Annotated in this window: 63 protein-coding genes, 1 riboswitch and 1 other annotated feature (2 of these 65 cut by a window edge); of the genes, 15 read left to right on the forward strand and 48 right to left on the reverse strand. The window is 36.2% G+C overall.

From position 1 onward, the window contains the following. A protein-coding gene (gene lipA, locus BGI23_RS24150) for a lipoyl synthase (RefSeq protein ID WP_070807087.1) crosses the window boundary here: on the reverse strand, window positions 1-614 show its 5' portion. 283 nt of this gene lie to the left of the window's left edge; 614 of the gene's 897 nt are visible here — the first part of the coding sequence; its start codon is at window positions 612-614; the stop codon falls past the left edge of the window. Window positions 615-803: 189 nt separating this feature from the next. On the opposite strand from lipA, the gene BGI23_RS24155 reads away from it, so the two are divergent. Continuing rightward, window positions 804-1,787 (forward strand): M23 family metallopeptidase, encoded by a 984-nt coding sequence (locus BGI23_RS24155; RefSeq protein WP_046198697.1) that lies wholly within the window; start codon window positions 804-806, stop codon window positions 1,785-1,787. 36 nt (window positions 1,788-1,823) lie between these two features. On the opposite strand, the gene yunB is transcribed toward BGI23_RS24155, so the two are convergent. The 3 genes from yunB to BGI23_RS24170 all read right to left on the reverse strand — a co-directional run bounded on the left by yunB (window position 1,824) and on the right by BGI23_RS24170 (window position 4,393). Further along, window positions 1,824-2,555 (reverse strand): sporulation protein YunB, encoded by a 732-nt coding sequence (yunB, locus tag BGI23_RS24160; RefSeq protein WP_070807088.1) that lies wholly within the window; start codon window positions 2,553-2,555, stop codon window positions 1,824-1,826. Window positions 2,556-2,609: 54 nt separating this feature from the next. Further along, window positions 2,610-2,912 carry a YunC family protein gene (locus BGI23_RS24165; protein ID WP_000248464.1) on the reverse strand — a complete coding sequence of 101 codons (303 nt, stop codon included), beginning with the start codon at window positions 2,910-2,912 and terminating at the stop codon, window positions 2,610-2,612. Window positions 2,913-2,977: 65 nt separating this feature from the next. Further along, on the reverse strand, window positions 2,978-4,393 hold the full coding sequence (locus BGI23_RS24170; RefSeq protein WP_369805092.1) for a bifunctional metallophosphatase/5'-nucleotidase: 1,416 nt from the start codon (window positions 4,391-4,393) through the stop codon (window positions 2,978-2,980). 533 nt (window positions 4,394-4,926) lie between these two features. Here BGI23_RS24170 and BGI23_RS24175 point away from each other — a divergent pair. Continuing rightward, window positions 4,927-6,117: an IS256 family transposase gene (locus tag BGI23_RS24175; RefSeq protein ID WP_044790599.1), complete on the forward strand. Its 1,191-nt coding sequence runs from the start codon at window positions 4,927-4,929 to the stop codon at window positions 6,115-6,117. Between the two features lie 501 nt (window positions 6,118-6,618). On the opposite strand, the gene sufB is transcribed toward BGI23_RS24175, so the two are convergent. The 16 genes from sufB to BGI23_RS24255 form a co-directional block, all read right to left on the reverse strand. Next, window positions 6,619-8,016, reverse strand: coding sequence for a Fe-S cluster assembly protein SufB (gene sufB / locus BGI23_RS24185; protein ID WP_001118823.1), 1,398 nt, complete (start codon window positions 8,014-8,016; stop codon window positions 6,619-6,621). Window positions 8,017-8,064: 48 nt separating this feature from the next. Beyond that, window positions 8,065-8,496 carry a Fe-S cluster assembly sulfur transfer protein SufU gene (gene sufU / locus BGI23_RS24190; protein ID WP_000009523.1) on the reverse strand — a complete coding sequence of 144 codons (432 nt, stop codon included), beginning with the start codon at window positions 8,494-8,496 and terminating at the stop codon, window positions 8,065-8,067. Continuing rightward, window positions 8,486-9,706, reverse strand: a complete 1,221-nt coding sequence (gene sufS / locus BGI23_RS24195) for a cysteine desulfurase SufS (RefSeq protein ID WP_001020763.1) — start codon at window positions 9,704-9,706, stop codon at window positions 8,486-8,488. Before sufS ends, sufU begins: the two co-directional genes overlap by 11 nt. Then, window positions 9,706-10,998 carry a Fe-S cluster assembly protein SufD gene (sufD, locus tag BGI23_RS24200; RefSeq protein ID WP_070807091.1) on the reverse strand — a complete coding sequence of 431 codons (1,293 nt, stop codon included), beginning with the start codon at window positions 10,996-10,998 and terminating at the stop codon, window positions 9,706-9,708. The genes sufS and sufD overlap by 1 nt, the downstream gene beginning before the upstream one ends. Before the next feature lie 15 nt (window positions 10,999-11,013). Continuing rightward, window positions 11,014-11,799 (reverse strand): Fe-S cluster assembly ATPase SufC, encoded by a 786-nt coding sequence (gene sufC, locus BGI23_RS24205; protein ID WP_000929158.1) that lies wholly within the window; start codon window positions 11,797-11,799, stop codon window positions 11,014-11,016. Window positions 11,800-12,037: 238 nt separating this feature from the next. Beyond that, window positions 12,038-12,844 carry a methionine ABC transporter substrate-binding lipoprotein MetQ gene (gene metQ / locus BGI23_RS24210; RefSeq protein WP_000722401.1) on the reverse strand — a complete coding sequence of 269 codons (807 nt, stop codon included), beginning with the start codon at window positions 12,842-12,844 and terminating at the stop codon, window positions 12,038-12,040. A 72-nt stretch (window positions 12,845-12,916) separates the two neighbouring features. After that, complete coding sequence (metQ, locus tag BGI23_RS24215) at window positions 12,917-13,729, reverse strand: methionine ABC transporter substrate-binding lipoprotein MetQ (RefSeq protein WP_070807092.1); 813 nt, start codon at window positions 13,727-13,729, stop codon at window positions 12,917-12,919. Window positions 13,730-13,752: 23 nt separating this feature from the next. Next, window positions 13,753-14,418, reverse strand: coding sequence for a methionine ABC transporter permease (locus tag BGI23_RS24220; protein ID WP_000359556.1), 666 nt, complete (start codon window positions 14,416-14,418; stop codon window positions 13,753-13,755). After that, on the reverse strand, window positions 14,411-15,436 hold the full coding sequence (locus tag BGI23_RS24225; RefSeq protein ID WP_070807093.1) for a methionine ABC transporter ATP-binding protein: 1,026 nt from the start codon (window positions 15,434-15,436) through the stop codon (window positions 14,411-14,413). Before BGI23_RS24225 ends, BGI23_RS24220 begins: the two co-directional genes overlap by 8 nt. A 299-nt stretch (window positions 15,437-15,735) precedes the next feature. Further along, window positions 15,736-15,843: riboswitch (SAM riboswitch) on the reverse strand. A 125-nt stretch (window positions 15,844-15,968) separates the two neighbouring features. Further along, the gene (locus BGI23_RS24230) at window positions 15,969-16,313 is read right to left on the reverse strand and encodes a hypothetical protein (protein WP_000424933.1); all 345 of its coding nucleotides are present in this window, start codon (window positions 16,311-16,313) and stop codon (window positions 15,969-15,971) included. Between the two features lie 152 nt (window positions 16,314-16,465). After that, the gene (locus tag BGI23_RS24235; protein WP_001998544.1) at window positions 16,466-16,774 is read right to left on the reverse strand and encodes a thioredoxin family protein; all 309 of its coding nucleotides are present in this window, start codon (window positions 16,772-16,774) and stop codon (window positions 16,466-16,468) included. 3 nt (window positions 16,775-16,777) lie between these two features. Then, the gene (locus BGI23_RS24240) at window positions 16,778-17,122 is read right to left on the reverse strand and encodes a toprim domain-containing protein (RefSeq protein ID WP_000640869.1); all 345 of its coding nucleotides are present in this window, start codon (window positions 17,120-17,122) and stop codon (window positions 16,778-16,780) included. Between the two features lie 256 nt (window positions 17,123-17,378). After that, a complete protein-coding gene (gene gcvH / locus BGI23_RS24245; RefSeq protein ID WP_000026900.1) occupies window positions 17,379-17,762 on the reverse strand; it encodes a glycine cleavage system protein GcvH in 384 nt (127 codons plus the stop codon). Between the two features lie 41 nt (window positions 17,763-17,803). Further along, window positions 17,804-18,169 (reverse strand): arsenate reductase family protein, encoded by a 366-nt coding sequence (locus BGI23_RS24250; protein WP_000218967.1) that lies wholly within the window; start codon window positions 18,167-18,169, stop codon window positions 17,804-17,806. 572 nt (window positions 18,170-18,741) lie between these two features. Further along, the gene (locus tag BGI23_RS28495) at window positions 18,742-18,915 is read right to left on the reverse strand and encodes a hypothetical protein (protein ID WP_172801696.1); all 174 of its coding nucleotides are present in this window, start codon (window positions 18,913-18,915) and stop codon (window positions 18,742-18,744) included. A 28-nt stretch (window positions 18,916-18,943) separates the two neighbouring features. Continuing rightward, on the reverse strand, window positions 18,944-19,333 hold the full coding sequence (locus BGI23_RS24255; RefSeq protein WP_070807094.1) for a hypothetical protein: 390 nt from the start codon (window positions 19,331-19,333) through the stop codon (window positions 18,944-18,946). A gap of 136 nt (window positions 19,334-19,469) precedes the next feature. Here BGI23_RS24255 and BGI23_RS24260 point away from each other — a divergent pair, with 136 nt between their 5' ends. Next, complete coding sequence (locus BGI23_RS24260; RefSeq protein WP_070807095.1) at window positions 19,470-19,859, forward strand: hypothetical protein; 390 nt, start codon at window positions 19,470-19,472, stop codon at window positions 19,857-19,859. 374 nt (window positions 19,860-20,233) lie between these two features. Here the strand turns inward: BGI23_RS24260 and BGI23_RS24265 are convergent, their stop codons facing one another. Further along, window positions 20,234-20,761 carry a hypothetical protein gene (locus BGI23_RS24265; RefSeq protein WP_070807096.1) on the reverse strand — a complete coding sequence of 176 codons (528 nt, stop codon included), beginning with the start codon at window positions 20,759-20,761 and terminating at the stop codon, window positions 20,234-20,236. 143 nt (window positions 20,762-20,904) lie between these two features. Between BGI23_RS24265 and BGI23_RS24270 the strand changes: the two genes are divergently transcribed. After that, window positions 20,905-21,552 carry a phosphatase PAP2 family protein gene (locus BGI23_RS24270; RefSeq protein ID WP_070807097.1) on the forward strand — a complete coding sequence of 216 codons (648 nt, stop codon included), beginning with the start codon at window positions 20,905-20,907 and terminating at the stop codon, window positions 21,550-21,552. Window positions 21,553-21,608: 56 nt separating this feature from the next. Here the strand turns inward: BGI23_RS24270 and BGI23_RS24275 are convergent, their stop codons facing one another. The 10 genes from BGI23_RS24275 to BGI23_RS24325 all read right to left on the reverse strand — a co-directional run bounded on the left by BGI23_RS24275 (window position 21,609) and on the right by BGI23_RS24325 (window position 32,772). Continuing rightward, window positions 21,609-22,622, reverse strand: coding sequence for a PTS sugar transporter subunit IIC (locus BGI23_RS24275; RefSeq protein WP_070807098.1), 1,014 nt, complete (start codon window positions 22,620-22,622; stop codon window positions 21,609-21,611). Window positions 22,623-22,644: 22 nt separating this feature from the next. Continuing rightward, window positions 22,645-23,595, reverse strand: a complete 951-nt coding sequence (locus BGI23_RS24280) for an L-lactate dehydrogenase (protein WP_000820657.1) — start codon at window positions 23,593-23,595, stop codon at window positions 22,645-22,647. Between the two features lie 245 nt (window positions 23,596-23,840). Next, a complete protein-coding gene (locus BGI23_RS24285; protein ID WP_001002987.1) occupies window positions 23,841-24,089 on the reverse strand; it encodes a spore coat protein in 249 nt (82 codons plus the stop codon). Window positions 24,090-24,102: 13 nt separating this feature from the next. After that, entirely contained in the window at window positions 24,103-24,288 is a 186-nt protein-coding gene (locus BGI23_RS24290; protein WP_001180555.1) for a hypothetical protein, read from the reverse strand. A 146-nt stretch (window positions 24,289-24,434) separates the two neighbouring features. Continuing rightward, window positions 24,435-25,148: a CPBP family intramembrane glutamic endopeptidase gene (locus tag BGI23_RS24295; RefSeq protein WP_070807099.1), complete on the reverse strand. Its 714-nt coding sequence runs from the start codon at window positions 25,146-25,148 to the stop codon at window positions 24,435-24,437. 463 nt (window positions 25,149-25,611) lie between these two features. Continuing rightward, window positions 25,612-26,160, reverse strand: coding sequence for a TetR/AcrR family transcriptional regulator (locus tag BGI23_RS24300; RefSeq protein WP_070807100.1), 549 nt, complete (start codon window positions 26,158-26,160; stop codon window positions 25,612-25,614). Window positions 26,161-26,163: 3 nt separating this feature from the next. Further along, window positions 26,164-26,886: an MBL fold metallo-hydrolase gene (locus BGI23_RS24305; protein ID WP_001242585.1), complete on the reverse strand. Its 723-nt coding sequence runs from the start codon at window positions 26,884-26,886 to the stop codon at window positions 26,164-26,166. A 138-nt stretch (window positions 26,887-27,024) separates the two neighbouring features. Further along, window positions 27,025-28,809 (reverse strand): acyl-CoA dehydrogenase family protein, encoded by a 1,785-nt coding sequence (locus BGI23_RS24310; protein ID WP_000416278.1) that lies wholly within the window; start codon window positions 28,807-28,809, stop codon window positions 27,025-27,027. 387 nt (window positions 28,810-29,196) lie between these two features. Then, on the reverse strand, window positions 29,197-30,369 hold the full coding sequence (locus tag BGI23_RS24320; protein WP_044791031.1) for an acetyl-CoA C-acetyltransferase: 1,173 nt from the start codon (window positions 30,367-30,369) through the stop codon (window positions 29,197-29,199). Window positions 30,370-30,390: 21 nt separating this feature from the next. Next, window positions 30,391-32,772, reverse strand: coding sequence for a 3-hydroxyacyl-CoA dehydrogenase/enoyl-CoA hydratase family protein (locus BGI23_RS24325; RefSeq protein WP_070807102.1), 2,382 nt, complete (start codon window positions 32,770-32,772; stop codon window positions 30,391-30,393). A gap of 235 nt (window positions 32,773-33,007) precedes the next feature. Here BGI23_RS24325 and BGI23_RS24330 point away from each other — a divergent pair, with 235 nt between their 5' ends. Both BGI23_RS24330 and BGI23_RS24335 read left to right on the forward strand, forming a co-directional pair. Beyond that, a complete protein-coding gene (locus BGI23_RS24330; RefSeq protein ID WP_001096347.1) occupies window positions 33,008-33,154 on the forward strand; it encodes a YuzL family protein in 147 nt (48 codons plus the stop codon). Window positions 33,155-33,241: 87 nt separating this feature from the next. Next, a complete protein-coding gene (locus BGI23_RS24335; protein WP_070807103.1) occupies window positions 33,242-34,081 on the forward strand; it encodes a D-alanyl-D-alanine carboxypeptidase family protein in 840 nt (279 codons plus the stop codon). A gap of 22 nt (window positions 34,082-34,103) precedes the next feature. Here BGI23_RS24335 and BGI23_RS24340 read toward each other — a convergent pair whose 3' ends face one another. From BGI23_RS24340 to BGI23_RS24355, 4 genes are all read right to left on the reverse strand, one after another. After that, entirely contained in the window at window positions 34,104-35,021 is a 918-nt protein-coding gene (locus tag BGI23_RS24340) for a proline dehydrogenase family protein (RefSeq protein WP_000436772.1), read from the reverse strand. A gap of 311 nt (window positions 35,022-35,332) precedes the next feature. Continuing rightward, entirely contained in the window at window positions 35,333-35,578 is a 246-nt protein-coding gene (locus BGI23_RS24345) for a YusU family protein (protein WP_001290594.1), read from the reverse strand. A 48-nt stretch (window positions 35,579-35,626) separates the two neighbouring features. Next, window positions 35,627-35,929: an MTH1187 family thiamine-binding protein gene (locus BGI23_RS24350; RefSeq protein WP_001018866.1), complete on the reverse strand. Its 303-nt coding sequence runs from the start codon at window positions 35,927-35,929 to the stop codon at window positions 35,627-35,629. Window positions 35,930-36,006: 77 nt separating this feature from the next. After that, complete coding sequence (locus BGI23_RS24355) at window positions 36,007-38,007, reverse strand: methyl-accepting chemotaxis protein (RefSeq protein ID WP_070807104.1); 2,001 nt, start codon at window positions 38,005-38,007, stop codon at window positions 36,007-36,009. A gap of 186 nt (window positions 38,008-38,193) precedes the next feature. Between BGI23_RS24355 and BGI23_RS24360 the strand changes: the two genes are divergently transcribed. Continuing rightward, complete coding sequence (locus tag BGI23_RS24360) at window positions 38,194-38,952, forward strand: TrmB family transcriptional regulator (RefSeq protein WP_000939492.1); 759 nt, start codon at window positions 38,194-38,196, stop codon at window positions 38,950-38,952. A 30-nt stretch (window positions 38,953-38,982) separates the two neighbouring features. Here BGI23_RS24360 and BGI23_RS24365 read toward each other — a convergent pair whose 3' ends face one another. The 7 genes from BGI23_RS24365 to BGI23_RS24395 form a co-directional block, all read right to left on the reverse strand. Continuing rightward, window positions 38,983-41,139, reverse strand: coding sequence for a SpaA isopeptide-forming pilin-related protein (locus BGI23_RS24365; protein WP_070807105.1), 2,157 nt, complete (start codon window positions 41,137-41,139; stop codon window positions 38,983-38,985). A 270-nt stretch (window positions 41,140-41,409) separates the two neighbouring features. Continuing rightward, entirely contained in the window at window positions 41,410-41,574 is a 165-nt protein-coding gene (locus tag BGI23_RS28500; protein WP_000312827.1) for a hypothetical protein, read from the reverse strand. Between the two features lie 79 nt (window positions 41,575-41,653). Continuing rightward, window positions 41,654-42,898, reverse strand: a complete 1,245-nt coding sequence (locus BGI23_RS24375) for an MFS transporter (protein WP_369804919.1) — start codon at window positions 42,896-42,898, stop codon at window positions 41,654-41,656. Window positions 42,899-42,945: 47 nt separating this feature from the next. After that, window positions 42,946-44,256, reverse strand: a complete 1,311-nt coding sequence (locus tag BGI23_RS24380) for an APC family permease (RefSeq protein WP_070807107.1) — start codon at window positions 44,254-44,256, stop codon at window positions 42,946-42,948. Window positions 44,257-44,321: 65 nt separating this feature from the next. After that, window positions 44,322-44,559: a binding site (T-box leader), on the reverse strand. A 374-nt stretch (window positions 44,560-44,933) separates the two neighbouring features. Beyond that, a complete protein-coding gene (locus BGI23_RS24385) occupies window positions 44,934-45,749 on the reverse strand; it encodes a hypothetical protein (protein WP_070807108.1) in 816 nt (271 codons plus the stop codon). Between the two features lie 129 nt (window positions 45,750-45,878). Beyond that, the gene (gene yidC / locus BGI23_RS24390; RefSeq protein ID WP_000920533.1) at window positions 45,879-46,661 is read right to left on the reverse strand and encodes a membrane protein insertase YidC; all 783 of its coding nucleotides are present in this window, start codon (window positions 46,659-46,661) and stop codon (window positions 45,879-45,881) included. Window positions 46,662-46,689: 28 nt separating this feature from the next. Continuing rightward, complete coding sequence (locus tag BGI23_RS24395) at window positions 46,690-46,974, reverse strand: hypothetical protein (RefSeq protein WP_000394930.1); 285 nt, start codon at window positions 46,972-46,974, stop codon at window positions 46,690-46,692. A gap of 277 nt (window positions 46,975-47,251) precedes the next feature. Here BGI23_RS24395 and BGI23_RS24400 point away from each other — a divergent pair, with 277 nt between their 5' ends. Then, a complete protein-coding gene (locus tag BGI23_RS24400) occupies window positions 47,252-48,145 on the forward strand; it encodes a YitT family protein (protein ID WP_000530037.1) in 894 nt (297 codons plus the stop codon). Window positions 48,146-48,254: 109 nt separating this feature from the next. Here BGI23_RS24400 and BGI23_RS24405 read toward each other — a convergent pair whose 3' ends face one another. Next, window positions 48,255-48,776 carry a GNAT family N-acetyltransferase gene (locus BGI23_RS24405; protein ID WP_070807109.1) on the reverse strand — a complete coding sequence of 174 codons (522 nt, stop codon included), beginning with the start codon at window positions 48,774-48,776 and terminating at the stop codon, window positions 48,255-48,257. 451 nt (window positions 48,777-49,227) lie between these two features. Between BGI23_RS24405 and BGI23_RS24410 the strand changes: the two genes are divergently transcribed. Next, the gene (locus BGI23_RS24410) at window positions 49,228-49,614 is read left to right on the forward strand and encodes a DUF3938 domain-containing protein (RefSeq protein WP_001077770.1); all 387 of its coding nucleotides are present in this window, start codon (window positions 49,228-49,230) and stop codon (window positions 49,612-49,614) included. A gap of 249 nt (window positions 49,615-49,863) precedes the next feature. Here BGI23_RS24410 and BGI23_RS24415 read toward each other — a convergent pair whose 3' ends face one another. From BGI23_RS24415 to BGI23_RS24430, 4 genes are all read right to left on the reverse strand, one after another. After that, window positions 49,864-50,004 carry a DUF3985 family protein gene (locus tag BGI23_RS24415; protein ID WP_000404784.1) on the reverse strand — a complete coding sequence of 47 codons (141 nt, stop codon included), beginning with the start codon at window positions 50,002-50,004 and terminating at the stop codon, window positions 49,864-49,866. Between the two features lie 96 nt (window positions 50,005-50,100). Beyond that, window positions 50,101-51,153, reverse strand: a complete 1,053-nt coding sequence (locus BGI23_RS24420; protein ID WP_070807330.1) for a site-2 protease family protein — start codon at window positions 51,151-51,153, stop codon at window positions 50,101-50,103. 42 nt (window positions 51,154-51,195) lie between these two features. Beyond that, on the reverse strand, window positions 51,196-51,906 hold the full coding sequence (locus BGI23_RS24425) for a DUF3169 family protein (RefSeq protein ID WP_083322811.1): 711 nt from the start codon (window positions 51,904-51,906) through the stop codon (window positions 51,196-51,198). Beyond that, the gene (locus tag BGI23_RS24430; protein ID WP_070807111.1) at window positions 51,893-52,114 is read right to left on the reverse strand and encodes a helix-turn-helix transcriptional regulator; all 222 of its coding nucleotides are present in this window, start codon (window positions 52,112-52,114) and stop codon (window positions 51,893-51,895) included. Before BGI23_RS24430 ends, BGI23_RS24425 begins: the two co-directional genes overlap by 14 nt. A 164-nt stretch (window positions 52,115-52,278) precedes the next feature. Between BGI23_RS24430 and BGI23_RS24435 the strand changes: the two genes are divergently transcribed. Next, on the forward strand, window positions 52,279-53,070 hold the full coding sequence (locus tag BGI23_RS24435) for a hypothetical protein (protein WP_070807112.1): 792 nt from the start codon (window positions 52,279-52,281) through the stop codon (window positions 53,068-53,070). Window positions 53,071-53,126: 56 nt separating this feature from the next. Here the strand turns inward: BGI23_RS24435 and BGI23_RS24440 are convergent, their stop codons facing one another. Beyond that, on the reverse strand, window positions 53,127-53,741 hold the full coding sequence (locus BGI23_RS24440; protein ID WP_000454758.1) for a DedA family protein: 615 nt from the start codon (window positions 53,739-53,741) through the stop codon (window positions 53,127-53,129). A 404-nt stretch (window positions 53,742-54,145) separates the two neighbouring features. Here BGI23_RS24440 and BGI23_RS24445 point away from each other — a divergent pair, with 404 nt between their 5' ends. The 5 genes from BGI23_RS24445 to BGI23_RS24465 form a co-directional block, all read left to right on the forward strand. Then, the gene (locus BGI23_RS24445; RefSeq protein ID WP_000388752.1) at window positions 54,146-54,589 is read left to right on the forward strand and encodes a DUF3978 domain-containing protein; all 444 of its coding nucleotides are present in this window, start codon (window positions 54,146-54,148) and stop codon (window positions 54,587-54,589) included. A gap of 30 nt (window positions 54,590-54,619) precedes the next feature. Next, window positions 54,620-55,081: a L,D-transpeptidase gene (locus BGI23_RS24450; protein WP_000735065.1), complete on the forward strand. Its 462-nt coding sequence runs from the start codon at window positions 54,620-54,622 to the stop codon at window positions 55,079-55,081. A gap of 364 nt (window positions 55,082-55,445) precedes the next feature. Beyond that, the gene (locus BGI23_RS24455) at window positions 55,446-56,111 is read left to right on the forward strand and encodes a response regulator transcription factor (RefSeq protein WP_000148833.1); all 666 of its coding nucleotides are present in this window, start codon (window positions 55,446-55,448) and stop codon (window positions 56,109-56,111) included. After that, window positions 56,089-57,531 (forward strand): sensor histidine kinase, encoded by a 1,443-nt coding sequence (locus BGI23_RS24460; RefSeq protein ID WP_000201970.1) that lies wholly within the window; start codon window positions 56,089-56,091, stop codon window positions 57,529-57,531. Before BGI23_RS24455 ends, BGI23_RS24460 begins: the two co-directional genes overlap by 23 nt. A gap of 139 nt (window positions 57,532-57,670) precedes the next feature. Further along, a protein-coding gene (locus BGI23_RS24465; protein WP_000410500.1) for an EamA family transporter crosses the window boundary here: on the forward strand, window position 57,671 shows a 1-nt sliver of it. 902 nt of this gene lie beyond the right edge of the window; just 1 of its 903 coding nucleotides falls inside the window; only part of the start codon is in view: it crosses the right edge, with 1 base visible at window position 57,671; its stop codon lies beyond the right edge, outside the window.

Consider the following 57,671-nt stretch of genomic DNA (forward strand, 5'->3'; position numbering starts at 1 on the left):
CTCGATTTAGTTGGAATATCAGGCTGCATTTCTTTTGCTCGACGTAAAAACTCTAATGAACGATCATATTTTGCTCTAGCGCGAACTCGGTCAGATAATCGACGTACTGTTTCAATGTTATGGTTTAAAATATCTGGTTTTGCATCCATTAACATTTTTAAGTTTTCTTCTACTCCACCCATATCAGATGGTAATACTTCGATTGACGTAAATGGATTTTTACGACGTACAGCGCGTACTGTTTCAGCAAAAACAGCTGCTCCACCATCTTTTAAATCATCACGTGCAACCGCTGTTATAACAACGTGCTTTAAGCCCATTTGTACTACAGAATCTGCTACGCGTTCTGGCTCTTGTAAATCAAGCTCAGTTGGTAAGCCTGTTTTAACCGCACAAAAACGACAAGCACGTGTACAAACCGCACCTAAAATCATAAATGTTGCTGTTTTTCTTACAGCCCAGCATTCATGAATATTCGGACATTTTGCTTCCTCACAAACTGTATGAAGATTTTTAGAACGCATCATTTTCTTTAAGCCTGTATAGTTTTCATTCGTGTTTAACTTAATTTTCAACCATTCGGGCTTGCGCTTATATTCTGTTTGTTTTGTCATGGTTATCAACTCCGCACAATATGAAATAGTTTACCGTGTTCGCTTCTTTCAATGTAACATATCTATTCTAACGTATGAAAGCGATTTGCTCAAATGAAGATTCTAAGATTTTTTCCAATCGTTCCCTATAATGAAATACTCCGTATATCCCACACTAAAAAGAGTGATGATGTGAAAGGAGTCTATTTCATGCTTCGAAAAATTTCTCTTTTGCTTTCGATTTGCTTTCTTCTCCACCAAAACATCGCTTACGGTGAAGATAATCAGCAAAGCATATACGAAAAGCGCATGGCACTATATAAAGAAACCGAGCAATCTTCAGGCATTCCGTGGTATTACTTAGCTGCAATGGATCAATACGAAAGAAATATACGGAGCGTAAGAAAAGATATTCCGAAAAAACCAGATGCCATCATTTCCCTTTATTTCAAACGAGAAATATGGGCTGGACCTGTTAATGGTAACGACACTCTCCCCCATACAATTGCTCTATTTGGCGGGTTAGGTTTAGATGGTGACAAAGATGGATTTGCAAATGCAAATAACGACCGTGATCTTTTGCATACAGCAGCAACGATTTTAAAGAAACAAGGAACGTCAGAAGAACGCATTAAAATCATGCTCTGGGAATATTATAGACGTGCAAAAACAGTTGATTTAATTACCGAATACGCCCAAATTTATAAACATTACGGACGTATTAATTTAGAAGGAAATGCGTTCCCTCTTCCGATTCGCAGTGACCATAGCTACCGTAGTACTTTTGGCGCTGGAAGAAGTTTTGGGGGAAGAAGGGTTCATGAAGGAACCGATATATTCGCAGGCTATGGCGTACCAGTAAGATCCACTTGCTATGGCATTATTGAAACAAAAGGCTGGAACCGCCTTGGCGGATGGCGCATCGGTATTCGTGACCTTCATAACAATTATCATTATTACGCTCACTTAGGCGGATTCTCAAAAGAAATACAGCTTGGACAAATTGTCGAGCCTGGAAAAGTAATCGGATTTGTTGGTAGCACCGGTTACGGCCCTCCCGGCACAGCTGGAAAATTCCCGCCCCACCTACATTTCGGCATGTATAAAGACAATGGTTATACAGAATGGGCTTTCGACCCCTACATGCACTTAAGTCTTTGGGAGCGAAAAGAACGCGCGAATACAAAACGATAACCGTAGCACATTGCTACGGTTATTTTTTATATTCGACTAACTATCCGTTTTCTTTTTATCAGGTACAACAACACTTCCGCTTCCATAATACGTAGGCACTTCCCCTTGAACGATGCGCGTCGCAATTGGAACATTTTGTTTCACTTTTATTTCTTTCGTATGAAATGGAATAATGACTTGCAACGTTACTTCCATCTCCATAATAATTTGAATAGCTGTCGTATTGATTCCGTGCGGCTCAATTTTTTGTTTAATATCCGTATTTACATGACCAATCGTTGTGAAATCAATTGGAATGTCGGGTCCGATATTTCCAAGAAGCGCATTATTTGTTACACGGCCAAACGGAACTGCCATCGTTGCCCCATTTTTTTCAGAAATACCTAGTCCATTCAAATTCCCTTGTTCTACTTGCTGTAAATACTTTTCTATGTATGTGGTCGTTGACGTTACGATTTCATTTACTTGCTTCGTATTTAAATTAATTGTGGATACTTTCCCGTTTTTATCATTTTGTACTTTCATTAATGAATCGACATCGAATCCCTCATCAATTCTATCTTTTACCGCCTTCGTCATAACCGCTGTCGCCATTTTATGTGTCTCTACTTCTCCATATTTCATTAACGTCGGCTGAATGCTGCTATTCACAATCCATAATCCTTGTACGAGTAATATGACAAAAAGAATAAACGACATAAGCAGTATGTGCCGAAAGGAAATAGGCCCCCCTCGAAACCGCGAATTTTTCGAACGAAATATACTCATAAAAAAACCTCCTTCTTATATCATTTCTATGCAAGAAGGAGGGACGATATATGCTTATCTCATTTTTAATAATGCTTCTTTTCCGATTGTGCCAGCCGTAATACCTAAAGATTCGGCTTCAATCGTTACTGATTCTAGCGGTGCTTCAAGAAGTTGTTCAATCGTTCTTACACCAACCGCGCGGCCAGCAATAATACCACGATCTCCTAACTTCTCATTTAAAAGACCTACATCTAATGCACCGCACATAATATATCCTTTATCGCTCATTACAGCTAGCAAATTTGTCTTTGGAAGTTTGACGCTAACCGCAATAAACGTATAATTATCGATTATAATTGGCTCCACATTAACCATAGTTCACACTCCTCTCTTTCTTATCTGTATGACAAGAGAAAAATGAGTGTTACAAGTTAACTAGCCTATAGTTTGACAGAAGATGTATAAGTTATTAACATGTCTGTTAACACATCTCGAAGTAGTTCTGGCATATAATATTGTTTGTTAGAAAGTGTGGATAGCTCTGGGTATAAGTACCCAAATGTAAACATATCAATCGTTCCGACTGTATATATACGATCTAACTCAAGCGATTCTCCGTTAATTAATACATCTTCGAGTAAAATTTTATTCCCGGGAATCATATCTGGAATGACTTCTACACCAGCGTAAATCATTTTCCCCATTACTTTCCCCCGAAATCCAAACCCTTTTACCTCAAGGTTCTCCATATTCGGGCGACGTGCTTTCAAGATCACTTCTCTTAACGTTTTCCCCGGCACTTTTAATAGGCATGGATTAATTGGATGTGGACAAATTCTGTGAATATCTCCGCGCGTCACAACGCCTTCTTCTAATTCTTCAAGAAGTACACCAGCGTTCACCATGCCAATCTCTGCACCGCACCAGTTTTTCAGCGCATTTGCTAACATGTGCGAAAATGCTGTCTCATGAAACCAATCAACCGGTAATGATTCCTTTAAATGAACGACAGGCTCTTCCATAATATGTTTACTTTCTTCCTGCAGCGCTTCAATTGTGGATAATGGTTTGTTATAAGCACCTAAACGTTCAGTCTTAATCGCTCTACCATCCTTTTTCAACAGCTTCTTCGTCTCTTTATCCACAGTAAGCTGAACGTGCCCAACGTAACGTCCCCACTTTTCACAACAGCAAAGTAACGTATTATTCATAAGAACACCACGCTCAAATAAATGATGCGTATGTGCCCCTAAAATAACATCTATATCATACTGCTCCGCCATATGCTCATCCATGCTTTTTCCAAGGTGAGAAAGGACAACCGTTATATGAGCCTCATCTCTCACTTCTTCTAAAATAGACTCTAAATGCTCGATTGGATCTTCAATATGCCAATCTAACATTTGATAAAACTCTGGATACGCAACCGTTAATCCGATAAAAGCAATCGTAATCCCATCTGTCGTTGTATGTAATTTATAAGGCTTTGCCCACTCTGGACGTACTCCTTCTTTTTCAAATAAATTCGCGACAAGCACCTCAAATCCAGCATCATCATATAGACGATTCAAATGCTCCTTCGCTAACGTAATTCCTTCATTATTTCCGATCGTTACATAATCATATAACGCCTCATTTAAAAGCTTCGTATTGCCAAGCCCATTCGTCGCTTCCGAAATACTATGAAAACGATCCACATGATCGCCGATATCTACAGTCAAAACAGTCTCTCCCGCTTCCTGTCTTCGCTTTTTCTCTCCTTGTACAAACCGAGAAATTTGCGGCCAATTTTCAAAATGACTATGTATATCGTTTGTATGATAAAGGTGGATAATTGTTTCTTTATTTATATTCAGAGAAAAAACCTCCTCTCAGTTCCTTACTGCCATTTACGCTATGCGTACGCAATAATCCTGTAAATACTTTTCGTCTTTTCTTGCTATTTTACATTGTACTCGCATTGTGAGAAAAAGCAAAAGATTGCCCTTTTTAATATGAAAACTTTATTTTTCTAGTTTGTGGATTAGTTGATAAAGCGAGGATTTTTGAGAATTTTTTTGAGTGGTTTTGCAAGTATTTTGGTGGATTTCCCCCATGGGTTTGTCAGTATCTTAGCATCAACTACTTCAATTCGGCGCTTTATGAATAGGTGCTCCTCTTTCCTCTAAATATTGAGGGGTATATGCCCGCTCTGCTATGTCGTAATTTGTTGATAAGTCGATATTCCTTGTCGAATCGTCGATATATTGAAATAATCGCTGATATATTCGGAGTTATCGTCGATATATTGATGATGTATAAAAGTATGTGTAAACATTTTTAGGCAAAAAATAAGGCAAAGTACCCCCTAGGTTTATCCAGAACCTAAAATGAAAGGAGACTTTGCCTCATGCCTAATAATAGTATACCCAATTTAGACTTAGGTAAACAAATTGAAGCTATGGTAAAAGACTTTGTACAAGAGAAATTAGAAATGATTCTTAGAGAGGAAATTCAAAACTTCCTAAAGACAGAACCTCAAAACGAACCTAATTCTAAAAATGGTTATTATCAAAGAATGTTGGATACAAAGTTTGGACGAATAGAAGATTTGTCTGTCCCAAGAGATCGGAACGGTGACTTTCAAACCTCCTTATTTCAACCGTATCAACGTCGTGACGGTTGGTTAGAGGAAGCGGTTCTAAGTCTATATCAAAGCGGTGTAAGCACACGACAAGTCGGGAAGTTTGTAGAACGTTTATTAGATGGTAATCCTTACTCAGCTACTACTGTATCTAATATTACCGAAAAGATTAGGAATGATATCGAAAGTTGGCAATCCCGTACATTAGAGTCGAATTACACCGCACTCTATTTAGATTGCTTATTTTTCAGTGTGCGCCGCGATACGGTTGAAAAAGAGGCGATTTATATTGCCTTAGGCATTACGTTGGAAGGGAAGCGTGAGATCTTAGGGTTTTACGTTGGTGGGCGAGAATCGGCAAGTGGTTGGCGAGAGATTCTAGAAAATTTACATGAGCGAGGCGTAAAGAACGTCTTACTAGGTATTTTCGATGGATTAACTGGCTTAGAAACAGCGTTTCTAAGTGTATATCCGAAAGCGGATGTTCAACGTTGTGTTGTCCATAAAATGAGGAATGTATTGTCTAAAGTAAGAAAATCCGATCAGAAAGAAGTCTCAAGTGATTTTAAACAAGTGTATAGAGCTGCAGATTTACCAAGTGCGGAAGAAGCGTTTCAAATGGTCAAAGAGAAATGGGGCAAGAAATACAAAAAAGAAGTGGATTCATGGGAAAAAGATTTACCTGTTCTTCTTACTTTTTATAAATATCCAAAAGAGATTCGATCTTATATTTACACAACGAATATGATTGAGCGAACTATTAAAGAAGTCAGAAAGCGTTTAAAGACAATGAATAGCCTTCCAAGTATAGAATCCGTGGAGAAAATCGTATATTTAGTATCAAATAATTATAACAATAGTTGGACCACTAAACGGACAGCTGGATTTGGTCTAGCCCATGAAAAAATCTATAAACTATTTAAAGAAAGATATGGAGAAACAGAGTTATCGGAGTAAAATACCGTTTAAAAAATGGTATGTGAAAAGTGAAGCTAGCTTCACTTTTCACATACCAAATCATTATAAATTCATACTGGATAAACCAATGTATTGGGCCTTATCAAATTACACAGACTTCTTGACGGAACCGATATATTTGAAAAATCGCTGATATATTTAGTCAGAAACCCACCTGGGTATCTTGGCTACCCCCATCCCAAGCCCAGCTCACACAATAAGAAAGCGCCCTGCACAGCAGGGCGCTTTCTTTATATATTATCCAGTTCCAGCGGCTAGAATGTTCGGTGGCTTCACTTCTTCCTATGAGGCAAAAAGCGCCTCTACGTCAGAAGCTCCATCCCCCTCACATTCTGGACGAGCCGCCTCCACTTTAAATATGTCCAGCTTCGCCTCCTAGACCCTCATGTCTAAGAACCTTCCGCACGAGAAGATAAAAAGCATCTTCTGTGCGAAAGAACCTTAGCCAACGGGTCTGAACAGTCGGCTCCGCATTTCTATTTAACCAATAGAACCTTCCATCTCAAACTTGATTAGGCGGTTCATTTCAACTGCGTATTCCATTGGAAGTTCGCGAGTGAATGGCTCGATGAAGCCCATTACGATCATTTCTGTAGCTTCTTGCTCAGAAATACCGCGGCTCATTAGGTAGAATAATTGTTCTTCTGATACTTTTGATACTTTCGCTTCGTGCTCAAGTGAAACGTAATCGTTTTTGATTTCGTTGTAAGGAATTGTATCAGATGTAGATTGGTTATCCATGATTAACGTGTCACACTCGATGTTAGAGCGAGAGTTTTTCGCTTTTGGTCCGAAGTGTACGATACCACGGTAAGTTACTTTACCACCATGCTTCGCAATCGATTTAGAAACGATTGTTGAAGACGTGTTTGGTGCTAAGTGAATCATTTTCGCACCAGCATCTTGGTGTTGGCCTTTACCAGCAATCGCGATAGATAATGTTAAACCACGAGCACCTTCGCCTTTTAAGATAACTGCTGGGTACTTCATCGTTAATTTAGATCCGATGTTACCGTCAATCCATTCCATCGTTGCGTTTTCTTCACAAACCGCACGTTTTGTAACTAGGTTGTATACGTTGTTCGCCCAGTTTTGGATTGTTGTATAACGGCAATATGCATCTTTCTTAATGATGATTTCTACTACCGCACTGTGAAGTGAGTTAGTCGTGTAAACAGGTGCTGTACAACCTTCTACGTAGTGTACGTGTGCGCCTTCGTCTACGATGATAAGCGTACGCTCGAATTGTCCCATATTTTCAGAGTTAATACGGAAATACGCTTGAAGTGGTGTATCAACTTTCACACCTTTTGGAACATAGATGAATGATCCACCAGACCAAACTGCAGAGTTTAATGCTGCGAATTTGTTGTCTGTTGGTGGGATTACTTTTCCGAAATGCTCACGGAAAATATCTTCGTTCTCTTTTAATGCGCTATCTGTATCTTTGAAGACGATTCCTAGAGCTTCTAGGTCTTCTTTCATGTTGTGGTATACAACTTCAGATTCGTACTGTGCAGATACACCAGCTAAATATTTTTGCTCAGCTTCTGGAATACCTAATTTATCAAATGTAGCTTTAATTTCATCAGGTACTTCATCCCAAGACTTCTCAGATTTCTCAGATGGTTTTACGTAGTACGTAATTTCATCGAAATCTAAGTCGTTTAAGTCGCCGCCCCATTGTGGCATTGGCATTTCGTAGAACTTATCCAGTGATTTTAAACGGAAGTCTAACATCCACTGTGGTTCTTCTTTCATACGTGAAATCTCTTCAACGATCTCTTTTGTTAAACCGCGTCCAGCACGGAAAATCGAAACGTCTTTGTCTTTGAAACCATATTTATAATCGCCGATATCTGGCAGTTGCTTCGCCATGTTGGTGTGTCCCTCCTTAGATAACCTCGTTTTTAGGAACCTTTAACATTACTTATCTTCGTTTAAGCCCTTTTCTAACGCTTTCCACGCTAATGTTGCACATTTAATACGTGCAGGGAACTTGCATACGCCTTGTAATGCTTCAATATCTCCTAAATCGATGCTGTCATCGTACTCTTTTCCTAGCATCATGTCAGAGAAAATTTTCGAAAGCTGAAGTGCTTCTTCAATTTTCTTACCTTTTACTGCTTGTGTCATCATTGAAGCTGAAGACATTGAGATTGAACATCCTTCGCCTTCAAACTTCGCCTCTTGCACAATACCTTCTTCTACTTTCATCGTAAGTTGAATACGATCGCCGCAAGTTGGATTGTTCAAGTTAACGGTAACACTATCTTCTAACACGCCATGGTTACGAGGATTCTTATAATGATCCATAATAACTTGACGATATAACGTATCTAAATTATTAAATGACATTTGTGAAATACTCCTTTGTCTTGATTAGCGATTCAACAAATGTATCAATTTCTTCTTTTGTATTATATAAATAGAAGCTCGCACGTGCTGTTGAAGAAGCTTTCAGCCACTTCATAAGCGGTTGTGCACAGTGATGTCCTGCGCGAACCGCAATACCTTCTACATCTAATACTGTCGCTACATCATGAGGATGTACGTCTTCAATATTAAATGTAACAAGACCAGCGCGATGCTTTGGACCATAAATTGTAACGCCATCTACTTCTGATAGTCTTTCTAAAGCGTATTGCGCTAATTCATGCTCATGCTTTTCAATATTATGAAGACCAATTTCTTCTAGGAAATCAATTGCCGCACCAAGTCCGATTGCATTACCAATAATCGGCGTACCTGCTTCGAACTTCCACGGAAGCTCTTTCCAAGTAGATTCTTGTAAATCTACGAAATCAATCATTTCACCGCCAAATTCAATTGGCTCCATATTGTTTAGCAATTCTTTCTTACCATATAATACGCCGATACCTGTAGGGCCGCACATCTTATGAGCAGATAATGCGTAGAAATCACAGTTTAAATCTTGTACATCCACTTTCATATGAGGTGTACTTTGTGCACCGTCAACGACCATAATTGCGCCATTTTCGTGTGCGATTGCTCCGATTTCTTTTACAGGGTTAATCGTTCCAAGTACGTTAGAAACATACATGATAGAAACGATTTTTGTATTCGGTGTAATTGTTTGACGAGCATCTTCTATTGAAATTGTCCCATCTGGTTGAAGCGGAAGATATTTTAAAGTTGCACCAGTTTTCTTCGCAACTTGTTGCCACGGAATGATGTTACTATGGTGCTCCATGTAAGAAATAACGATTTCATCGCCTTCTTTTACATTTTCAAGACCATAGCTAGCCGCTACTGTATTTAATGCAGTTGTCGTTCCGCGCGTGAAAATAATCTCTTCCATTGATTTCGCATTAATAAACTTGCGAACTTTCTCGCGTGCACCTTCATACGCATCGGTAGCTTTCGTACCGAGCGTATGAACACCGCGATGCACGTTAGAGTTATATTCTTTATAGTAACGTTCTAACGTTTCAATGACTTGAATTGGTTTTTGAGAAGTTGCTGCACTATCGAAATAAACAAGTTGTTTGCCGTTCACTTTTTGATCAAGAATTGGAAACTGTTTGCGTATTTCATGAATATTCATTAGCGAACTTTCCTTTCAATTACCTCAACAAGCTGTGCTTTTACTCCTTCAATTGGAAGCTCATTCACTACAGGTGCTAAGAATCCATGGATGACTAAACGTTCTGCTTCGCGTTTTGGAATACCACGGCTCATCAAGTAGTATAGTTGGACTGGGTCTACGCGACCTACTGAAGCTGCATGACCTGCCATTACATCATCTTCGTCGATTAAAAGAATTGGGTTTGCATCACCGCGAGCTTTTTCATCTAACATAAGAACGCGAGAAGATTGTTGTGCATTTGATTTAGATGCACCGTGTTCAATCTTACCAATTCCGTTAAAGATAGATGTTGCGCTATCTTTTTGTACACCGTGTTTTAAAATCCAACCTTCAGAGTGTTTACCGAAGTGAACAACTTTAGTTGTAAAGTTTTGTGTTTGGTTACCACGGCCAATTGTTACTGTTTTCGTATCAGCATATGAACCGTCGCCCATTAAGTTCGTAACGTTCTCTGAAATTGTGTTTCCGTCGTTCATAAGGCCTAGAGCCCAATCAATACGGCCGTCGCGTCCTACAACCCCGCGGCGGTTAACGTAAGTTGTTACGTCTTTTGCTAATAGATCAACCGCACCGAATTTCACTTGTGCGCCTTGTTCCACGATTACTTCTGCTACGATATTTGCAATACCTTTAACATTTTCATTTGCAACGTAGTTTTCTACATAAGTTGCAGTACTGTTCGCATCAGCTACGAATAATACGTGGTTATATACGTTAGCTTCTTCGCCGTCTACTAAGAATACAGCTTGAAGTGGAGTTTCAAGAACAACGTTTTTCGGAACATATACGAATGCACCGCCGTTGATTAATGCAGCATGAAGTGCAGTTAGACGATGCTCGTCTACCTTCACGCCGTCTTTCATTAAGTACTTTTGTACTAGTTCAGCATGCTCAGTTGCAGCTGTTACGATGTCTGTGAAAATAACACCTTTTTCTTTTGCTTCGTCTGCTAAAGAAACGAATGCAGTTGTACCAGTACGTTGCACTAATACACTGTTATTTTCATCGATTAAGTTTTTCACTGCTTCTGGAAGCTCTGTTAAAGAACTTACAGGCTCTTGCTTAGCAGCGTCGCCTTTTCCGATAAAGTCCCATTTTTCAATTTTCGTTTTATCAGGCGTTGGCATTGGAAGTTCAGTTGCTTGTGCAAGAGCTTGTAAGCGGAACTCAGTCAACCAAGCTGCTTCGTTTACTTCGCTTGCGCGTTGACGGATTGTTTCTTGATCGAAAGGTAATGTACCGATTGTCATGTTTATGCTCCTCTCTTACGCTTCTTGCTCTGTTGTTTCGTCTTCAATACCTAATTCTTTTTTAATCCAGTCGTAACCTTCAGCTTCTAGACGTTGTGCAAGCTCAGGTCCACCAGATTTAACGATACGACCGTTCATCATAACGTGAACGAAGTCTGGAGTGATGTAGTTTAATAAACGTTGGTAATGCGTAATCATTAGGCAACCGAACTCTTCGCCGCGCATTTCGTTAATACCTTTAGATACAACTTTTAATGCATCGATATCAAGACCTGAGTCGATTTCGTCTAAGATTGCAATTTTTGGCTCGATCATCATTAATTGAAGAATTTCGTTACGTTTTTTCTCTCCACCAGAGAAACCTTCGTTTAAGTAACGTTGTGCCATTTCTGGATCCATTTCTAGGAATTCCATGTTTTTATCTAATTTACGGATAAATTTCATAAGAGAAATTTCATCGCCTTCTTCACGACGTGCGTTAATTGCAGAACGTAAGAAGTCAGCGTTTGTTACTCCGCTAATTTCACTTGGATATTGCATTGCTAGGAATAGACCTGCTTGTGCGCGCTCATCTACTTCCATTTCTAATACATCTTCACCGTCGATGATGATGCTACCTTCTGTTACTTCATATTTTGGGTGACCCATAATTGCAGAAGATAAAGTTGATTTACCTGTTCCGTTAGGTCCCATAATTGCGTGGATTTCTCCACCTTTTACTTCAAGGTTTACACCTTTTAAAATTTCTTTGCCATCAATTGATACGTGTAAGTCTTTAACCGTTAATGTAGAACCAGCCATCTCAATACCTCCATTAATCCTATATATACATTTTAAAAATTCCTAAAACGTTCATATTCTCATTTTATTCTCATTCTAATTTTATATCAAATAAAATGATATCGCAAACGATGAAAAAAAGTAACAATTTTTTCACAAATGTATATAAGTATTTCACTTGCATCCTTATATGATACACCTTTCTTCTTATTTATATAAAGAAAAAAGGACTGGTAAATTTCCAGCCCTTTCCTTATATTTATTCACTTACCGGAAGTACAGCACCTTTATATTCTTTATTAATAAAATCTTGAATTTCTTTTGAATGCAGTACTTCTACTAGCTCCTTAATTTCTTTTTTCTTCTCGTCACCTTTACGAACTGCAATAATATTTGCATACGGAGAGTCTGATCCTTCAATCGCAATCGCATCCTTTGTTGGATTTAATTTTGCGTCAATTGCATAGTTTGAATTAATAAATAATGCATCACCTTCATTATTTTCATATAACTTCGGTGAAAGACCAGGCTCTACATCTGTTTTAAACTTTAAGTTTTTCGGATTTTCTACAACATCTTTTACTGTTGCTTTCACAACATCTACTCCGTCTTTTAGTTTAATAACGCCGCCTTTTTGTAACAGTGCTAGCATACGGCCACGCTCCGCTACGTTATTACTCATAATCACTGTCCCACCATCTGGTAAGTCTTTTAAACTTTTATACTTCTTAGAATAAATACCCATTGGCTCTAAATGGATTTTTCCCGCGTTTACAATTTTGTATCCTTTTTCTTGAATTTCTTTATCTAAGTAAGGAATGTGTTGAAAGTAGTTCGCATCAATTTCCTTATCCGCTAACGCTTTATTTGGCAGCACATAATCTTGGAATTTTTTAATTTCTAATTTAATACCCTTTTTCTCTAATATTGGCTGTGCCTTTTCTAAAATAACAGCGTGCGGCACGTTAGAAGCTCCCACAACAAGCTTATTCTCCTCTTTCCCTCCGCAAGCAGCTAATGTAAATACAGACAACGCTGTAACAACTGACAATAGAATCTTTTTCATATGATGTCCCCTTCTCCCGTATAATTATGTAGTTATAAAAAAGGCTGGCATACACCAGCCCTTTTACAGCAATTATTCTTTTACAGGAACAACTGCCCCTTTATATTCTTTATTAATGAAGTCTTCGATTTCTTTAGAATGTAATACTTCTACAAGAGCTTTAATCTCTTTCTTATCTTTATCGCCTTTACGAACAGCTACTACGTTTGCGTATGGTGAATCATTACTTTCAATTGCAATTGCATCTTTTTCTGGGTTTAACTTCGCATCAATTGCATAGTTCGAGTTAATTAAAACCGCGTCGCCTTCTTTATTGTTATACACCTGTGGTAATAAACCAGGCTCAATATCTGTTTTGAATTTCAAGTTTTTCGGGTTATCCGCAATATCTTTTGGAGTTGCTTTAACTGGATCTACCCCATCTTTAATTTTTAAAATGCCTTCTTTTTGTAAAATTGCTAAACCACGTCCATGATCAGCAACTGAATTACTCATAATAATTGTCGCTCCGTCTGGAAGTTCTTTTAAGCTCTTATATTTTTGAGAGTATACACCAATTGGCTCTAAATGAATTTTTCCTGCTACTTCAAAATTATATTTTTTATCTTTAATTTCTTTTTCTAAATACGGAATGTGTTGGAAATAGTTTGCGTCTAAATCCTTATCTGCTAACGATTTATTTGGCAACACGTAATCTTGGAATTTTTTCACTTCTAATTCAATTCCTTTTTTCTCAAGTAACGGTTTTGCCTTTTCTAAAATTTCAGCGTGCGGTACGTTAGAAGCACCAACAACAAGTTTCTTTTCATCTTTATCTTTGCCGCCACAAGCAGCTAACCCAAAAATAGAAGTTGAAATAAGTGCTGTAAGTAATAACTTTTTCATTTGAAACATCCTCCCGTTTTTTATTATCGTTTATCTATTCGAGTCGTTACACGATCACCAATCCATTGAATGAAAAATACAACTAGTAATACACAAATTGTCGCAACGATTGTTACGTCGTTATTTCCTCGTTGGAATCCTTCTAAATAAGCAAGTGTTCCAAGGCCACCAGCACCAACAACTCCCGCCATTGCTGTATAGCCTACTAAAGCAATTGTCGTAACCGTAATACCAGATACTAATGCTGGTAACGATTCTGGAATTAACACCTTCAAAATAATTGTGCTTGTTTTTGCTCCCATCGCTTTTGAAGCTTCAATTACACCTTTATCAATTTCACGAAGGGCGATTTCAACCATTCTCGCGTAAAACGGTGCCGCTCCAATAATTAAAGCTGGAAGTGCTGCACTCGCTCCAAGAATTGTTCCAAGCAGAATCTTTGTGAATGGGATTAATAAAATGATTAAAATAATGAACGGTATCGAGCGGAAAATGTTTACGAACGCTCCAATCGCCGTGTTAACCGCTTTGTTTTCCCATAAATTATCTTTCGCTGTCATAAAGAGTAACAATCCTAAAATGAGTCCTAAAACAAATGTGGCAAGAGCTGCGATTGCCGTCATATATAACGTTTCACCCGTTGCTTCTAACATTTGATTCCAATCAACATTTGTGAGTAATTTATCCATGTGCAATCACCTCCAGCTCTACTTGATCTTGATGTATTCCCTCTATTGCTTGCTGAATCGCTGTTTCCTCACCATTTAAATGAACAACTAAACTACCGTAAGAGCCGTTATTCGTTTGTGCAATATTTCCTTGCAAAATGCTAACTTCTATATCACTGCGCTGCATTAACCTTTGAAGTACTGGTCTTTCTACCGCTTCACCGATAAACTGCAAACGAATTACTTTTCCATCTGGATATTTTTCAATTAAACTTTCAATCGTTTCATTTGTATCTTCAGAATCCGTTAACTGCTGTACAAATCGTTTCGTAATGTCTTGCTGTGGATTACGGAATACATCAAGTACTGAACCTGTTTCTACAATCTTCCCTTTCTCCATTACCGCAACACGATTACAAATCTTTCGAATTACGTGCATCTCATGTGTAATAAGTACAATTGTTAAGCCGAGACGCTTATTAATATCTAATAGTAAATCTAAAATTTGATCTGTCGTTTCTGGATCAAGAGCTGACGTCGCTTCATCACATAAAAGTACTTGTGGGTTGTTAGCTAATGCTCTTGCAATCCCAACGCGTTGCTTTTGCCCTCCGCTCAGCTGAGATGGATACGCGTCTCCTCTTCCTTCTAATCCAACAAGATGAATTAGCTCATCAACGCGTTTTCTTCTCTTCGCCTTATCAACACCTGCAATTTCAAGTGGGAACTCGATATTTTCACGTACAGTTCGTGACCAAAGTAAGTTGAAGTGCTGAAAAATCATTCCGATTTCTTGCCTTGCCTTACGAAGTTCGCTTCCTGTAATTGCTGAAATGACACGATTTGCAATTGTAATTTGGCCAGAAGTTGGTTTCTCCAACTGATTGAACAATCTAATTAAAGAACTTTTTCCAGCGCCACTATATCCGATAACACCAAATATTTCACCTTTATCTATTTTTAAATTGGCATTATCTACAGCAGTGACATCACCGCTTTTTGCTTTATATATTTTCTTTACATTCTCTAATAGAATCATGGTGTATCACCCCTTTTTTTAATAAAAAGCGTAAGCGGCTCGCTTAGAACAAGAGGGCGTTGGAATCCCAGACGTAGAGGCGCTTTTTGCCTCATAGGAAGGGATGAAACGACCGACTGTTCTAGCCGCTGGAGCTAGATTTTTGATCGACTCCGCAATTTTTTATTTTTGATGCGTGTAGTCCACCGTTCTCATTACTTTTATTATTTGAATGTCCTCCACATTCAAACAACAAAAAAACCTTTCCGCTTTAGAGAAGCAGAAAGGTTTATATGCGTATATAACAACATTATCCCTCTCTCTCATCTCTCAAAGCATTTGCTTTGCAGGAATTGGCACCATTTCAACATAAGTTGACGGTTGCCGGGCTTCACAGGGCACAGTCCCTCCACCTCTCTTGATAAGAGAAATCAGATTACATTTTCGTCTGATTTGTAATTTATGAAATTGTCTATATTTTATGAATTGAATTGTATCAATATCCACACACCATGTCAACAGAAATTTTTGTAAAAAACGAAACTTCAGAATTTTAAGCGCCCACTGACATCGGTTTACATATATGAAACATCGATTCAATTAATAACATCGTTCGATACGTTCCCGAATATTGTATACGTCCATCGTTCATTAACGTTTGCAATCGTACATTGCCATTCACCAATTGTTTTACATCTTCTTCATCTACACAAACGATTTGCTCCGTTCCTCTTTCTTCTTTCAACAGTTCTATATAATCTCTTGAAATTTGTAACGAACAACTTTCATCTCCAAAGCGGAAATTAACAGTTTTTTCTCCTTGTCTTAAAAGCGGCTCTAAATGATATTGACCATTAGCGTAATTTACAAATGATTGAAGCAAAGAATATAATTCCACTCTAAATCACATCCTTCATATCACTTTCTATTACATACCATTCCCTCTCACTAAAGAGCAATCCTGTTACTTTCGCTCGACAAATATTGTAACCACCCTGCATCTCGACATATTTCCCAAGAAATATGTCGAGGCGGCAAAAACTTTGCCGCCTACTTTAATTCCGTATATAAATATTCAACCGAATGAAATGCATATATCTTCTTCATGAGTGTCCCATTTTCAAAAACAAGTAAACAAGGTACACTTTCAATTCCATACTCTTTCGCGAAATGCGGAGCATAATTTAAATCTAACATTCCAATTTTGAGGTCTTCAATTGTCATCTCAACGACTGTTAACATCTTTTTTGCTAATTGGCATGTTCCACACATTGGAGTATATACATATAACACTGTTTTTTCTTCATTCTCTATTAAGGCTGTAGCTTCGGCTCCTGTCCAGTCAATCACTTCTATCATTCCTTACCGTAAATATTCTGTATAAACGTCAATGTCAGCTCCCCATAATACATTTGCTAAGTGTGAAGATGGCGCTGTTGCCACTTCCCGGTACGAGCGATCAATATAAATATGCTCTGCTTGCGGAAATTCTTTTCGAAACTGTTTCCTTAACTTTTCTCCAGCATCATCAGCATCCACTAGCACATACACTTCCTTATCAAAAAACTGATCGACGAGCTCATCCATTTTCGACAAACCAATTGTACCATTTGTACAAACAATTTCCACCGGTTCACGAATAATAGATTCAATCTTTCTTCTATCTGATGTACCTTCTACAATAATGACTTTTTCTACATAAATCATATGTCATCACCCGATCACCATATACTATACAACCTTTAACTTAGTATATAGTATATTCGTTATTTTCATGTTGTTTCCTGTTTATTTTTGCAAAAGAAAAGCGCAAGCGGCTCGTTCAGATTACAAAGCCCCATGAAACCTTACCGAAAAACATTCATTCCTATAATAGCTTATTCATTTACACTCGATTTTAAATGTATTATGTAACACAAAATAAAAAAGGACAGCACAAAGGCTGTCCTTCAGTCGACTATAATTAGTCTTGGTTTGTCATTTCTGCATATTTTTCAGCAGTTAATAACTTCTCAACTTGGCTTGCATCAGAAAGTTCAACTTTAACCATCCATGCACCCTCGTATGGAGATTCGTTAACAAGTTCTGGTTGGTCACTTAATTCTTCGTTTACTGCTACAACTTTACCGCTTACAGGTGCGTATAATTCAGAAACTGTTTTAACAGATTCTACGCTTCCGAATGGCTCGTCAGCTTCGATTGTTGCACCTACTTCTGGAAGTTCAACGAATACGATATCGCCTAGCTCACTTTGTGCAAAGTGAGTAATACCGATAACAACTTCATTACCTTCAGTTTTTACCCATTCGTGTTCTTCAGAGTAACGTAAATTATTTGGAATGCTCATGACTGTACCTCCAGTGAATGTATTAATTATGTAAAAATACCTTATTGGTACTTTTTCCACACACTTTCAAACTGCTCTTCGTTAAAACCAAGTGTTACCTTCGTTCCATCTGTTACAATTGGACGTTTAATCAACATGCCATCAGATGCTAAAAGCTCGTACATTTCGTCTTCACTTGCATCTTTTAACTTATCTTTCAGACCAAGTTCACGGTAACGCATTCCACTTGTATTAAAGAATTTTTTTAATGGTAATTCACTTTTTTCATGTAAATTACGTAAATCTTCTTTTGATGGTGGATTTTCAACAATATGAATCATCTCATATGCTACATCGTTTGCCTCAAACCATTTCTTTGCTTTTTGACATGTGCCACACTTTGGATATGAATAAAATGTTACTGTCATAAATTCACCTACTTTTTTACTAACCTTTACCTTTATCATATAGAAAACGTTTTATTATTTCAAACGATTATTCGCTAAACTTTTACTTATTTCGTGATAATTTTTAATAATCCTGCAAATTTTTCTTATTTTTCCGCCATTTGTTAAGGAAAAATAAATATATAAATTTTTTTAGATTCTTCTCTTATCACTCGCCGAACATATATCTTAAACAAACGTTTGATTAACTCCCCTTTTTTCTTTGTTAACCCTTGAGCTGTATCGCTTTCTTCCTACCGAACATACATCTTAAACAAACGTTTGATTAATTCCCCTTTTTTCTTTGTTAACCCTTGAGCTCCATCAGTTTCTTCCTACCGAACATACTTCTTAAACAAACGTTTATTTAACCAGTTCAGCCTAGTCAAAAAACCTGGAAATACTTCACATAACAAAGACGTACAGATAAAAGGAAATAATGATTTTGGCCGTAATAGTGAGAGTATTCCATGATGCTAAAGAAATTACTGCAAAGAAAAAGCCATGTATACACATGACTTTCATAGCATAATCACTTCTATATTCAATACCAATTAAATTGAATTATATTTCTTTACTTTTAAAGGAATAGATATAACATATAAATCTATAGCATAAGTAGTAATCAAAATCCCTTTTCCTTCATCAGCAAATTTTGCTTGCAGAAACTTTTCTGAAACTTTTCTTTTTCCCCATCTCTTTGGAAGCCATTCAAATCCTAAGAACATAATAAAAGTCCTCTACTTATTAACTTAGCTACTTTTCTTTTTTCCATGATATTTCAAATTCCCCACCATGTTCTTCTGTTATAATTTTAACTTTATATGTATCATCTTTAGAAACTTTAATATTATTTTTAGCGTTTCCACTATTAACTTCCAGTATTGTATTATCATTTGAATCTAAAACATAAGCCTTTATGGTTCCTTGTTTAGTTTTATCATCAAAAGTAAATGTCCAGCTTTCACCTTTTTTTACATCCATATCTTGAGTTGCAAAACCTGTGAAACTTTTATACTTTCCATCTATACTATTTGAACCTCCATGAACCTTACCACCAACAATCGTTCCCTCTCTTGTAAAACAACCACTAAGAACCACCAAACATAGAACAAATAATAATGTATTTTTAATAATTTTCAACATCATTCCCCCTTATCCTCTTATTTACATTTTTTCTTTCATAAAGAAAAATGGACCTATGCCCCCGTAAATAACGTGATGAATCTTGACAATCCCCTTGTTAGAGTACCATATAAAAAATAAAAAGGAGTAATAAGCAATGAATATTAAAATAGTGGATATATCAGACAAATTATTAGATGGATATAAAGTTTTAGTTCAAGTAGATAGCAATCAATTTATCGCTGAGTGGGATGGCGATAAGCCAGAAAAATACGAAAACTATAATGTAGAAATACATATAGATGATGAATTTATATGGAATACAAATATAGCCTTTTCAGATAAAAATGCAAATGCAATAATTCAGAATAGTAAAGGCTTTAAAGTAATTGCTAAGCTAGATTATAACGTTGAGGATAACTTAGCAACACTACATATCTACGATAGTATAATACTAATTGATTTAGAAGAAATCGAGCAAGATATAGAAAATGAATGGGTAGAAATGCAGTGCACTTCAATTAAGATATTTAATACTAATTTTTAAAAGAAACCCATTACATAACTATGGCATAGTCGTTATGATGTAATGAGATATAGAAAGAGTAAACGAGTATATAAATAAAGGTGTTTATATGCATATGAATATCCTACTGCAATTCCTGCTCAAGCAGACGCCACTAACCAATACCAATTACAAAGGGAGATGTGGAACTAACATTATCACCCCTTAATAAAACGAGCTAATAATGGATGTGCTTCATTAAAAATTTATATTTAAATCCGCAATAGCTGATATAAAATTATAAATCGGTATCATTACATCTCGCATACGTTGTAAAGCTTGCACGAACTTCTCAATCATATTTTTATCTGTGCTTCTGCATAAAAAATAAGAAGCCTCGTTTACAGGCTTCTTCCTCATCTATTCAAATAATCTGCAATGGTTTGAAATACGACGATATACATATTATGAATGCTTTCTTCAGTATTTCCGCCATTAGATAAACCAACTGCCCATTGTTGTCCTTCACCACTTCCGATATTTGCAAACCCTTGCGTATACATCGCATTTACATCTTTTCGGGCACTGTTATACTCTATCCCTTTTGTAATAAAAATCGAATATGATTTATCTTGTAAACCGATAAAAAATACTGGTTTCTTTAGTGATGAAAATACATTTTTATATTGCTCTGTTGAGGCTTCTTGAAAGTGATCTTTCATTATTAGAAAACCATCTACTTCCTTAGATTTCTTTTCCAGTTCCTCTAACTTTATTTCCTCAAACTTTATATTCCTAAACGTATCTTTCGGCTTTTCTCCAACAACTCCAATTACGAGTGCTCTTCCGTTATATTCTAATTTCTCTCCTTCTTTATCCTTTGCACACCCAGCACCGACTAGGCATATCAATATCAAAACTAAGAAATACGATAAACGCTTCATATAGCACCCTCCCCTTCTTTTCAGTCAAGTGACAAAAACGTAAGGTTCATTCAAGAAAATGTAAGTAAAATCGATAGCCCAAATTACGTTTCTATATTATAATCAATTGAATTTACTTACATTACTAAACATAGGAGATTATCATGAAGAAATTTAAACTTTCATCTTTTCTTCCGTTAAGTTATATACTTCTACTCGTACTCGTAAGTCCCCTTTACGATGTATTAAATAAATCGGCTGTTCACGCAGTAGATGTCACAACTGTAGTAGATGATTGGATTCCATTTGTGAAAGCATTTATTATTCCTTATTTACTTTGGTTTCCTTACTTATACGGCGCACTTATTTATTACTGCTTTGCAGATCGAAAACAATATTATGTCACTTTAAGTAGTATCATTCTTGGAAAACTTGCTTGTTTTTCCATTTATTACTTTTGGCAAACAACTGTACCACGTCCAACAGTCGTTGGAACAGACGTATTTTCCGAATTAGTCCGCTATATTTATAGTATCGATCAACCGGTAAATTGTTTCCCTAGCATTCATGTTCTTACTACATTTGTCATTATGCTAGCTGCCTTTAAACGTAGAGAACAGCATGCTTTTGAATATTACATCCTTACCTTCTTCGGTACGCTTATTATTTTATCAACGCTATTTACGAAGCAACATGCATTTGTAGACGCCATTTCTGGAATGACTCTTGCAAGCATACTCTACTTCGGCGTTCAGCTTTTATTAGCAAAAGAAACCGTACGTGTTCCAGTAAAACAAAATCATAAAATGTAAAAAGCAGACTGTGGCTTCTCAGTCTGCTTTTCTCTATATAAAAGGAGATTTTCAAGTTAAGATTGCGGTACAGTCATATCACCAGAGTGAATACGACCTGCTTTTTTAAGAGCAATGTAAAGTATATAAGAAACAGCTACTGGAATGAAGATATAAGTGATTACCATCGCTGGGACAACTTCCCATCCTTCGCTGGAAATTAAATTAATTGGTGCGATAAGAGAACTTAATCCAAGACCTGCAATTTCTTTTCCTGCTTCCAGTTGGAAAATTAATGCGGATACTGGACCAACTATCGCACTGGCGACGACAGTTGGGACGAGAATCATTGGATTTTTAGTGATATTTGGCAACTGTACTTTCGGAGTACAAAGAGCTTGAGCTAATATGCCACCTAAATTATTTTCTTTCGCAGAGATGACAGAGAATCCGATAAACTGAGCAACGCAGCCTGCAAGAGCAGCACCACCTGCAACACCGTCTAAGCTAAGTGCGATCGCTAACGCAGCTGATGAAGCTGGAGAGATAAGTAATAATCCCCAAACGACTGCAATGACGATAGAAGCGATGAACGGGCTACCAGCTGAACTATCTTTAATGAATGCTCCAACTGCATTTAAAACAGGAGTAATATTATGAGATAACCAAATGCCGACTAAACCAGAACCTAATATTGCCGCAAATGGAACGAGCATCATATCTAACGCAGTTTTTCCACTTAAACGTTTACCAATATATACAGCTAAAGTCGCTGTTAATAATGCACCGATTGGCTCACCTGTTTTAATAATTAGACCTGCTTCAGTAATTGAAATGGATCCGGCACCAATTGCTCCAGCTACCATAGCTGAGAAGATTACAAGTCCATTTGCACCGAGCATAAAAGCAATTCCAGCACCAATGGCTGGTGCCATAAGTGATTTTGCAACAACTCCGATTGTAATAAGCAACGGAATATCAACAATTCTTCCTATATTTTCGATTAGTAAACCAATTCCAAGGGATACGAAAATACCTTGTGCGATTCCAGCTGATGCTTTAAATACACGAGACATTATATATTCCTTCATTTGTTTCACCTTCTTCTATAAGTTAGTAACCAATTGTTTTCATATAATCACGTAAAATGTCGTTTGATTTTGCGAATCGAGATTCTTCATCCTCTGTTAAATTTAGTTCTACAATTTCTCTTATACCATCTCTAGTAATAATAGCTGGCACTCCTGTACAAATATCATATTCACCATACTCACCATCTAAAATAGCTGATACAGCAATGACACGATGATCATCGTTAAAGATTGAGTTTGCAATATATGCTAGAGAGTTTCCGATTCCGTAATAAGTAGTACCTTTTCGTTTATAAATTTCCCATCCGGCTTTCGCAGTCTTCTCAACGATTTCATCTAAATCTATTTCACCAAATCGTTCTTTTTGTTCTTCTAAAATTTGCAGAATTGGTTTTCCACCAACAGTTACGTGTGACCAAGCAACCATTTGAGAATCACCATGTTCCCCTAATGAATACCCGTGAATACTGCGAGGATCTACATGTAACATTTCAGATAAAATTGTTCTTAAGCGAGAAGAATCTAGTGATGTACCAGTACCGATTACACGATTTCTAGGTAATCCAGATAATTTCCAAACTTGATATGTAATAATATCAACTGGGTTCGATGCAAGTAAGAAAATACCATCAAATCCACTTTCCATTACGCCGCCAACAACACTTTCCATAATCTTTGCGCTTGCTCCTAAAGTATCTAAGCGACTTTGCCCTGGTTTTGGCGCTGGTCCTGCTGTAATAATAACAATGTCCATATCTTTGCAGTCTTCATAACTTCCTGCATATACTTTTGTTCTTGTATTTGTAAAGTTAATGCAGTGTGATAAATCCATTGCTTCCCCAACTGCACGTTCATGATTTATATCAATTAATAATAGCTCTTCGCAAATGCCTTGATTGACAATGGAATATGCACAACTTGATCCAACTAATCCAGTACCGATAATTGCAATTTTTCTTGTATGTCTTTTCATAGCAATCTCTCCTAATTGATCATATAATCTATTTCTTTTGTTCCTTACACTCCTAATTATAGAGGTTCCCACGATAGAAACCATGGATACTTTGTGAAATATTGAGCAAAGTTTTTGTCCTTTTTGTGAATTGTTATATTCCATTTTCGTCATATTTGTTACAACTGGAAAAATATTTATTATGTATTTATTGACATATACAAAAAGAAAACGAGCGAATAGATTCGCTCGTTTTCTTTTTTCTGTTATTCCGCACTTAATTGGCTTTTTAATTGTTGTACAATCATCGGATTTGCAGGTGCTGCCGGTTTGTAATAACTCTTTTGCTTTGCATACTCATACATATTACGTTGACGCATTTCATCTTGATTACGAATTTGAATTAACGTTTGGTGTAACTGTTCATTATCAGACTGAGCAATATAATTTGCATAACTTGTTAAACTTGCATTTAATCCTGCTAAATAATCATTTACCATATCTTTTTCATTCATGTTCTGCTTCCTCCTATCCTAGAAAAGTCATTAATTGTTGCTTCGTATTTCGTGCATCTTGCGCATCTTTTTGTAGCATTTGTTTCAGTTGTGGATCTGTACACGTCTGTGCATACTGCTCCAACTTGTTAATAATTGTTGCATGTCCACCAATTAAATGACGTAAGTTTTCTACTTCAAGCTCTGTTAAATTTTGCATGGAATACTCCTACCTTTCTTTATTCATTCACTGTTAGTATTTAGCTATTTTTTGATTGTATACATGAATTAACTTTTTCACGTGCATACAAAATAAAAGATGAATAGCTAAGCCATTCATCTTTTATACTGGTTATGTATTCATTTTTATAGAGATACGATCATACTTAAACTCACAAGTAAGTTCCATACAATGTGTAAAATAATACTAGGTATAATAGATTGCGTCTTTTTGTATAACATTGCAAATACCATTCCCATAATCGTTGCCGTAATGAGAAGACCTCCATGAAGAATTCCAAAAATGAAGGAAGAAATAATGATACTAACTAAAAAATTATATTTCTTTTCTAAAAATCGATATAAAATACCTCGAAATAGAATTTCTTCTTTAACCGGCGTAATGATAGCAATACTTAACACATATATAATACTTTGTATGCTATTTTGAAGTCCTAAACCTCCTAATTGTTCTTTTTGTTCTGCTGCACTTTCAAAACTAAATACATGTAACATTAAATATTGTGATACTGCAATGATAATAAAACCAATTAATAGATATAAATATGTCTTCCCACTCTTCAAAACGGATAAATCCCAAATAGATTTAATAAAATGAAGAACCGGTTTATAAGCTAATAAAACGATAGCAACAACAGATGCATCGAATAAGAGCAAATAATATCCTTCTAATTTAGTACTTAATGCTTCTTCTCCATAAATCCCAAAGGCTAAACCAAGGAATAATCCTCCTAGGAGTGAAATCCCTATAATCATTGCTATCATTACAAATAGATTTTTATATGTTATATTCTCTATTTTTCTTTCTGCACTATACGCTTCTAACACTGTTTTACTCACAGTATCCCTCCAGTTATTCTCATTTATATCATTAAAATCATTTAATTTAAATATAAGGATAATATAACAAATTTTACAAAAAGAATAATATGCAATTTTACATATTATAAAAACTTTATATTTTATAGTTTTAGGAATAGAATTGCTATACAATAATTATTATATGAAATTTCAAAAAACACTTCCTATTCACCATAACCCTCGCATCATATAAAACTTATTAGTTAAAGGAGCAATGAACATGAAAACACATGACTTCCTTACAGAAATCCAGAAGGGCTCTGAGCCTAGTCCATATCAAGATCCTATTGCATTCCTTTTCGTTTGCCTTTCCGTAGCCATATACACATTTTTCAAACCTGCAAAATAATATCATGTAATGAGAAAAAGCCTACCGTTCTATTCAAATCATATGCACTAAAAACCTTAGAATCACTTCTAAGGTTTTTGTTTGTCTCGCTTCTTATTTACGTAATCCTTTAATAAACGTTTCCAACAATACATGTAAACTTATATCCAAATCTAACGGCAAACCAAATCCGCCCTGCTGTTCAATCGACGCAAATCCATGACAAATACTTCTGAATCCACGTGTCGCATGAAGTGCATTCTCTCCTTCTAAGCCGTACTGTTGTAAAACTTGAAGACAAAGCTTTACAATCCCGTCACCTGCTTTTCTTACTTCTTCATCTCGTAAAAAGGTTGCTTCATACAGTCCAGGGTGTTTACGTACGAATGCTACATACGCTTCTCCTAAAGCATGAATTGCTTCATCCATCCGTTTACCCTCGGCCGCTTCTTCCAGTTTGTTATACAGCTGCTTGATTCCGTAAATACCAAGATGTTTCCGTACATCTTGTAAACCTTTCACATGATTGTATAGCGAAGGTGAACGTACCCCTAATGTTTGCGCTAATGAAGCTAACGTTACTTCTTGTATTCCATTTGTATCTGCAATTTCTGCTGCTGTTTCTACAATTTTCGGTAATGTAAGTCCGATTCTCGGCGACATAAATTAACCCTCTTTTCTACTTTCTATATTCCGCTTCGCTTCCTTAATAGCAAGCTCTATGACAGCCCCTGGATCGTTTATCATTTTTCCGTGCCCTGCCGCAAGCAAGGACGGCTCATATTCTCTTAACTTCTCTGCACTTTGTAATGATATTTCTTTGCTCCACGTTGCCATTGCAGGAAACGGAAACCAAAATTTCATTTGTCCCGAAACAGCCGTACCTCCTCTTGTTTGAAATGCATCCCCAACAATAAGAGCTTTATTTCTTATATCAAGAAACGACATGGAGCCCGGTGTATGTCCCGGTGTCATAATAGCAAGCAGCGATCCAACTCGGTCACCATCTTCTAATAAAATATCAGGTACCGTTTTTATCTTTTTAGGTACACCGCCTTTTATTGGCGTATTTGGTTCATCCTTTTGTAACGTCGTATCTCCTTCTAACAGCTTTGCGTCCCGCTTAGAAATGTAGACTGGAACATGAGGAATTACTTCCTTTAATGCGTCTAATGCACCGATGTGATCATCATGCGCATGTGTTAATACAATCTTAGTAATTGGTTTTCCTATTTTCTCAGCCGCCTGTAAAATTCCTTTTGCGCTATATGGTAAAGCAGCATCAATTAAAGTTAAACCATCTTCTTCCTCCACAAAGTAACAATTCACAGGAAACACTCTTGGCAAAAATGACAATTGATATACCGTTTTTTCATGCATCATTCTCATATTCCCATCTCCCTCTTCACGAAAACTAATACCGTTAGTTTTATTATACTAATGGTATTAGTTTTATGCCACTAAAAATTTCATTTTTTCAGAAAAAAGAACAGTAGCCGTATAAACGACTACTGTTCTTTAAAGGTATTAAACTGTATAACGCTCATCTTCTAAAATTTTCGCAGCGATTTCACGTTTCTTCGGAATTACGTTAAGCGGTGTGTGGCGAGTTAATTTACGTAATGATGATAACATCATGCGTAGCATGTCGCCGTTTTCAACTGCGATAAGTGTTTCTTTCGCATCTGCTTCGATTTCGTTAAATGCTTCTTGGCAGAATACTTCAGTGTATAACACTTTTTGTTTATTCTTTTCAAGACCAGTTGTTTTAATTGCTTTTTCTGTACGAAGAACAGCTGATTCCATTGCGTATAAGTTGCTTACGATGTCAGCGATATTCACAAGAATTTCTTGCTCTTTATCTAATGCTTTACCGTATTTTTGAGCAGCTAATCCAGCTACCATTAAGCCGATTTTCTTCGCGTTATTTACTAAATATTTTTGAAGTGCTAATGGCTCATCGCCTACTTCTTCTGGCATCATCATCATTAACTCTTCTTGTAACTTTTGTGCTTTTTGAAGAAGTGGTAATTCACCTTTCATCGCTTTACGTAAGAACGTACCTGGTACGATTAGGCGGTTAATTTCATTCGTTCCTTCGAAAATACGGTTAATACGAGAATCGCGATACATTCTTTCAATCTCGTACTCTGCCATAAATCCGTAACCACCGTGAATTTGAACACCTTCATCTACTGTATAGTCTAGTACTTCAGAACCGAATACTTTGTTTAAAGAGCACTCGATTGCATATTCAGCGATAGAAGCTGCTACTGCTTTACCGTCTTTTACTTCTTCTTCAGATAATGTGCTCATTCGGCTTTCGAATAAGCCTACTGTACGATATACAGAGCTTTCAGCTGCATATGTTTTTGCTGCCATATTCGCAAGTTTCTCTTGAATTAATGGGAAACGAGCGATTGGTTGCTTGAACTGTTGACGTTGGTTTGCATATTGTGCTGAAATTTCTACTGCACGTTTCGCAGATCCAACTGTACCAACACCTAATTTATAACGACCTATATTTAAAATGTTGAATGCGATAATATGACCTTTACCGATTTCACCAAGTAAGTTTTCTTTCGGTACTAACGCATCTTCTAAAATTAACGTACGAGTTGAAGAACATTTAATACCCATTTTCTTTTCTTCTGGGCTTGTAGATACACCAGCGTAGTCTTTCTCTACGATAAATGCTGAGAAGTGCTCTCCATCAATTTTTGCGTATACGATAAATACGTCAGCGAATGCAGAGTTTGTAATCCACTGTTTTTCACCATTTAATACGTAATGTGTACCTTCTGCATTTAAACGTGCCGTTGTTTTTGCACCTAATGCGTCAGATCCTGAACCTGGCTCTGTTAATGCGTATGCAGCTAATTTTTCACCAGTTGCAAGTAATGGTAAATACTTTTTCTTTTGCTCTTCGTTACCAAATAACACGATTGGTAAAGATCCGATACCTACGTGAGCACCGTGAGTAATTGCAAAACCACCAGCGCGAGAGAATTTCTCTGCGATTAACGCTGAGCTTACTTTATCAAGACCAATTCCGCCGTACTCTTCTGGTACGTCAGCGCCTAATAAACCAAGTTCCCCAGCTTCTTTTAAAAGACGAACAGAACGATCAAACTCATGTTGCTCTAAATATTCAAGCTCTGGAAGAACTTCATTTACGATAAAGTCCTCTGTTGTTTTTGCAATCATTTTATGCTCAGATGAAAAATCTTCTGGCGTAAACACTTGATCAATCGTAATCTCATCTACTAAAAAGCTACCGCCTTTAACCGCATTTCCTACTGTTTTTTCCATGAAAATTTCCTCCTTCATATTTTCATAAGCCGCTTCTTTTATTTCGAAAGAAGCTAGCTCTCCCGTTTATTTTTTATAAACCTTTGTTGCTTCCATTCTTTGCATTGTCGGCGTCTCGTTGTGAACGAGCCGCTTCCACTTTTTTTAATCCAGTTCCAGCGGCTAGAATGTTCAGTGGCTTCGCTTCTTCCTGCGAGGCAAAGAGCGCCTCTACGTCTGAAGCTCCATCCCCCTCACATTCTGAGCAAGCCGCTTCCACTTTTTTTCATAATCCAGTTCCAGTGGCTAGAACAGTCGGTCGTTTCACCCCTTCCTGTGAGGCAAAAAGCGCCTCTTCGTCAGGGCTTCCAACGCCCTCCTGTTCTAAGCAAGCCACCTGCACTTTTTTTATAGTAATTCAAACACTCCCGCTGCTCCCATTCCGCCGCCGATACACATTGTTACGATACCGAATTGTTCGTTGCGGCGTTTCATTTCGTGAATAAGAGATAGTGTTAGTTTTGCTCCTGTACAGCCAAGTGGATGTCCAAGTGCGATTGCACCGCCGTTTACGTTTACTTTTTCTTCATCTAAACCAAGTTCACGAATAACTTGGATCGATTGTGAAGCGAATGCTTCATTTAGTTCGAATAGGCCGATATCTGATAGCTCTAAACCAGCTAGTTTTAATGCTTTCGGAATTGCTGCAATTGGGCCAATTCCCATTACTTCTGGTGGTACACCTGCTACTGCAAATGAACGGAATTTCGCAAGTGGCTTCATACCATCGCTCACTGCTTTTTCACGATCCATTAATAGTACAGATGCTGCACCGTCACTCATTTGTGAAGAGTTACCAGCTGTTACAGAACCGCGAACGTTAAATGCTGGACGTAATTTACCTAAAATGTCTAGCGTCGTTTCTGCTCTTACACCTTCGTCTTGTGCGAAAATGATTGTTTCTTCTTGCAGTTTGTTATTTGATCCAACAGTACGTAACGTTACATCTACAGGTACTGTTTCATCAGCAAAGTTTCCTGCAGCTAATGCTTTCGCAGCACGTTGATGACTTCTTACTGCAAATGCATCTTGCTCTTCACGAGAAATTCCATATTTCACAGCAACTTGCTCTGCTGTATGTCCCATACCCATATAATATTCTGGAGCTGCTTCTACAAGGCGACTATTTGGACGAACAACGTGTCCCATCATTGGAACTAAACTCATTGATTCCGCTCCGCCTGATAATACCGCTTCCGAGTGACCAAGCATAATGCGCTCTGCTCCGTAAGCGATACTTTGTAAACCTGAAGAACAGTAACGGTTAATTGTAATAGCTGGAACATCATAAGAAAGTCCTGCTAATCCGCCGATATTACGAGCCATATTTAAACCTTGCTCTGCTTCTGGCATCGCACAACCGAAAATTAAATCATCGATTGGTCCTTCATAATTCGCACGCTTTAACGTTTCCTTTACTACTAACGCCCCTAGATCGTCAGGACGAACTGTTTTTAATGAACCCCTCTTTGCTTTTCCAATTGGTGTTCTTGCTCCCGCAACAATGACAGCTTCTCTCATGAACGATATCTCCCCTCGTTATTAGTTACGTAATGGCTTTCCTTTTACAAGCATGTGCTGCATTCTTGCTTGTGATTTCATCTCACTTACTAAGCTAATAAATGCTTCACGTTCTACATCTAATAAATACTGCTCATCAACTTCTGTTCCGTACGGCACTTTTCCGCCTGCGATGACATATGCAAGTTTCTTCGCAATATGAAGGTCGTACTCTGAAATGTAACCAGATAAATGCATTGCTTCTGCACCAAGTGCAAGAGTTGCATATCCTGTTTCACCAACAACCGGTATCTTTTTACGAATCGGTGCTTTATAACCAGCTTCATATAAAGCAAGTGCTTTCTGTTTTGCATCGTATAGTAAGTGATCACCATTCACACTAATACCGTCTTTATCACCTAAGAAGTTATGAGAAACCGCTTCTTGTCCTGAAGTTGAAACTTTCGCCATTGCGACTGTTTCGAACACTTTATTTGCAACTTTTTGCAAGTCAAATTCTACGCCGTTTGCCATTTTATTTAAGTGTTTAATGTATAGCTCTTTATTACCGCCTCCGCCAGGGATTAAGCCAACACCAACTTCTACTAAGCCCATATACGTTTCACTAGAAGCTTGAATGCTCGCTGCTGGTAAGCAAACTTCTGTACCTCCGCCAAGCGTCATACCATATGGCGCTGCTACAACTGGCTTAGAAGAGTATTTAATTTTCATCATCGCATCTTGGAAGTTTTTCACAACCCACTCAATTTCAAAGTAGTTGTCGTCTTGTGCTTCCATTAAGATCATTGCTAGATTCGCACCAACGCAGAAGTTCTTCGATTGGTTACCGATAACAAGACCTTTATAATTCTTTTCTACTTCATCAACAGCGTAGTTAATCATTTGCGTAATATCCATGCCGATTGCATTGCTCTTCGAATGGAATTCTAAGCAAAGGATGCCATCGCCTAAATCAATTAAGCTCGCTCCGCTATTTTTCTTTAATACGCCATTTTTCGCTTTTAATTGCTTAAGAGAAATTGCTTTTTTATTACGCTCAATTAGCTTATATTCGCCATTATCGTAATAGTAGCTATCTCCGTTATCATGTTTGTAGAAAGTAGTGAAACCTTTCTCTAACATTTCTTTCACCCAAGTCGGAACAACTACGCCGTTTTCTTCCATCTTTTGAACGGATTTTTCAACGCCGATTGCATCCCAAACTTCAAACGGTCCTTGCTCCCAGCCGAAGCCCCACTTCATCGCTTGGTCAATTGCAACGATATCGTCAGCAATTTCTTTATGAAGTTTTGCAGAGTATAAAAGAGTTGGTGTAATGATGTTCCATAACAACTCTCCTGCGCGGTCTTTCGCATATACAAGCGCTTTCAATTTATTCGATAAACCTTTTTCTTGTTTACTTAACTCGATCGATGCAGCTTTTAATTTTTTACGAGCTTCGTACTCCATCGTTTCTGGATTTAATTCTAAAATTTCTTTTCCTTGTTTTAAGAAGAAGCCTTGACCTGTTTTGCTTCCAAGCCATTTTTTATCAAGCATGTCATGCATGAAAGCTGGTACTTTAAATACATCGCGCTCTTCTTCTTGTACGTTTTCATATACGTTATTTGCAACGTGTACGAATGTATCTAATCCGACAACATCTAATGTACGGAACGTTGCACTCTTCGGACGACCAATAAGTGGGCCTGTTACTGAATCAACTTCCCCAATGCTATAGCCGCGTTTTACCATCTCTTGAAGAGTTACTAATAAACCGTACGTACCGATGCGGTTTCCAATAAAGTTTGGTGTGTCTTTCGCGATAACAACGCCTTTTCCAAGAACGTCTTCGCCAAATAGTTTCATGAAGCTTAATACTTGTGGATCAGTTTCTTTCGTCGGTATTACCTCTAGAAGTTTTAAATATCGTGGTGGGTTAAAAAAGTGTGTACCTAAGAAGTGTTTCTGGAAGTCGTCTGAACGACCTTCTGCCATTTTTTCAACTGAAATGCCTGACGTATTCGAGCTTACGATAGAACCCGGTTTACGAACAGCATCTACTTTTTCAAATAGTTTCTTTTTAATCTCTAAGTTTTCAACTACTACTTCAATAATCCAATCTACATCAGCTAGACGCTCAAGGTCATCTTCTAAGTTACCTGCTTCAATCAGTGCTAAATTTCCTTTCACTGTCAGAGGAGCTGGTTTTTGCTTTAATAGTTTTTGTAGTGCCGTATTACTAAAACGATTTCTCACACTTTTATGTTCTAATGTAAGTCCCTTCGCCTCTTCTTCTTTCGTAAGCGCAGGTGGTACAATATCAAGCAATAATGTCGGAATACCAATATTAGCTAAGTGTGCCGCAATTCCTGAACCCATTACGCCTGACCCTAGAACAGCAGCCTTTTTAATTTGGAACATCCAATTCTCCCCCTATTCTTGAATGAATGCTCATTCAATTTTTCGACATAAGTCGCAATCAATGAGTGAGCCTCTACTAATAAATATATGATACTGTTTAAATTTTCGCAATATATTTATTGATAAAATTTTCTGAAATAAATATTTTTCTTTTATTTGCCCATGCTATATATGTATTTTCTTCACTAAAATACACTTTCCCTTTTTATAATCTGACGAAACTGGAGGAATATATATGGCAAAACTTAAGAAGAACCCTTCAAAGGCTGGAATTAGCGCAGCAAGTGTGACAGGAAACGCTGGACCAACTGATCGAGGCGTAGAAAAAGGACGTCAAGGTAATAACCAACAATATAAGAAGCATAATATGGGCGAAAAATAACGCTATATTTTTGGGCAGAGAACGTGGCATAATGGGTAATGGCTGCTTTTTCTGCCCAATTTATTTGTAACAAATGAGGGAATTATAATGAAACGAACAATAGTTATGATTGTAATGATTGCCACACTATTTACAGGGATGATTTTCTTCTCTTACGCACAAAGACAACAAGCTGTAAGAGCTGATCAACCTAGCATCACTGGGCAATACGGCATTACAATTGATGCAGACACAGGTGAAATTTTGTATGGGAAACGAGAAGACGAACGCTCTTATCCGGCTAGTATAGCCAAAATGATGACAACCCTTCTTTTACTAGAGAATGTAAAAGAAGATGAAGAAATTACAGTTACAGAAAACGCAATTAAAACAGAAAGTCAAAGTAAGAAAATTAAACTTCGTGCTGGGGAAAAGTTAAAACGTGATGAAGCATTAAAACTGATGCTTATCATTAGTGCAGACCCAATAGCTGAATCCATCGCAGAACATATCGCAGGATCAAAAAATGAATTTGTAAAAATGATGAATGCTAGAGCGAAGGAACTCGGTACAAAGCATGCGACTTTCAAAAACGCAAGTGGTGCTGATGCACTAGGAAACAAAGTATCACCATATGACATTGCTATAATTACGAAAGAAGCATTAAAATACCCAGTTGTTTTAGAATATATGAATTCAACGCGTACAACTCTACATACTTCAGAACGCTCTCCAAACATCGCAAACTATGGACGGGAAGAACTATATGACGATCCATATGCAATTGGAAGTAAAAGCGGTCTATCAGCACTCGGAAAATATACAGTCGTAACAGTGGATGAGAAAGACGGTAAACGCGTCATTAATGTTGTATTATCTTCTACTCGCAAGCAACTGTATCCTGATACGAAGAAAATGGCACATTACGCATTTCAGCAATTAAAATAACCAAGGAGTATTTACTCCTTGGTTATTTTTTAACCATGCCTTTTAATACGAACGCAACGTTTGCTGGACGCTCTGCTAGGCGACGCATGAAGTAGCCATACCAGTCGTTTCCATAAGGTACGTAAACACGCATTTTGTAACCTTCTTTTACTAGCTCAAGTTGACGCTCATTACGAATACCATATAGCATCTGGAATTCAAATTGATCCCTTGGAATGTTGTGTTCTTCGGCAAGTTTTTTCGTATATTCAATAATCGCTTCGTCATGTGAAGCAATTGCAGTATAATTTCCATTTAATAAGTGCATTTTAATAATCTTTTTATAATTGTCATCTACATCTTTCTTGTCCGGGAACGCCACTTCTTCAGGTTCTTTATAAGCCCCTTTTACAAGACGTAAATTAGGATTATAAGCATTTAAGTCTTCAATATCTTTTTCTGTACGATATAGGTAAGCTTGAATAACAGTACCAATATTATCGTACTCAGATTTTAACTGTTTAAAGATATCAATTGTCTTTCCGCAGCGTGTATAATCTTCCATATCAATTGTAACGAACACACCATTTTCTTTTGCCGCTTCTAAAATACGGCGCATATTGTTCATTACGATTTCATCAGAGATATCTAATCCCATAGAAGTCATCTTTAAAGAAAGTTGCGAATCAAGACCTTCTCTTCCAATTGCACGGATTGCTTCAATCGATTGGTTAGCCATTTCATTTGCTTCCGCTTCATTATCAACGAATTCCCCTAAATAATCGATTGTTACGCAAAGTCCTTGCTTGTTTAATTGTTTAATAGCTGCTGTCGCTAATTCAATTGTCTCCCCTGCGACAAAGCGACCTGCGCCAAAGCGTAAACCGTACTTTTTAGCCAGTTTTGTTAGCGCTTTATTTTTAGATAAGAAAAGAAACGAATTTCGCATTAATTGTTCCATGTAATTCACCCCTATGACTTAATTTATCTGTTTTTTACCCCTCTTCGAAATTATATCATTGTTTAAAATTATTGGATACAAATAATTATTTAGATAATTTATAAAATACTATAAAAACATTTAAAAACCTATATTCTCGCTTATAAATATGTCTGAAATATTTTTCGACATTTAGAAAAATAGAGTTTAATAGGCACAAAATAGGCATGCCGAAAATATTCGACATGCCTATAAAACCCTTTATATTCCATGTAAATTATATGAGGATATTAATACAGAAAACTTGAGATTATATTTATCCCAAGTTTTTTTTATTGTTCATTTCTCTTTTCTTCATTCAGCCTTTTAATATCAGTAATTAACTGCACCATCTCTTCTTTCGCATCGGGATACGTCTCATTCCAGTGCTTCACTAAAGCCGGCATCGTCTTTGCTATGTAAGAATACAGTGCCCACTTCTGTACCTGTTCTTTTCTCTCTTCATTGCTCTCTCCAAGTAATAGTTCCGTGTATTTCTCTAACAACCCGTCAAATTGTTCGTTAAATTTTTCACTCATCTTATCTACCTCCTATATGAAAAAAGCAGCGAAGATCGCTGCTTTTCTTTATAATTTTGATCGAACAGAGTTTAATTTCTTCTCCATTGTGCTTACTTTATCGCGACGATCATCGATACGAATTGTTGTCGCAACGCGCTGCGCACCTTTCGCATATGGAACTTCATGCATTTGTTGAATTACTTCTAGAATGACAGGAAGATCTCCTTCAATAATTGTATTCATTGGTGTTAATTGATACTTCACACGATCTGAGTTTTTCTCTAGCACCTTTTGTACTTCTGCTACATATTCACTCACACTTGGATTACCTGTTCCTACTGGAATAATCGATACGTCAACAATTGCCATAGTAGTCTTCCTCCTATACTTGCTTCTTATATATCCATTGTCTATTTTACCGAAATACGCATCATTTTACTAATTTGTTATTCCTCTATTTTAAACTGCTCAACTAATCTTTCTAAGTCTCTCATATGCTCCGTCAATCTTTCCATCGTATGAGCTACCTTTTCTAGATGATTCACTTGTGATTCAGTTGCAGCATTTACCTCTTCCGAAACCGCTGCGCTTTCTTGACTCGTACCGGCAATTGTATGCATGACCGCTGTAATTTCTCCTTGCTCGTGACCGATGTTATGTACCTCTTCTACAATTTGTTCCACTGAAGTACTAATCGTATTTACAACTGACATAATTGTGCGGAACTCCGCCTCTGCTTCTGTCGTAACATTATTTTGTATATCCGCAATATCTTTTAATTTACTTACAACTTCTACAACTCGTCTTACCTCTACTTGTACATCACCAATCATCGTCGCAATTTCTACTGTTGCTTCTTTTGATTGTTCCGCTAATTTTCGAACTTCTTCAGCAACAACAGCAAAACCTTTACCTTGTTCGCCCGCACGTGCCGCCTCGATTGAAGCATTTAAAGCAAGTAAATTCGTTTGATCCGAAATCCCCTTTATAAGCTCTACCACATTTTGAATCGAGCCAACTCTTTGTTCTAACTTTCCGGATGCTTCCTCTGTATGAACAACAATTGAAGATGATTGCCCCCTTGTACGAACTAAATTACGCATCGTATTTAGCCCTTGCTTAGATGCCTCTTCCGCTTTGCCAGCCACCCCTTTTATTTCACCAACAGAGTTATTCATTTGTTCCACTGACTGCGCCATATTCTCGAGCTGTTCTGAAACTTCATCTACACTATTAGCAAGCGTAGAAGCTCCTCCGCTCACGTCATCCATTGCACCTGACACTTCTCTACTAGCTGCTACAGTCTCATTCGTTAAATAATGTAGATTATTCGTTGATTGTTGCACGGTTGATACACTATTTTTAATTTTACTTACCATTTCATTCATTTGCTCAACCATATGATTAAAATGGTTCGTCAGTTCTCCAACTTCATCCTTACTTGTCACTTTCATTTGCAACGTTAAATCACCTTCTGCTACTTTTTGAACGTGATTCGTTAATAGTTGCAGCGGTCTTGCTAATCTTCGTGAAAACAAGTATGAAGCTACGATTCCAACGAATAAGCTAATACATGCCATTATAATGACTGTATTTCTCGTACTATTTAATAGCCCATCAATTGTTTCTTTCGGATAAAAAATGCCTATCTTCCATTTCATCAAATCAAATGACTGACTATATGCAACTACCTCTTCACCTTTTAATGTAGTAACAGCATATTTTGTTACATCTTTATTTAAACTCTGCACAAGCGGCTCTTTCGAAACATCTTTCCCTATCTTTTCCGGGTAAACAAGAGCCATATTTTTATCATTTATAATAAACATTTCTCCGCCGTTATTGTATTGAATATTATGAAGTAATTTCTGAATTGTTCCGAGCGATACATCCATCGCAACAACACCTAATACAGATCCATCTTGAGCTGTAATTGCTTTAGAAACTCCCACGCTTAACTTCCCTGTTGCAATTTCATACATAGGTTGTCCCCAGTGAACCGTTTTCACATCAGCTTCTGAGTCTTTATACCAAGGTCTTGTCGTTGGGTCATATCCTTCTGGCACTTGTCCACCTTCAGCAAGGTTGGCACTTAATGTTTTTTTATCTTTCGTACCAATATATAAGTCTAAAATGCCAGGATGATTCTTTTTGTACTCCGAAAACTCTTTCGTCAAAAATGCTTCCTCTTCTGGAGTAACTCCATCTTGAAGCATATTACGAATCATTTCACTGTTCGCATAATACCCCATATCTTCATCCGTTCTTTGAACAAATGTTGTAAGTTGCTCTGTCACAAGATCCATCGTATTTTGAGAATACTGGTCTAAGGAGCGCACTTCCTTCTCTTTCTGTAATTCATACATAGCTGTACCTAATATTACGAACATCATAGAAATAAGTACCGAAAATACTACCGCAATTTTTAAACGTAAACTTCTTAACATCTTCCCCCAAGCATCCCCTTCGTATTGAACTTAAATCTTATTAATCATTATATTAAGTATAATAGATAAAATTAAAAAATTGAAATTAATTCTCACCTTAATACAATTAGAAAACTGACTACCACTTGTGCAAAAACAAATAGTTCATTATCCTTAAACTATAATCTCATTCGTTCGGAGGTAACTATGTTACAAAAATTCGGTTTCTCACAATATGAAAGCCAAGCTTACGAAGTTGTCGTATCAAGCAACGAGCCATTAGATGCTACAACGATTGTGAAGCATTCTGGCGTGCCAAAAGCAAAAATATATGAAGTGCTTGCACGTCTAATCGATAAAGGAATGGTAATGGATTCTGTTTCGGAGAAGAAAAAGATGTATACAGCATTACCACTCAAGCTAGCAATTGAAAAATTAACAACAGAATTTCAATCCAATATTAAAGAATTAGAGACAACTATATCGAAAAAATCATTTACAGATGACCGTGTGTGGAGCTTAAAAATGCAATCTTCTATTCGCGTTCAAAGTAAAGAGCTCATCGAAAGTGCAAAAGAATCAATTCGCATTTCAGCTTGGAATGATACTCTTTTAGAATATCTTCCTTTATTAGAAGAAAAAGCAAAACAAGGCGTCAAAACCGAATCCCTTATAGTTGGAAAAGTAAAAACAGACTTAGAAAATATGCATTTTCTAATCCCAGCCGAAGAGCCTAACGCGCTAGAGCGATACTTACTGCTCATCGTTGACGACCGTGAAATTTTATTTGCTGGTGTAGAGCAAGAGTCATGGCAAGCGATGAAAACAATGTCACAACCTTTCGTAAAGTTCTTTACAGAATTTTTCTATCACGACGTTGCACTTGCAAAGATTACCCAGAAACACCATGACCTCTTTATGGAAGATGAGGAAATTAAAAGTTTATTGATGAAGTTGAGATACTAAAAAAACGCCTCTATTACAAGGCGTTTTTTTCTACATTTCTTTTCTATTTTTCATTCTTAACACATAAGCACCAGCAATAATAAAACTAATTCCTAAAACGAATAAAGACGTAAATTCATTGCCGATGCCGCCAGTAGCTGGCAAACGCACTTCATTATGAGTATTATGTTGTTGCACCTGCTTCACATCAGCAGAAGGTTTCACTTCTCCATTCGGTGTTGGCTTATTTGGCTTAGAAGGAAACGATGCCTTTTCTTCTTTCTTATTTTTCACAATATGTTTAATAATTTCTCCATCCTCTTTTATTTCAAATGCGAACGTCTCTTCATTTATTACATATCCATTTGGTGCTATTGTTTCTTTATACGTGTACTTTCCGTATGGTAGTTTGAATTTCGCTATACCTTGCTCATTTGTTTTTCCTTTTACTACTTCTTTCCCTTGTTCGTTGTAGATTGTAAACTCTGCATTTGGCAATTTCGTATTCCCATCCGCTATATCTACTTTCGTTATTTCTAATTCACCTTCTACTTTCTTATCTTGAACGATATGTTTAATAATTTCTCCATTCTCTTTTATTTCAAAGGCGAACGTCTCTTCATTTATTACATATCCATTTGGTGCTATTGTTTCTTTATACGTGTACTTTCCGTATGGTAGTTTGAATTTCGCTACACCTTGCTCATTTGTTTTTCCTTTTACTACTTCTTTTCCTTGTTCATTGTAGATTGTAAATTCTGCGTTCGGCAGTTTCGTATTTCCATCCGCTACATCTACTTTCGTTATTTCTAATTCACCTTCTACTTTCTTATCTTGAACGATATGTTTAATAACTTCTCCATTCTCTTTTATTTCAAAGGCGAATGTCTCTTCATTTATTACATATCCATTTGGCGCTATTGTTTCTTTATACGTGTACTTTCCGTATGGTAGTTTAAATTTCGCTACACCTTTTTCATCCGTTTTTCCTTTTACTACTTCTTTCCCTTGTTCGTTGTAGATTGTAAATTCTGCGTTCGGCAGTTTCGTATTCCCATCCGCTACATCTACTTTCGTTATTTCTAATTCACCTTTTACATTTTCATTTTTAAGCTCTAATACAGCTGTTTCACCAGTTTTCACTTCAATTTTTTTAACGCTTCCGTCTAACACATATCCAGCTGGCGCTTGAATTTCTTTGACGCTATATATACCGATTGGAAGATTACCTAACTCCGCAATCCCCTTATCATTAGTCGTAACATTTTGTTTAAAGTTTTCATTCGAAACTTCAAACACCGCTCCTTTTAATACTTCCTTTTTTTCTCCTAATTTCATAATCTTTAAAGATCCTACTGATTCCCAATTTACAACTAAATCTGTACTGATTTTCTCACTATTTCTTTGTAACAATACCGTTGTATTTTGAACTTTTTCTGATCCTTTAAAAGCTATTGCTTGTAAATTTGTTAAAGTAGACTTCACTTTCATTTTAAAGTTACCACTACTCGTATTTTTCGGTATTAAGATTTTGAATTTTCCGTTAATTGATAATGTACTTTTCTCTTCACCATTTTCATTTACAATTCGAAGCCCTTTAGGAGCATTTTCAGGAAGAATTGTATAAGAGCCAGAAACCGCATTTGTTTGCACTGCATAAAATCCTGTTTCTAAATAATCACCTTTTTGTGTAGCAGTTTGTGAATCTACAGGATTAACTTTAAAGAATACATTTTGTGATCCAGTTTCTTTTTTTGAAGCCTCTACTAAACGCTTCATAAGATTATGTACTCGTTCATTTTTTGCAACTAAATCTTCTTCCGTTAATTCATTTGCTGCAATCCATACTGCTAATTGTGTAGCATAATGCGCTTCTTCCGTTGTCGCTACACCTAATTCAGATGGGCTTTTTTGAGGATATCCATTTAATAAAACACGATATACGGCATCAGATGTTTTCCCCATTTCAGGCAAATCATCCCCATTGGGAGAACGTAAATCAGGCGTTAAACAATACGCAATACTACCCGTAGCCGTTTTAATTATTTCTGTCTTTATTTCACGCTGTTTCGACTTACTATAACTCCAATCCATTTTATATGTTTCTCTGTTCATTACTTCTGCCTTCACTTGCGGCATTGCAATTCCTAATAAAATAATAAGAGCACTTAAAAAACTAAACCATTTCCCTACCATCTTTCGTTTCATTCTCTCCACCACCATATATAAATTTCTACATGAAGCAATCTTACTGTTTCATTGTACTTATAGTGAAAAAAAGAGAATAGGTGGTTTTTTTGTAGTATCTTGTCGAATTGTTGAGAAAGTTTCAAAGTAATAAGCAACATTAAAATTGTTTGTTCTCATGCTGCTATTGACAAATGAACATTACATATTTTCAATTTTCAAACATACTAAAAAAGGCACTTTATAAGTGCCTTCATATCTTACGAGAAACAAATTTCAAATGAATACATATTACTTATCTTTTTCCTTTATCTCCATCAACAGCTCAATAATTTTCTCATTTTGCTCCACTTGTTTCTCTGAATTTTGATAAATGAAACGGACCCATCTAAAAATAAACGTGACCACAAATATTGGTATAAGGCTTAGTATCACTCCTACTAAATCATATGCCATTTTCTATCACCTCGCTACATACAAATTCTCCATCTTCCTACTAAAACCTGCAATTTTTTACAAATCAAAGAAGAACCTATCAAACGATAGATTCTTCTTTTGCAAACTGAGTAGAACGTCCTCTCGTAATCGAGAAAATTGCACAAAGCAGCGCTAATATAATAAAGCCGCCTCCTACCCAAGCATTATATATAACAGACGATTTCTCAATAACAACTCCGCCTACTGTTGAACCGAGCGCAATTCCTAAGTGAAGGGCAGAGTTATTTAAACTTTGCTGAATACCAGCTGATTCCGGTGCAATTTCAATTAAATAATTTTGTTGTGCTGGCGAAATAGCCCAGCTCAGCATACTCCAAAGTCCCATCATAATAATGAACAGCGGGAATGAGAATGTCATCATCGGCAATAAGAAGATTGCACACGCAAATACGATAATAATTGAGATAATACTTTTCTTCGATCCCCATTTATCAGCAAGCCATCCTCCTAAGCCACCTCCAAGTACCGCTGCGATTCCGAAAATGAAGTAAAATACACTAATCCAATTCGCTTCCACATGCATAACATCTTTTAAAAATGGTGTTAAATATGCATATAGTGTTAAATGACCTGTTAAAAATAAGAATGACGTTAACTGTGCACTGACGATTTTTTTATCTTTTAACGTAGCAATTTGCTCTCTTATTGATAATACCGATGTCGGTGGTACTTTCGTTAAAAATAGAGAAATACAAGCGATTGCCATAACTGTTAAGATTGAAATGAGTACAAATGGTGCACGCCATCCGTATGCATTTCCGAGTACAAGGCCAAGCGGTACTCCAAGTACAAGTGATCCACTAATCCCCATGAAAATGATTCCAATTGCACGCGCACGAAAATGCGGTTCTACAACGCTAGAAGCAAGTGTTACTGACAGTGCAATAATAAGCGAACCACTCGCCGCACAAATCACCCTTGAGAACATTAACATCCCGTAATTCACACTACATGCTGAAATAATATTTCCGATTAAGAAAATTGATAATGCCCCAACATACAATGTTTTTCTGTCAAACTTCCCTGTTAATGCTAATAAAACAGGACCTGATAAAGCAAATACTACTGAAAATATTGTGATTAGCTGACCAGCTGCACTAATAGATACACCTAAATCATTGGCAACTAAATCAAGCGTTCCTCCTATAATTAGCTCAACCGTTCCGACTACGAAAGCCGCGATAGCTAAAATATACACACGAAAATTCAAGTCTTTCCCCACGCTTTCTATTTTGGTTACTACGACTATAGTAACCAAAATAGAAATTGAAAACAAGTACAATTTTTTTACAGTAAAAAAGGTAGGCGTATTATACGCCTACCCTTCAATCATGACACTTTATTCTTCTTATTTAAATACCAATACACCGGCAGCCCAGTAAAGACAATTCCAATTGATAAGAAACAACTTACCGGATCATTGATAATGGCACTACCAATTACAAAGAGCGAGCCGAAAATCGCAACGATTGGTACGATTGGGAATAACGGTACACTGTATGCACGCTCTTTATTCTTATTGCGCTTTCTTAAAATGAAGACGCCAATAAACGTCATTACATAGAAAATATAAATAATGAATACGGAAATCTCAGATAGCTTATTCGGATCACTAATAAGCATTAAAATAATTCCTAAAATGATTTCAACAGTAATCGCATTTGCTGGTGTTTTAAATCTTGGGCTTTCCTTCGCAATAAACTTAGCAAATGGAAGTTGTCCACGTTCTGCCATCGACATCGGGATACGTGGGAACGTTAAAATCTTTCCATTTAAACAACCGAAAATAGAAACGATAATACCGATACTAATAATTTTCCCGCCGTATTCTCCAAGTAGCATTCCTGCAGCTGTCGCTGTTGCATTTTCTCCAAGGTCTACAATTTGCGTTGCTGGTAATACATTCAGTAACGCCAAATTAATTAATACGTAAGCAGCTGTTACAATTAAAATCCCAACTGTCATAGCTTTCGGTAATAACTTTGTTGGATTCTTCATTTCTCCACCAATTGAAGCAAGTAAAATCCAGCCGTCATAAGCAAATAATGTTGCTAAAATTGCCATCCCGATACTTTGATTTTCTGATATTGGCACAACTACATTAAAGATATCGCTATTCCCTTTCCAGAAACCTAACACAACAATTAATACGATTGGAATCATCTTCCCGATTGTCGTGATTGTTTGGACGATACCTCCATATTTTGTTCCCATACTATTTACAACGCCAAGGAACACAACTGTTCCAATTGCGATTGGTAAATTCCATACTTTATCTAAATAGAAAAAATTAATCATTAAAGAACTAAAGTATAGCCCTAATGTTCCAATAATAGCTGGCCCATAAACAATTGTTTGCATCCAGCCTGATAAATATCCCCAAAAACTTCCGTAAATCTCCTCTAAGTACGTATACAACCCACCATTTTTCGGGATTTGCGCTCCTATTTCAGCTACTGTTAAACCACTTGCTAGCGTCAACAGACCACCAATTACCCAAGCAAGAATCGCCATATTAGAACTCCCCGAGTAATCTAATACGCTCCCTGGTTTCATAAACACACCAGATCCAATAATCGTTCCTACTACGATAGAAAGTGCTACCGTTAAACCAATCTTGTTCTTCTCATCATGATGCATGCTGCGTATCCTCCTTCCAATCCTAGTGTGGTGCAAAAATGAAATAAAAAAACACTCCTCCCTAAAAAAGGGACGAGTGTTATATTCGTGGTTCCACCCTTGTTTCAATTCGCAAAGTAACACACTTCACCAATTTCTCAAGTCTAAAATAACGGTTTTTGCCGGCAAGCAATTACTAGATGTTCGTTCACTGCTGCAGTTCAGAGGTGGTAATCCATTTTTTCGTATTAGGAAGCTCACAGCCAAAGGCTTCCCTCTCTGAGAATCGTAAAAAATTAATCATGTCCTCATCATCACTTCTCGATGTCGAATTTTGTAGTTATTGTTCATTATATTGAATTGTTAGAAAAAATCAATATATTTTTTTATATAACATACGAAATATTTCTCTTCTTATATTATAACAGAAGTTACGACACTTCTCTAATTTCCTAGTATCTTTGGAACAGTGTAGCGATAAAAAATTATATCAGCGATTTTTCAAATATATCGACCACAACTTAATTTATATCAGCGATTTTCAAAATATATCGACCGCAACTTAATTTATATCGGCGATTTTCGAAATATATCGATTTACCAACAAAAAACGACAACAAGTAAGAGGAGACTGTTCCAAAAACAGCCTCCTCGCATACGTACCTTCCGGTTGCCCACACGAAAGATATGTAATTCGCTTATTTATCTTCTTTGTTCATAAAAAACTTGTGATGCGGAATATCGACATTCAATGCCTCTAATTGTTTCTTTTCATTGTCTAAAATCGCTTTTACTTTTGTTTTTGTTGCCTCATCTAATCCCGCAAAGATGTCTTCATGCTTCTCTTTCTCTGGAAGTTTCACACCTAGTTTTGTTAATTCTTCTTTTGCTTGCTCATGCGTTAATTTCCCGGACTTTTCTTGTTCAAAAATAGACTTTGCTTTTTCCTTTGTTGCTTCATCTAAGTTAGCAAGTACGTCTTTATGCTTACCCTTCTCTGGCATTTTCACGCCTAACTTCGCTAATTCCTCTTTTGCTTGTTCACGTGTTAATTTGCCGGATTTCTCTTCCTCTAAAATTGATTTTGCTTTTTCTTTTGTCGCTTCGTCTAATCCCGCAAACATTTCTTTGTGTTTACCCTTTTCCGGGAACTTCACGCCTAATTTTGTTAATTCTTCTTTTGCTTGTTCACGTGTTAATTTGCCGGACTTTTCTTGCTCTAAAATTGATTTCGCTTTTTCTTTCGCCTGTTCATCTAATCCCGCAAACATTTCTTTACGTTTTTCTTTCTCTGGAAGCTTTACGCCTAGCTCCTCTAACTGTTTCTTTGTATCATTCATAATCGTTTTTACTTTTTGTTTTGTAACGTCATCTAAATCTTTTTTCGCCGTTTTTGTAGATTGCTCAGCTGCTGGAGTATTCGTTGCCGCGAATGCCGGGATGCCGACTCCTCCAATGATTCCGAATGATAAAGCACCTGCAATCGCTAAATACCCAACTGTTTTCTTCTTCATAGGAAATTTCCTCCTTCATATTTCTAATGCATGTACACTCTCGTATACAATGCCTATAGTAATGTTGGTTTCTTAACATTTCCTTAACGACTTAACAAAAAAACACCGCTCATGATGAGCGGTGTTTTTCTATGCTTTTTGTAATTGTAATTCTTCACGTTCCATTATTCTTCTTAATACAATTGTTTGTGTCATTGTAAATAAGTTACCTGTTATCCAGTACAACACAAGACCTGATGGTGCCGCAAATCCCATAAATAAAATCATTGCCGGCATCATAATTTGCTGCATTTTCAGCATCTGTACTTGTTCTCCAGGTGTAATATTTGATTGGAAAACCTTCATTTGAATAAATGTCGTTAATGCTGCAATAATCGGTAATATATGATAAGGATCTGCATGTCCTAAGTTCACCCATAAAAACGAAGATGTGCGAATCTCTTCTGTTCGGCTAATCGCATAATACAAGGCAGAGAAAATCGGCATTTGTATAAAGATTGGCCAGCAACCAGCAAGTGGATTCCAACCGCCTGATTTCATTAGTTCTGACATTTCTTTTTGATACTGTTTTTGTTTTTCAAGATTTTTACTTACATCACCGTATTTTTTCTTTAGCTTCTGCAATTCAGGTTGCATTTTCTTCATTTTCGCTTGGCTACGATATTGCGAAACAGCTAATGGAATCATCGCTGAACGAATAACGAGCGTCATAATAATGATAGCAATCCCGAAGCTAGCTCCCGGTATATGATGAGCAACAAATTGAATCATAAACGAGATTGGATAGACAAAATAATGATCCCAAATTCCCGTACTATGTGCATCAATTGGGGCTGCATTACTGCAACCAGATAAAACAAAAACAAGTAATAATGATAAACTAACGAGCACAGCTCGGTATGATTTTAACATGTTCATTCCTCCAATGTTTCGTAATTATTTAGCGAAACATTGGTGTATACGGACCGACCTCGTCATTCTCTTCACTCGATTCTTGTCTGCGCACAGAACGAATCATTCCATATTTATAAAAAATAGAAAATAGCGGTACATTCCCCGCACTATCTTCACATGTATCAACTAACGCAAATGCTCTTTGTCTACCGCTCGATGCTTGCTGACGCACAAAGCGAGAAACGTTAGCAAGGAAGAAAACTTCTAATAAACAAAGTGCTGTCGTTACAAACGATATATATAGAATTGCATCCTGCAATAAAAATTCCATCGCTTCACATCCTTAATAAGGTCATTTTAGCACATTCGGCAAACATTCTCTATTTCCTTTTATCGTCAAAAAAAGTATTTTGCATATTTTCTCAAGAAAATAATAATTAAGAAACATTGTATTCGCTTTCTTTAGTATATTCACACACATCAATGAATAGGCTTGATTTATTAGAAATTTATAAAATTTTTGCATTATAATAAAACTATTGCCAGTTTTTGAAAAAACCTTTATTCTCTTCTTGTAATCAAAAATGAATATGGAGATGAAACATACTATGGGTCAACTAGGAGACGCCGATTACGTTCCCGACACCGCCTTTTTATCCTTCCCAGCAGCTAAAACATTTCACTTAGAATTTATCATACAGTTGGTTGTTATTTTCGTAGCTTCTATTTTGTATGCAATTTCTATGAATATGTTCTTTATCCCGCATAACATGATTAGCGGTGGATTCGCTGGAGTAGGGATGATTATCGGTTATTTAATGCACTACAATATCGGTGCACTTATCTTTTTACTAAACATTCCTCTTCTTATTTTAAGTCACTTTTACTTAGGCAAGAAGACAACCTTTTTAACAGCGTACTTTGTAGCTGTATCATCGTTAGCGATGAACATTATCCCTGTACACCAAGTTTCAGACGATATTTTACTATCTTCTGTATTCGGCGGTGTAATCTGCGGAGCAGCTTCAGGAATCATATTCCGATTTGCTTCTTCAACAGGTGGTTTTGATGTTGTTGGATTGATTGTAGCGAAATATCGAGATGTTTCAATTGGAGCAATCATATTTGTATTCAACTTAATCTTACTTGTTGTAGCAGGATTTATTTTCGGATGGGATATTACACTTTATACGTTAATTAGTCGATTTGTAGTCAGCAAAGTGATCGATGCTGTGCATACGAAACATATTAAATTAACGATAATGACAATTACAGAAAAAGGCGAGGAAATAAAAAGCGCCCTACTACATCACGGCATACGTGGCGTGACAATGGTAGATGCTGTCGGCGGCTATACAAACCATAAGAAAAAAATGATTTACACTGTCGTGACTCGCTATGAGTTAGGCGAAATGAAACGTATTATCCGTCAAGTGGATAATAAAGCATTTATGAACATTACTGAAACAGTTGAAATTGTCGGCCGTTTCAAACGCATATAAAAAGGTCAATACATGAAAGGGCATAACATATTAGTCATATATAATATGTTATGCCCTTTGTTATTCAACTCACGTACCCTTTAGCATAATACAATCATTAAGTTTATTACTACCAATCGGAGGATAGCATTCCATATACAATACTATCTGTCCATTCATCTTTATTCCAGAAATCTTGTATGAAATGTGCTTCCTTTCTCATGCCTATTCGTTCACACAATTTTTGTGAAGCTGTATTTCGTGCATCAAGATTAGCTTGTATACGGTGTACATTACATTCATTAAATAATTTAAATACCAAACGACTTACTGCTTCTGTTGCCAAACCTCTTCCAGTTACTTCATTTGAAAAACTATAACCAATCTCAACAGTGTCTTTCATATTTGTGTACCATACAGATAAATCACCAACTACTTTCGTTTTGTATATAACTGCTAAACTTAATATTGAATCTTTAGTAAGTACATTATTTTCTAGCTTCTTATTAAATCTTTTCTGCATGTCTTCATGAGTCCACTTATTATGTAATAGGAACTTACATGTATCATCATTATTATAAATGGCAAATACATCCTGTAAATCGGTACTCTTAAAAGGTCTAACTGTTAATCTTTCTGTTGTGAATTCCAAGTTAGCTCTCCTCCCTTCCATTCATGGCATAAAACATTTTTTATAGTATTTAAGTCCCCTTCTTATATCCCACCTTGATTACATATTTCATCATAGTAAATGAAAATCCTTCTTCCTCTAAACTGCACCGTTACTGGTATTTCTTTGCGCTTTTTATTTTTTACACTTATTACAAAATCAGATAATTCTATTATTATGCCTCTAAATGTGTTATAATGAAAACAGACTCACAAAAAAAGAGTATATAGACTTGGAAGTTTCTCTTATTTTACAAGCAAAAAGAAACGAGAAGTCGGGTATATTTCAATCACCATACACGTAACGGTTTAAAAAACCGATCACTCTTCAATGATCTTTTTATAAAAAGATACGTACAACTAAAACTCACTTCAATATACTATACCTACCTTTTTGACTTCCAAATCATCTTATTACATAAGGAGATGAACATATGAATCAATATATACGATATACAATAGCTGTCCTGTTTGCTATTATCGGCGGAACAATCTGCTTCTGGACAAACACTCAGCTTGGAGAGAATATCATTTTTAATGGAATCGAAACACTTGTAAGCGCTTCAATTTTAGGTGGATACATTTTCTTCCTCTTTAATCCAGAAGAAAATGCGCAAAAAACAATGTTATTAACAATGATCGGAATCGTTGGCGGATGTATTTCCTACTCAATGACTAACTATACATTACCACTTCAATTAAGCTCAGCTTTCTTCCACGGTCTATGGACTTGGTTCATTGCATTCTGTCTAGCAGATGTATTCAACCTATTACAAGACAACGAAGAAGAAAACGGTCGCCAAATTGAAAGTAACTCGTAAGCTGGAAGAGATTCTTCTAGCTTTTTTTATGTTGGTTTGCATACCACGGCATCACAATAAAAAGAAGTTACCTCCACGGCAACTTCTTTTCCATATACCCCATCCAGTACCAACCGGATTATATCAGCGATTTTTCAAATATATCGACGATTTCTCCACTTATATCAGCGATTTTTTCATTATATCGACGGTTCGACACAGGATATCGACTTACCGACATTCTTCGACAATCAAGACGCTCAACATACCCTATCCCCCAAGCAATTTACTGCCAAACTCTACGATTAAAAAGATAATTAATAAGATCGCGAGTATTTTTAATGCTACATACGCTACTTTAAAAACAACATAAATGAGCAAGACGATTAAAATAATCGTTAAAATTTCCATCTAGAATTCCTCCAAGCTTTGCTCTTCTTATCTTATTTTACTCGCCCCACACTTTTTATGGAACGGCATAAGACGACATAGAAAAAAGAGGTTACCTCACCCATCGTAAGATACCCTCTTCTTTAGCTGCTCAAACCATTCTCTCTCTAATTGTAAATATCCCATTTCACTATTCTCAGCGCTCTTCAATTCTTTATCCGCTTTCCTCATATAAACGTTGGAAGCTTCCATATCGCCCTCTACATATTTTACAATTCCTTGTGTACGATAATACCCATGTAAGTCTATTTTTGTAATAGCCTTCCCATGTTCTTTCGCTTCTTCTAAAGAAAGACGATCTATCTCATAAAGAGCTTTATATAAAAGATACCAACTATGAAAACTACTAACGAAAAATTTATTCTCTTTCGTTACAGGTAGTTGAACAATTGTTTCTACATACGGTATCGCTCTTTCCATTCCTTCTTGATCGGCTCTGGTATAAAAAACGAGCATAAGTCCGCTCATTATATCTCTTATACTTTTATCTTCCTTTAATTTTTCCTCACTAAGTTCTATTAATCTCTTATCCCAAACTTTCGGCCTCTTATAACTAAATAACTCACTCGATACTTGAATGTTATATAAATGCTGCCTCGCTTTTTCATCATCTTTAATTAAAATGAGAAATTGCATACCATCACTCAAAAACGTTCCTTTTATCGGTACGATTGTAGCTGCAAAAATGACAAAGTGTAAAACAGAAAAATATAAAAGATATTGATAATAACTCACCATATATATGTAACCAGAAGTAATACCAAATAGTAAACTCACAATCGGTCCACCTAAAGTGAGCCACGCCCATTTTTTTGAAAGATTCGGTGTCTCTATAGAAGGTGGTACTAGTGTTGCAACGCCTCCAAAGTACGCCCACAATTTATTTTCTCGAATGCGTACTTTCCCCTTCTCTTTTTGAAAAGTAATCGGTCCTACTGTCATAAATTTAAAATGTAAACCACCTATTAAACCAAACACTACATGTCCTAGCTCATGAATAGCTAGCACCAATAAAAAAATTCCAAATAATGCCCATATATCCAACATTATTTCTAATTTCTCAGTTCGGATTACTCCGTATAAAATGGACAAAACTAACGCCGCCGTCATAGAACCAGCTGGCCTTTTTAAAATATCCACCTTTTTCTCCCCTTAATAAATCATTTTTCTATGCATTTCGTACATGAATTTTCCAAGATGCAATATCCAAATAAATGAGATTAAGCCAATTAATACAAAATTGATATCACTAGCCACCGTATATATAACGGCAGCCCACCATACATATGCCAATATTGTATTCGTAAATTCATATGCTTTATATCCAGCCTCATGCACAATATGTTTTAATCCTTCATCTGCGTTTTTCGTCCACATTTTCATAGATTCCATATATGTTACACCTTGTTCAGGATATAGCTTATTATAACGATTTTTTGTTATGAGCCCACTAATCACTACAATAGTTAAACAAACGATAGAAGCTACTAAATTCCACACTGCAAATGAAACATTTGTATCCTGCAACAGTGCACGTCTACATGCAATAACTGCATATACAAACCATGCTTGCGTAACTATATCACCTACACGTAAATATATACTTATAATGCCTAATTTTCTGCCTTGTACACTCTCCTCTTCATCACGTGCCTCCGCTAACATACGTGTATTCTTCCAAGTGTAGTACATCATTAAGATTCCAAAAATGGTGCATATACCCATAAATGTATTAGATGATAATTTTCTCGGTTCATCCGAGAGTAAATCTAAAGCTATATAAGATGTTAAAAACCCACCCATCATACTTAATGCCATTTTCCCCACAAAATCAAATTGTTTTTTTCGCTTACCCTTCACCATCATCTTCCCCCTCCACCAACATAAATATTTCCTCCACCGGTACATTGAAAATTTGTGCGATTTTTAACGACAATACGATAGATGGTGCATAATCCCCGCGCTCAATTAAACTAATCGTTTGCCGCGATGATCCAATCGCTTTCCCTAAATCCCCTTGTGATAAACGATGCTTTGCTCGTAGTTCCCTCACTCGATTTTGAAGCTTCATGTCTTCCCTCTTTTTCATTTATTTAATTAAAATTGTAAATAATATCCTTATTTTCGTCAATTATAATTGTCATTTTGACGTTAATAATTGACAAAAATAAAGATATATTATGATGGAAATAACCTATATAATGAATGTGAAATATTAAACAAAGGAAGTGACCTATGAATAAAACATCTACTTTTTTCTATATTCTTACTAAACTTACAGCGACTTTCTTTTTATTATCACTTATAAGCATGCTTCTCTTAACAACTAGTCAACCAACATTATATAGTTTCTTAGCTGGATTACGAGAACTACTATATGTTCCCTTCGTTCCTGTCCTTGCGGTATATGCAATTTTTTGTTCTATTTGTATCGATAAATTGAAATTAAAAACATATACGAGACTGAAGACATTGTGCCTTTATATTTTTTGCGGCTATTTATTTTCTCTTCCATTCCTAATATTTAAAGAAGCTAGTCTAATACAGTTCTTATTTCTCGGATCAATTGGAGCAATATGTTCTCTTTTTTTCTATTTATGTACAGTTATAGCAACAAAATTTAAGTGGATACCGTATTTCGTACCAAGCATTATGCTTATTATATTTATCACAATCAACTTAATAGATATAGAAAAGTTTGGAACATCAAAAGAACAATGGGTCGAAACAAAAACCGATAACTCTTTCGAAGCATCTTTTCAACATTTTAGTGGTGAACATAAAGTCCCAATTGAATTAAAACGAGGTGACATATTAGAATTCACTATTGAATCACGAACTGATAATTTGAATGGCTACATAGGGGACATAAAAATGGCTAGTGAATTTCAAGAGGAAGAAAATTATTTAGCTCCAGCTGGTCCTAATACGTACCATTTCGCAGCAATTAAGACAGGCACTTATTACATTATAGTTAGCGGAAATCAATCAAAAGGAAAGTTAAAAATCGATTGGAACATCAAATAAAAAAGGCAGTGCATCTGCACTGCCTTCCTAATTTTTGACATAGAATGGATTCCATATTAACTTGCGTTTTGTAAGAATACTCGTTTTAACTGTTTGCGGAAACGAACTCCTAACGTAATTGCTACAATCGCAATCACTCCAAAAATAATTTTACCGATGTGACCTTCTAGCGCTCCAAAAATATCATGCAAGTTTCCACCTAACCAGTAACCACCAATTAAGAAGAATGATACCCAAAATAGAGCACCTGAGTAAATTGTAATTGCAAAACGGCGGAATGGTAAGTTAATAATTCCTGCAAAGTATCCTGTAAAGTGACGTACACCAGGAATAAAGAAACCGATAAAAATCAAGAAGTATCCATACTTATCAAACCACATTCTTGTTAAGTCGATTTTTCTTTGTGTTAAAAATACGTATTTCCCATACTTTTGAACAAAGGGCATTCCTAATTTATTTCCTAAAAAGTATTGGATCGTCATTCCTACACTTGTCCCAATGAAGGATAGGATAATTAAAATCGGTAAACTTAAATCACCTTTATGTGCTAAAAATCCCGCATATGCTAACGTTGGCTCTCCCGGAAACGGAAGTGCAATATATTCTAACAGCAAACCAACAAGTACAACATAGTACCCGTATTGCTGAAATAATTCATGAATCCATTCCATGTCATCTCTCCTCTCAATCACGTGCAACTTCTTACTAATATTGTATAAAAAAATTGTCGAAATAACTATCACAATAGCTTACATTTTTATTACATTTTTGTAAGACTCTCACTAAACTTTTACGTTCATTATGTACTCTCATTTTAAAACAATTTAACAAGTATACACTGCGAAAAATGAGGGCCTTAATATGCACTTTTTATCCATTTTTTAACACTTGAAAATCGTTATATTTTGTTCTTAATAAAAAACCACTACAAACTCATACTAACTTCATATTAGCTTCATATACGTATTGTAAGATTATATCGGAATTTGTTGAAAAATTTAACCAATATATGACTAAACATTAATTTGAATAAATATTAATCGCTTTTCGAAATTGAAAAAAGGGTGAATAAAAAATGGAAGCTTATAAAATGCACGATTTTATTAATACAAATGTTGAATCTCACCAAAATGAAACCGTTTTTAATTTACACATATGTGAAACAAATGAATTTGACGTAAGTTTAACAAAGTCTACAACACTATCTTTTATCGTTTCAAAAAAGAACATTAAGATTGTTACGAAAAAATGGATTAATTCAAATCAAGAAAGCATGATTGGCAAAAGCTACATCATTCCAACGAAAGCTTTTCACTACTTCTTACCAATTATTTCTGAAACGGAAGATGAATTAAATATTCAAGTTCAAAGTTTTGGACTACATGGCGAACTTTTATTAAATGAAAGATTACTTATTGATAAAAACAACAAACACAATGCCAAAATTACTACCTTCTTTGAAACATTAGATGAAAATGTAAATAAAGTATTACGAGGATTGCAAATTCATTGTATGTAAGACTATTACAATAGTAAAAAGGAGAATAAAATGAAAAAACTATTATTAAGCGCACTATTATCATTAGGAGTTTTAACTATTCCATTCACAAATGCTGAGGCAGCTACAACAAATGACCAACTTATCGTGAATACACAGTTAAATAAAATGGATTACTATCAAAACGGAAAATTCATAAAAAGTTTTACTGTCGCTACTGGAAAAGCAGCTACTCCTACACCTAAAGGTACTTTTCAAATCGTAAATAAAATTAAAAATCGCCCTTATTACACAGGCAAAATTAAAGGCGGCGATCCACGTAATCCGCTTGGTGACCGTTGGCTCGGACTAAACATGGCAGGAACTTACGGAACAACTTATGCGATTCATGGTACGAACAATAATCAGGCAATTGGTAAGTGGACAACACTAGGTTGTATTCGTATGTATAACAATGATATACACTGGTTATTTGAGCGTATTCCCCAGCAAGCTACTGTCACTGTAAAATAACCTCAAAGCGCGATTTACGTGTAGCCAAGAATTTTATGTCTTGGCTTATTTTATTTCTTCATTTACAGTAGCAAAACAACTGTATTTACATATATAATAGGAATAGATTGTGTTAGGTAACATCCAAACATTGATAAACATGGATATTAAAATTATACAGTTATAATATTTTATAAATTTTATAATACATACTATAATAGAATTACTGTAATTCTTAAATATTCAGTTTCACTAAACAACTCCCCTTGCTACTTTCATGATTATTTTATGGCAGGGGCTTATTATATGTATAAACAATCTGAGTCATCGGAAAAATGATGAATTCGAATATTGCAGTTAAAAGCGTTATTTAGGAGGTGTTACTATGACGCATATACTGGTGATTGAAGACAACCCAGATATACAAGAACTAATTCGTGAATTTCTAATGGCACAAAACTTTACTGTTGATGTCGTTGGTGCTGGAACAGAAGGTATACTTCTTTTCCAAAAAAATTCATACGATCTTGTCCTCCTTGATGTGATGTTACCAGATATAGATGGCTATAGTATTTGTAAAATTATGCGAGGACAATCTGATGTACCAATCATTATGTTAACAGGCTTACATAATGAAGAAAGTGAAATTAAAGGATTTGAATTAGGTATTGATGACTATATTACGAAACCGTTCCATTACACCGTATTTATTAAACGTGTAGAAGCTGTATTAAGAAGGGCAGCAACGAAGGAAGCCGAAGCTGCGACTATACTACAATTCCATGAATTGATGTTAAATTCTACAGCATACGCCGCTTATGTTCATGGTAATCAAATTGAATTGACAACAAAAGAATTTGAAATTATTTATACTTTACTGCAAAATCGAGGAAAAGTATTATCAAGAAGTGATTTGTTGAATAAGGTATGGGGCTATGAACATTATGGTGATGTAAGAGTTATAGATACACACATTAAAAACTTACGAAAAAAATTAGGAATTCCTTATATTAAAACGGTGAAAGGCATTGGCTACAAAATCGAATCGTAGCAAAGACAACATCACCAAAAATATTTTCATCAAAACCTTATTATTTTGTATTCTTTTATCACTTTGTCTTTATCAAGTTATTTACTTCTTAGCTTCAAACTACGATAAAGAACGTTTTGCGAAAGAAAATGGAACGCATACTACAGAACAAGCGGATTCAGATGAACAAAACGACCAAAGTAAAATGAATCAAAATAAAGCTGTATCACAGGGGGATATGTTTAATTTCCAATCTTCTATTATAGATTATAATTCTCTCTCTACAGCTATCAACCATCTTTTGCAGCCTAGCCAAACTGCAAAAGCAAAAGAACATACTCAAAATATTTCGGGGAAAAATAGCGCTTCTGCTCCATCTACAGAAACGGAAAAGCAAGTCGCTACTAATGATGCCTTACATAAACAAAATGCAGCAAGTAAAGCAAATGATGCACAAGATGATCCAAAATTAACAGACGCACTGCAGCAGTTAGCTCCACATATTGGCGCGACAATGCTTGCATTATCTTTGCTCGGATCTTTAATTTATGCAAAACTAATTGCTAAACCTTTTCAATATATGAGTGATGCTTTAAAAGATATTATGAATCTTGATTTCTCAGATAAAAAGCTACTCAACAAAAATACGGATCAGACAGATTTTGATTTACAAGTAGCTGCTTCACAAGTACCAAATATAGTGAAGAATTTACATGCAAGCAATCAAGATTTAAGAAATGAACTCAAAAAGGAACAACAATTAGAACAATCTCGTAAAGAATTTATGTCTATGGTTTCCCATGAATTAAAAACACCAATCGCAGCCGTTATGGGACAACTAGATGGCATGATTCACGGAATTGGAGCTTATAAAGATAGAGATAAATATTTAAAACGTTCCTATGAAATGATGCAAGACATTAACATATTAACGGAAAAAATGTCGGAATTATCCAAAATACAAAACCCTCAATTTAAACCTGATTTAAAAGTTATCTCCTTAACTAATATTATTGAGGACGTTATGAAGAAAGTAGATTATTTCGTATCTGTAAAGCAGTTAAATGTTCAATCTAACATTAAACAAGATGTACAAGTTTTAGCTGATCCTAAATTTATTCAAACTGCCATTTTTAACATTATTTCAAATGCAATTCATTATACAATTGACCATCAGCATGTATATATAAAGCTTTATGAAAAGCCAAACGGTTACGCATTAGAAGTATTAAATACAGGTTCACAAATAGATGAGGATAAACTTGCCCATTTATTTGAGCCATTCTATCGCGCAAACCCTGACAAACATGGCTTAGTACAAGGCAGTGGTCTTGGGTTATACATTGTAAAACAAATACTAGATAAACATCAATTTCCTTATGGTATACAAAACACGCCTCAAGGTGTAAAATGTTCTATTGTATTCCCAAAAGCAATGTAAAAACCTACTACAATTTCATATCCCAAATTCATACTTCGTATGAGTGGCGGAATTTTGTAGAGTATATGACTCTGTTTCGTTCGCCCGTTATCCTTATTTGGATAGCGGGCGTTTTTTATTATGTAAAAGGAGGATTTTCA

Source organism: Bacillus sp. ABP14 (genome assembly GCF_001831375.1).
GTDB lineage: Bacteria > Bacillota > Bacilli > Bacillales > Bacillaceae_G > Bacillus_A > Bacillus_A paranthracis.

Bases quoted from the DNA above. Each gene is read 5' to 3' on its own strand.
- sufC (WP_000929158.1), bottom strand. From the start codon at position 11,799: ATGGCTGGTTCTACATTAACGGTTAAAGACTTACACGTATCAATTGAT.
- BGI23_RS24335 (WP_070807103.1), top strand. From the start codon at position 33,242: ATGAAACGAACAATAGTTATGATTGTAATGATTGCCACACTATTTACA.
- BGI23_RS28495 (WP_172801696.1), bottom strand. From the start codon at position 18,915: ATGTTCTTAGGATTTGAATGGCTTCCAAAGAGATGGGGAAAAAGAAAA.
- BGI23_RS24325 (WP_070807102.1), bottom strand. From the start codon at position 32,772: ATGTTCCAAATTAAAAAGGCTGCTGTTCTAGGGTCAGGCGTAATGGGT.
- BGI23_RS24260 (WP_070807095.1), top strand. From the start codon at position 19,470: ATGAATATTAAAATAGTGGATATATCAGACAAATTATTAGATGGATAT.
- BGI23_RS24300 (WP_070807100.1), bottom strand. From the start codon at position 26,160: ATGTCGCCGAGAATCGGACTTACATTACCGAAAATTGTAGAAACAGCA.
- sufU (WP_000009523.1), bottom strand. From the start codon at position 8,496: ATGTCATTTAATAATTTAGATACGTTATATCGTCAAGTTATTATGGAT.
- BGI23_RS24455 (WP_000148833.1), top strand. From the start codon at position 55,446: ATGACGCATATACTGGTGATTGAAGACAACCCAGATATACAAGAACTA.
- BGI23_RS24275 (WP_070807098.1), bottom strand. From the start codon at position 22,622: ATGAAGGAATATATAATGTCTCGTGTATTTAAAGCATCAGCTGGAATC.
- yidC (WP_000920533.1), bottom strand. From the start codon at position 46,661: ATGTTAAAATCATACCGAGCTGTGCTCGTTAGTTTATCATTATTACTT.
- BGI23_RS24250 (WP_000218967.1), bottom strand. From the start codon at position 18,169: ATGACAGTAACATTTTATTCATATCCAAAGTGTGGCACATGTCAAAAA.
- BGI23_RS24420 (WP_070807330.1), bottom strand. From the start codon at position 51,153: ATGACGGCGGCGTTAGTTTTGTCCATTTTATACGGAGTAATCCGAACT.
- BGI23_RS24320 (WP_044791031.1), bottom strand. From the start codon at position 30,369: ATGAGAGAAGCTGTCATTGTTGCGGGAGCAAGAACACCAATTGGAAAA.
- BGI23_RS24280 (WP_000820657.1), bottom strand. From the start codon at position 23,595: ATGAAAAGACATACAAGAAAAATTGCAATTATCGGTACTGGATTAGTT.
- BGI23_RS24380 (WP_070807107.1), bottom strand. From the start codon at position 44,256: ATGCATCATGATGAGAAGAACAAGATTGGTTTAACGGTAGCACTTTCT.
- BGI23_RS24165 (WP_000248464.1), bottom strand. From the start codon at position 2,912: ATGGTTAATGTGGAGCCAATTATAATCGATAATTATACGTTTATTGCG.
- BGI23_RS24385 (WP_070807108.1), bottom strand. From the start codon at position 45,749: ATGAAGAAGAAAACAGTTGGGTATTTAGCGATTGCAGGTGCTTTATCA.
- BGI23_RS24225 (WP_070807093.1), bottom strand. From the start codon at position 15,436: ATGATTCTATTAGAGAATGTAAAGAAAATATATAAAGCAAAAAGCGGT.
- BGI23_RS24400 (WP_000530037.1), top strand. From the start codon at position 47,252: ATGGGTCAACTAGGAGACGCCGATTACGTTCCCGACACCGCCTTTTTA.
- BGI23_RS24440 (WP_000454758.1), bottom strand. From the start codon at position 53,741: ATGGAATGGATTCATGAATTATTTCAGCAATACGGGTACTATGTTGTA.
- BGI23_RS24255 (WP_070807094.1), bottom strand. From the start codon at position 19,333: ATGTTGAAAATTATTAAAAATACATTATTATTTGTTCTATGTTTGGTG.
- gcvH (WP_000026900.1), bottom strand. From the start codon at position 17,762: ATGAGCATTCCAAATAATTTACGTTACTCTGAAGAACACGAATGGGTA.
- sufB (WP_001118823.1), bottom strand. From the start codon at position 8,016: ATGGCGAAGCAACTGCCAGATATCGGCGATTATAAATATGGTTTCAAA.
- BGI23_RS24355 (WP_070807104.1), bottom strand. From the start codon at position 38,007: ATGTTAAGAAGTTTACGTTTAAAAATTGCGGTAGTATTTTCGGTACTT.
- yunB (WP_070807088.1), bottom strand. From the start codon at position 2,555: ATGAGTATATTTCGTTCGAAAAATTCGCGGTTTCGAGGGGGGCCTATT.
- BGI23_RS24305 (WP_001242585.1), bottom strand. From the start codon at position 26,886: ATGAGAATGATGCATGAAAAAACGGTATATCAATTGTCATTTTTGCCA.
- BGI23_RS24310 (WP_000416278.1), bottom strand. From the start codon at position 28,809: ATGGAAAAAACAGTAGGAAATGCGGTTAAAGGCGGTAGCTTTTTAGTA.
- BGI23_RS24450 (WP_000735065.1), top strand. From the start codon at position 54,620: ATGAAAAAACTATTATTAAGCGCACTATTATCATTAGGAGTTTTAACT.
- metQ (WP_070807092.1), bottom strand. From the start codon at position 13,729: ATGAAAAAGTTATTACTTACAGCACTTATTTCAACTTCTATTTTTGGG.
- BGI23_RS24285 (WP_001002987.1), bottom strand. From the start codon at position 24,089: ATGAATGAAAAAGATATGGTAAATGATTATTTAGCAGGATTAAATGCA.
- BGI23_RS24270 (WP_070807097.1), top strand. From the start codon at position 20,905: ATGAAGAAATTTAAACTTTCATCTTTTCTTCCGTTAAGTTATATACTT.
- BGI23_RS24220 (WP_000359556.1), bottom strand. From the start codon at position 14,418: ATGGATAAATTACTCACAAATGTTGATTGGAATCAAATGTTAGAAGCA.
- BGI23_RS24345 (WP_001290594.1), bottom strand. From the start codon at position 35,578: ATGAGTGAAAAATTTAACGAACAATTTGACGGGTTGTTAGAGAAATAC.
- BGI23_RS24395 (WP_000394930.1), bottom strand. From the start codon at position 46,974: ATGGAATTTTTATTGCAGGATGCAATTCTATATATATCGTTTGTAACG.
- sufS (WP_001020763.1), bottom strand. From the start codon at position 9,706: ATGAATATTCATGAAATACGCAAACAGTTTCCAATTCTTGATCAAAAA.
- BGI23_RS24425 (WP_083322811.1), bottom strand. From the start codon at position 51,906: ATGGTGAAGGGTAAGCGAAAAAAACAATTTGATTTTGTGGGGAAAATG.
- BGI23_RS24430 (WP_070807111.1), bottom strand. From the start codon at position 52,114: ATGAAGCTTCAAAATCGAGTGAGGGAACTACGAGCAAAGCATCGTTTA.
- BGI23_RS24410 (WP_001077770.1), top strand. From the start codon at position 49,228: ATGAATCAATATATACGATATACAATAGCTGTCCTGTTTGCTATTATC.
- BGI23_RS24360 (WP_000939492.1), top strand. From the start codon at position 38,194: ATGTTACAAAAATTCGGTTTCTCACAATATGAAAGCCAAGCTTACGAA.
- BGI23_RS24445 (WP_000388752.1), top strand. From the start codon at position 54,146: ATGGAAGCTTATAAAATGCACGATTTTATTAATACAAATGTTGAATCT.
- BGI23_RS24330 (WP_001096347.1), top strand. From the start codon at position 33,008: ATGGCAAAACTTAAGAAGAACCCTTCAAAGGCTGGAATTAGCGCAGCA.
- BGI23_RS24265 (WP_070807096.1), bottom strand. From the start codon at position 20,761: ATGAAGCGTTTATCGTATTTCTTAGTTTTGATATTGATATGCCTAGTC.
- BGI23_RS24235 (WP_001998544.1), bottom strand. From the start codon at position 16,774: ATGATAGAAGTGATTGACTGGACAGGAGCCGAAGCTACAGCCTTAATA.
- BGI23_RS28500 (WP_000312827.1), bottom strand. From the start codon at position 41,574: ATGGCATATGATTTAGTAGGAGTGATACTAAGCCTTATACCAATATTT.
- sufD (WP_070807091.1), bottom strand. From the start codon at position 10,998: ATGACAATCGGTACATTACCTTTCGATCAAGAAACAATCCGTCAACGC.
- BGI23_RS24340 (WP_000436772.1), bottom strand. From the start codon at position 35,021: ATGGAACAATTAATGCGAAATTCGTTTCTTTTCTTATCTAAAAATAAA.
- BGI23_RS24435 (WP_070807112.1), top strand. From the start codon at position 52,279: ATGAATAAAACATCTACTTTTTTCTATATTCTTACTAAACTTACAGCG.
- BGI23_RS24240 (WP_000640869.1), bottom strand. From the start codon at position 17,122: ATGATTTATGTAGAAAAAGTCATTATTGTAGAAGGTACATCAGATAGA.
- BGI23_RS24350 (WP_001018866.1), bottom strand. From the start codon at position 35,929: ATGGCAATTGTTGACGTATCGATTATTCCAGTAGGAACAGGTAATCCA.
- BGI23_RS24415 (WP_000404784.1), bottom strand. From the start codon at position 50,004: ATGGAAATTTTAACGATTATTTTAATCGTCTTGCTCATTTATGTTGTT.
- BGI23_RS24175 (WP_044790599.1), top strand. From the start codon at position 4,927: ATGCCTAATAATAGTATACCCAATTTAGACTTAGGTAAACAAATTGAA.
- BGI23_RS24155 (WP_046198697.1), top strand. From the start codon at position 804: ATGCTTCGAAAAATTTCTCTTTTGCTTTCGATTTGCTTTCTTCTCCAC.
- metQ (WP_000722401.1), bottom strand. From the start codon at position 12,844: ATGAAAAAGATTCTATTGTCAGTTGTTACAGCGTTGTCTGTATTTACA.
- BGI23_RS24365 (WP_070807105.1), bottom strand. From the start codon at position 41,139: ATGAAACGAAAGATGGTAGGGAAATGGTTTAGTTTTTTAAGTGCTCTT.
- BGI23_RS24290 (WP_001180555.1), bottom strand. From the start codon at position 24,288: ATGCAAAATTTAACAGAGCTTGAAGTAGAAAACTTACGTCATTTAATT.